The organism is Stenotrophomonas sp. DDT-1 (assembly GCF_001580555.1).
GTDB lineage: Bacteria > Pseudomonadota > Gammaproteobacteria > Xanthomonadales > Xanthomonadaceae > Stenotrophomonas > Stenotrophomonas sepilia.
This window is the reverse complement of sequence record NZ_LEKR01000017.1, coordinates 1-56385: the sequence shown is the minus strand read 5'-3', so window position 1 is coordinate 56385 and position 56385 is coordinate 1. Positions and strand designations below refer to the sequence as shown.

At 66.7% G+C, this 56385-nt stretch carries 52 protein-coding genes and 1 tRNA gene (1 of these 53 only partly in view); 33 read left to right on the top strand and 20 right to left on the bottom strand.

The features are described 5' to 3' along the window. The 3 genes from AB839_RS10605 to AB839_RS10595 form a co-directional block, all read right to left on the bottom strand. Positions 1-363: the 5' portion of an NADAR family protein gene (locus AB839_RS10605; protein WP_061479329.1), read on the bottom strand. Its footprint begins 186 nt before the window's first position; the window shows 363 of its 549 coding nt (coding positions 1-363); its start codon is at positions 361-363; its stop codon lies beyond the left edge, outside the window. A 98-nt stretch (positions 364-461) separates the two neighbouring features. Beyond that, positions 462-2414, bottom strand: a complete 1953-nt coding sequence (locus tag AB839_RS10600) for an acetyl-CoA hydrolase/transferase C-terminal domain-containing protein (RefSeq protein ID WP_061479328.1) — start codon at positions 2412-2414, stop codon at positions 462-464. Between the two features lie 34 nt (positions 2415-2448). Then, a complete protein-coding gene (locus tag AB839_RS10595) occupies positions 2449-3006 on the bottom strand; it encodes a flavin reductase family protein (RefSeq protein WP_005418896.1) in 558 nt (185 codons plus the stop codon). Between the two features lie 118 nt (positions 3007-3124). Here AB839_RS10595 and AB839_RS10590 point away from each other — a divergent pair, with 118 nt between their 5' ends. Genes AB839_RS10590 through AB839_RS10580 form a run of 3 tightly spaced genes read left to right on the top strand, consistent with a single transcriptional unit; the run spans position 3125 to position 5245 of the window. Continuing rightward, entirely contained in the window at positions 3125-3490 is a 366-nt protein-coding gene (locus tag AB839_RS10590; RefSeq protein ID WP_061479327.1) for a BlaI/MecI/CopY family transcriptional regulator, read from the top strand. Further along, the gene (locus AB839_RS10585) at positions 3483-4685 is read left to right on the top strand and encodes a TonB family protein (protein ID WP_061479326.1); all 1203 of its coding nucleotides are present in this window, start codon (positions 3483-3485) and stop codon (positions 4683-4685) included. The genes AB839_RS10590 and AB839_RS10585 overlap by 8 nt, the downstream gene beginning before the upstream one ends. Then, complete coding sequence (locus AB839_RS10580; RefSeq protein ID WP_061479325.1) at positions 4682-5245, top strand: hypothetical protein; 564 nt, start codon at positions 4682-4684, stop codon at positions 5243-5245. Before AB839_RS10585 ends, AB839_RS10580 begins: the two co-directional genes overlap by 4 nt. A gap of 57 nt (positions 5246-5302) precedes the next feature. On the opposite strand, the gene AB839_RS10575 is transcribed toward AB839_RS10580, so the two are convergent. The 3 genes from AB839_RS10575 to AB839_RS10560 form a co-directional block, all read right to left on the bottom strand. Beyond that, positions 5303-6103: an MBL fold metallo-hydrolase gene (locus AB839_RS10575; protein WP_061479324.1), complete on the bottom strand. Its 801-nt coding sequence runs from the start codon at positions 6101-6103 to the stop codon at positions 5303-5305. A gap of 11 nt (positions 6104-6114) precedes the next feature. After that, entirely contained in the window at positions 6115-6933 is an 819-nt protein-coding gene (locus AB839_RS10570; protein WP_061479323.1) for a S1/P1 nuclease, read from the bottom strand. A 556-nt stretch (positions 6934-7489) separates the two neighbouring features. Next, positions 7490-8119 (bottom strand): OmpW family outer membrane protein, encoded by a 630-nt coding sequence (locus AB839_RS10560; RefSeq protein WP_061479321.1) that lies wholly within the window; start codon positions 8117-8119, stop codon positions 7490-7492. 192 nt (positions 8120-8311) lie between these two features. Here AB839_RS10560 and gap point away from each other — a divergent pair, with 192 nt between their 5' ends. The 8 genes from gap to AB839_RS10520 all read left to right on the top strand — a co-directional run bounded on the left by gap (position 8312) and on the right by AB839_RS10520 (position 20034). Next, on the top strand, positions 8312-9316 hold the full coding sequence (gap, locus tag AB839_RS10555) for a type I glyceraldehyde-3-phosphate dehydrogenase (protein WP_061479320.1): 1005 nt from the start codon (positions 8312-8314) through the stop codon (positions 9314-9316). A gap of 125 nt (positions 9317-9441) precedes the next feature. Continuing rightward, complete coding sequence (locus tag AB839_RS10550; protein WP_061479319.1) at positions 9442-12120, top strand: DUF2339 domain-containing protein; 2679 nt, start codon at positions 9442-9444, stop codon at positions 12118-12120. Beyond that, on the top strand, positions 12117-13493 hold the full coding sequence (locus tag AB839_RS10545) for a DUF3999 domain-containing protein (protein ID WP_061479318.1): 1377 nt from the start codon (positions 12117-12119) through the stop codon (positions 13491-13493). Before AB839_RS10550 ends, AB839_RS10545 begins: the two co-directional genes overlap by 4 nt. A gap of 595 nt (positions 13494-14088) precedes the next feature. Further along, on the top strand, positions 14089-15264 hold the full coding sequence (locus AB839_RS10540) for a phosphoglycerate kinase (RefSeq protein WP_061479317.1): 1176 nt from the start codon (positions 14089-14091) through the stop codon (positions 15262-15264). After that, positions 15261-15914, top strand: a complete 654-nt coding sequence (locus AB839_RS10535) for an HAD hydrolase-like protein (protein WP_049413168.1) — start codon at positions 15261-15263, stop codon at positions 15912-15914. The genes AB839_RS10540 and AB839_RS10535 overlap by 4 nt, the downstream gene beginning before the upstream one ends. Positions 15915-16090: 176 nt before the next feature. Continuing rightward, positions 16091-17557: a pyruvate kinase gene (gene pyk / locus AB839_RS10530; RefSeq protein ID WP_005418863.1), complete on the top strand. Its 1467-nt coding sequence runs from the start codon at positions 16091-16093 to the stop codon at positions 17555-17557. A 197-nt stretch (positions 17558-17754) separates the two neighbouring features. Beyond that, positions 17755-18759 carry a class I fructose-bisphosphate aldolase gene (locus AB839_RS10525; RefSeq protein ID WP_005418861.1) on the top strand — a complete coding sequence of 335 codons (1005 nt, stop codon included), beginning with the start codon at positions 17755-17757 and terminating at the stop codon, positions 18757-18759. Positions 18760-18888: 129 nt separating this feature from the next. Continuing rightward, positions 18889-20034 carry a hypothetical protein gene (locus AB839_RS10520; protein ID WP_061479316.1) on the top strand — a complete coding sequence of 382 codons (1146 nt, stop codon included), beginning with the start codon at positions 18889-18891 and terminating at the stop codon, positions 20032-20034. A gap of 90 nt (positions 20035-20124) precedes the next feature. Here AB839_RS10520 and AB839_RS10515 read toward each other — a convergent pair whose 3' ends face one another. After that, positions 20125-20724: an O-acetyl-ADP-ribose deacetylase gene (locus tag AB839_RS10515; protein WP_061479315.1), complete on the bottom strand. Its 600-nt coding sequence runs from the start codon at positions 20722-20724 to the stop codon at positions 20125-20127. 210 nt (positions 20725-20934) lie between these two features. Further along, positions 20935-21894, bottom strand: a complete 960-nt coding sequence (gene cysK, locus AB839_RS10510; RefSeq protein ID WP_061479314.1) for a cysteine synthase A — start codon at positions 21892-21894, stop codon at positions 20935-20937. Positions 21895-22103: 209 nt separating this feature from the next. Here cysK and AB839_RS10505 point away from each other — a divergent pair, with 209 nt between their 5' ends. The 8 genes from AB839_RS10505 to AB839_RS10470 all read left to right on the top strand — a co-directional run bounded on the left by AB839_RS10505 (position 22104) and on the right by AB839_RS10470 (position 33948). Further along, positions 22104-23087, top strand: a complete 984-nt coding sequence (locus tag AB839_RS10505; RefSeq protein ID WP_061479313.1) for a LysR family transcriptional regulator — start codon at positions 22104-22106, stop codon at positions 23085-23087. A gap of 678 nt (positions 23088-23765) precedes the next feature. Beyond that, positions 23766-24197 carry a DUF2946 domain-containing protein gene (locus AB839_RS10500; protein ID WP_061479312.1) on the top strand — a complete coding sequence of 144 codons (432 nt, stop codon included), beginning with the start codon at positions 23766-23768 and terminating at the stop codon, positions 24195-24197. Between the two features lie 72 nt (positions 24198-24269). Further along, positions 24270-26333: a TonB-dependent copper receptor gene (locus tag AB839_RS10495; RefSeq protein WP_061479311.1), complete on the top strand. Its 2064-nt coding sequence runs from the start codon at positions 24270-24272 to the stop codon at positions 26331-26333. Between the two features lie 274 nt (positions 26334-26607). Then, on the top strand, positions 26608-27714 hold the full coding sequence (locus tag AB839_RS10490; RefSeq protein ID WP_061479310.1) for an efflux RND transporter periplasmic adaptor subunit: 1107 nt from the start codon (positions 26608-26610) through the stop codon (positions 27712-27714). Next, a complete protein-coding gene (locus AB839_RS10485; RefSeq protein ID WP_061479309.1) occupies positions 27711-30836 on the top strand; it encodes an efflux RND transporter permease subunit in 3126 nt (1041 codons plus the stop codon). The genes AB839_RS10490 and AB839_RS10485 overlap by 4 nt, the downstream gene beginning before the upstream one ends. Then, on the top strand, positions 30829-31425 hold the full coding sequence (locus tag AB839_RS10480) for a GNAT family protein (protein ID WP_061479308.1): 597 nt from the start codon (positions 30829-30831) through the stop codon (positions 31423-31425). The genes AB839_RS10485 and AB839_RS10480 overlap by 8 nt, the downstream gene beginning before the upstream one ends. Positions 31426-31605: 180 nt before the next feature. Then, entirely contained in the window at positions 31606-33114 is a 1509-nt protein-coding gene (locus tag AB839_RS10475) for an alanine/glycine:cation symporter family protein (RefSeq protein ID WP_061479307.1), read from the top strand. Next, positions 33115-33948, top strand: a complete 834-nt coding sequence (locus tag AB839_RS10470; protein WP_061479306.1) for a TrmH family RNA methyltransferase — start codon at positions 33115-33117, stop codon at positions 33946-33948. A gap of 145 nt (positions 33949-34093) precedes the next feature. Here AB839_RS10470 and AB839_RS10465 read toward each other — a convergent pair whose 3' ends face one another. The 4 genes from AB839_RS10465 to AB839_RS10450 all read right to left on the bottom strand — a co-directional run bounded on the left by AB839_RS10465 (position 34094) and on the right by AB839_RS10450 (position 37292). Beyond that, a complete protein-coding gene (locus tag AB839_RS10465; protein ID WP_061479305.1) occupies positions 34094-35515 on the bottom strand; it encodes a M28 family peptidase in 1422 nt (473 codons plus the stop codon). Between the two features lie 244 nt (positions 35516-35759). After that, on the bottom strand, positions 35760-36164 hold the full coding sequence (gene mscL / locus AB839_RS10460; RefSeq protein WP_005418809.1) for a large-conductance mechanosensitive channel protein MscL: 405 nt from the start codon (positions 36162-36164) through the stop codon (positions 35760-35762). A 54-nt stretch (positions 36165-36218) separates the two neighbouring features. Then, positions 36219-36935, bottom strand: coding sequence for a fumarylacetoacetate hydrolase family protein (locus tag AB839_RS10455; protein WP_061479304.1), 717 nt, complete (start codon positions 36933-36935; stop codon positions 36219-36221). A gap of 75 nt (positions 36936-37010) precedes the next feature. Further along, the gene (locus AB839_RS10450) at positions 37011-37292 is read right to left on the bottom strand and encodes a hypothetical protein (protein ID WP_005410817.1); all 282 of its coding nucleotides are present in this window, start codon (positions 37290-37292) and stop codon (positions 37011-37013) included. A gap of 178 nt (positions 37293-37470) precedes the next feature. Here AB839_RS10450 and AB839_RS10445 point away from each other — a divergent pair, with 178 nt between their 5' ends. Beyond that, positions 37471-37806, top strand: coding sequence for a Rieske (2Fe-2S) protein (locus tag AB839_RS10445; protein ID WP_061479303.1), 336 nt, complete (start codon positions 37471-37473; stop codon positions 37804-37806). A gap of 263 nt (positions 37807-38069) precedes the next feature. Here AB839_RS10445 and AB839_RS10440 read toward each other — a convergent pair whose 3' ends face one another. From AB839_RS10440 to thiS, 4 genes are all read right to left on the bottom strand, one after another. Continuing rightward, the gene (locus AB839_RS10440; protein ID WP_005418803.1) at positions 38070-39917 is read right to left on the bottom strand and encodes an SLC13 family permease; all 1848 of its coding nucleotides are present in this window, start codon (positions 39915-39917) and stop codon (positions 38070-38072) included. A 27-nt stretch (positions 39918-39944) separates the two neighbouring features. Continuing rightward, complete coding sequence (gene trmB / locus AB839_RS10435; protein WP_053501092.1) at positions 39945-40679, bottom strand: tRNA (guanosine(46)-N7)-methyltransferase TrmB; 735 nt, start codon at positions 40677-40679, stop codon at positions 39945-39947. Then, entirely contained in the window at positions 40679-41473 is a 795-nt protein-coding gene (locus tag AB839_RS10430; RefSeq protein ID WP_005418798.1) for a thiazole synthase, read from the bottom strand. Before AB839_RS10430 ends, trmB begins: the two co-directional genes overlap by 1 nt. A 118-nt stretch (positions 41474-41591) precedes the next feature. Beyond that, entirely contained in the window at positions 41592-41792 is a 201-nt protein-coding gene (thiS, locus tag AB839_RS10425; RefSeq protein ID WP_005418796.1) for a sulfur carrier protein ThiS, read from the bottom strand. A gap of 207 nt (positions 41793-41999) precedes the next feature. Here thiS and AB839_RS10420 point away from each other — a divergent pair, with 207 nt between their 5' ends. Together AB839_RS10420 and AB839_RS10415 are read left to right on the top strand one after the other, a co-directional pair. Further along, positions 42000-43853, top strand: coding sequence for an autotransporter domain-containing esterase (locus tag AB839_RS10420; RefSeq protein ID WP_061479302.1), 1854 nt, complete (start codon positions 42000-42002; stop codon positions 43851-43853). 120 nt (positions 43854-43973) lie between these two features. After that, positions 43974-44047, top strand: a tRNA-Gly gene (locus AB839_RS10415). Between the two features lie 50 nt (positions 44048-44097). Here the strand turns inward: AB839_RS10415 and AB839_RS10410 are convergent. Further along, positions 44098-44601, bottom strand: coding sequence for a hypothetical protein (locus AB839_RS10410; RefSeq protein WP_134968673.1), 504 nt, complete (start codon positions 44599-44601; stop codon positions 44098-44100). Positions 44602-44746: 145 nt separating this feature from the next. On the opposite strand from AB839_RS10410, the gene AB839_RS10405 reads away from it, so the two are divergent. From AB839_RS10405 to AB839_RS10370, 8 genes are all read left to right on the top strand, one after another. Then, on the top strand, positions 44747-44989 hold the full coding sequence (locus AB839_RS10405) for a hypothetical protein (protein WP_061479300.1): 243 nt from the start codon (positions 44747-44749) through the stop codon (positions 44987-44989). Positions 44990-45086: 97 nt separating this feature from the next. Then, positions 45087-45965, top strand: coding sequence for a 30S ribosomal protein S6--L-glutamate ligase (gene rimK / locus AB839_RS10400; RefSeq protein WP_005418651.1), 879 nt, complete (start codon positions 45087-45089; stop codon positions 45963-45965). A 258-nt stretch (positions 45966-46223) separates the two neighbouring features. Next, a complete protein-coding gene (locus AB839_RS10395; RefSeq protein WP_061479299.1) occupies positions 46224-46703 on the top strand; it encodes a hypothetical protein in 480 nt (159 codons plus the stop codon). Between the two features lie 94 nt (positions 46704-46797). Next, positions 46798-47268, top strand: a complete 471-nt coding sequence (locus AB839_RS10390) for a hypothetical protein (protein ID WP_014648207.1) — start codon at positions 46798-46800, stop codon at positions 47266-47268. Between the two features lie 115 nt (positions 47269-47383). Further along, positions 47384-47845: a hypothetical protein gene (locus AB839_RS10385; protein ID WP_061479298.1), complete on the top strand. Its 462-nt coding sequence runs from the start codon at positions 47384-47386 to the stop codon at positions 47843-47845. A 162-nt stretch (positions 47846-48007) separates the two neighbouring features. After that, positions 48008-48685, top strand: coding sequence for a response regulator transcription factor (locus AB839_RS10380; protein ID WP_005410804.1), 678 nt, complete (start codon positions 48008-48010; stop codon positions 48683-48685). Beyond that, entirely contained in the window at positions 48648-50018 is a 1371-nt protein-coding gene (locus AB839_RS10375) for a HAMP domain-containing sensor histidine kinase (protein WP_061479297.1), read from the top strand. Before AB839_RS10380 ends, AB839_RS10375 begins: the two co-directional genes overlap by 38 nt. A 534-nt stretch (positions 50019-50552) precedes the next feature. After that, a complete protein-coding gene (locus tag AB839_RS10370) occupies positions 50553-50939 on the top strand; it encodes a hypothetical protein (RefSeq protein WP_053499205.1) in 387 nt (128 codons plus the stop codon). Between the two features lie 173 nt (positions 50940-51112). Here AB839_RS10370 and coaE read toward each other — a convergent pair whose 3' ends face one another. The 3 genes from coaE to AB839_RS10355 are packed head-to-tail and all read right to left on the bottom strand — an operon-like array spanning position 51113 to position 53866. After that, the gene (gene coaE / locus AB839_RS10365) at positions 51113-51724 is read right to left on the bottom strand and encodes a dephospho-CoA kinase (protein ID WP_061479296.1); all 612 of its coding nucleotides are present in this window, start codon (positions 51722-51724) and stop codon (positions 51113-51115) included. An 11-nt stretch (positions 51725-51735) separates the two neighbouring features. Then, positions 51736-52599 carry an A24 family peptidase gene (locus AB839_RS10360; RefSeq protein ID WP_005418626.1) on the bottom strand — a complete coding sequence of 288 codons (864 nt, stop codon included), beginning with the start codon at positions 52597-52599 and terminating at the stop codon, positions 51736-51738. Positions 52600-52606: 7 nt separating this feature from the next. Continuing rightward, positions 52607-53866 carry a type II secretion system F family protein gene (locus AB839_RS10355; RefSeq protein WP_061479295.1) on the bottom strand — a complete coding sequence of 420 codons (1260 nt, stop codon included), beginning with the start codon at positions 53864-53866 and terminating at the stop codon, positions 52607-52609. Between the two features lie 356 nt (positions 53867-54222). Here AB839_RS10355 and AB839_RS10350 point away from each other — a divergent pair, with 356 nt between their 5' ends. The 3 genes from AB839_RS10350 to AB839_RS10340 all read left to right on the top strand — a co-directional run. Further along, on the top strand, positions 54223-54639 hold the full coding sequence (locus AB839_RS10350; RefSeq protein WP_061479294.1) for a pilin: 417 nt from the start codon (positions 54223-54225) through the stop codon (positions 54637-54639). Between the two features lie 126 nt (positions 54640-54765). Beyond that, positions 54766-55170, top strand: a complete 405-nt coding sequence (locus tag AB839_RS10345; RefSeq protein WP_342668045.1) for a pilin — start codon at positions 54766-54768, stop codon at positions 55168-55170. A gap of 224 nt (positions 55171-55394) precedes the next feature. After that, a partial coding sequence (locus AB839_RS10340) for an ATPase, T2SS/T4P/T4SS family (RefSeq protein WP_197467680.1) occupies positions 55395-56385 on the top strand: 991 nt, incomplete at its 3' end.

Here is a 56385-nt window from a genome sequence, read left to right as displayed (position 1 = left end):
CGCGAACTTGGCCTTGTTGCCCTCCACGACTAGGTCGTAGCGTGCCTGCGTCCAGAGCGCCTCGTCGAAGCCTTCGATCTTGCGGCCGAGCGCCTTGGCCTTGTCCGGCGTGGCGCTGGCGATGATCGTGTCGAGCAGGCCGGTGGCACCGAACAGGCGCGCCTTGCCGGCCATCATGTAGTGCTCGGCGGTGCGGTAGTGCATGCCATCGATGTCGAAGCCTGCGTCATACCACTGGCTGAAGCACGAGGCGGACACACCGATGCGCGGCGGCTGGTGGCCCCAGAAGCAGAGGTAACGCAGGTCTTCGCCTGCGGCCTGGCGCTGCTGCAGGTCACGCAGGAAACGGGAGTCGTCTTTCATCGCTACAGGATACCGCGTCAGCGACGGCGCTCCGGGAGCTGCCAAGCTTGGTTGGCAGCGATCCCCATTCGCCGGGCATGGCCCGGCGCCACCAGTGCTTACGCAGTGCGCGCCAGTGCCAGGCGCAGCAGTCGCGCATCCAGGCGCTCTGCGAAATCCTTCGGTGCCTGCAGACCCATGCGCTGCAGGTACACCGCATCGCCGTCGCCGGCCGGTTGCCGCAGCGCTGCCCAGACGGTGCGCAGCTTGCCGCTGCGGGTCTGCGTATTGGCCTTCAGCCAACCCAGCGCTTTGACCAGCACCTGCTCGATCTCGTTGAAGTCGCTGCCCAACGGATAGTCCGGCAGGCTGCCATCGGCGCGGAACGGTGCCAGCGCTGCCGCCAATGCCTGCGGCGTATTGCGCTGCAGACGCGCCGGATCCGGTTGCGCGGCCGCCAGAAGCTTGCGCGCGGCCTGCGCCTGCTGCAGCAGCTCATCCTGGAACGGCGCCTCGGTGATCGCGGTCATTGCGTGCACGCAGTCCTCGTCGGTCAGCCCGCGCAGATCGGCGATGCCGTACTCGTTGAGGTAGATGTCACGCAGGTGGCGAGGGATGGTGGTGTGGCCGTAGTTCCAGCGCACGTTCGATTCCCGGCGGCCCTTGTCATCGCGTGCGGCACGGAACATCAGCACGCTGCGCGCTTCCGGCAGGGCATGTGCCATCGCCACGAAGTTGTACTGGCCGCCCACGCCGGACACCACGCGTCCATCGTCCAGCGCATCCGATACCGCCGCGCCGAGCGCGGTAGCCATCATGCAGGAATTGAAGAAACGCGCATGGCGGCGCTGCAGGCGCTCCAGTGCCTCGTTACCGCCATACAGCTGGTTGATCTCGCTGATGCGGCGCATGCCGATCGCACGGCATTCGTCTTCCGGCAGCGTGCGCAGCCACTCGTAGAACTCCGGCGAGCCCAGGTAGAACGCGCCATGCAGGTACTCGCCTTCCGCGGCGAGGGTGGCGTGGTCGATCGACAACGTGCTGCCATTCTCGATGCGCTGCATCAGCGCCAGGTCGTCGTGCACCTTGCGCCTGATCACCCCGGTCTGCACCAGGCGGCGGAAGCCTTCATTGAGCATCTCGCTGCAGCCGTACAGGCCCACCTCGAACGGATCCACACCGCCGATTTCCTGCACCAGCGGGTGGCTGGCCAGCTGCGGATCCAGCGCGTGCAGCACGCGGCGGTAGCGCGCGTTGTCGGTGTGGCGCAGCACCAGCGCATGGCTGAGGGCATCGGCCAGCGTGCCGATGCCGATCTGCAGGGTGCCGCCATCGCGTACCAGGGTGCTGGCATACAGGCCGATGGCGTAGTCGGCGTCGCCGACCGGCTGCCGCGGCAGCCCGAACAGCGCCGGGTACGGCGGAGGCGGAGTGATCACGAGATCGAAGAACGACACATCGACCGTCGCCGAGCCGCCCAGATAGGGCAGCTGCGGATCGATCTCGGCAATCAGCAAAGGGCGTGGCAGGCCACGCGCGGTCATCGCATCGAGCGTGTCCTGGGTGATGTCGTTGTTGCACGACAGCGAAAGCCGACGGTCATTCGGCCGCATCGCCACCTTCTGCACGATCACCTGCGGCGCGCGCTGCGCGACCGCGTCGGCGGCATGGGTGTAGTTCAGGCTGGTATAGCTGGATTGCGCCCGCCGCGAACCGAGCAGGGCGCCGGACTGCATGTAGAACTCTTCCACCTGCACGTGCGCTGGCAACGCGTCGCGCGCGATCGCATCGGCATAGGCCAGGCGCGGGAAATCGTCGCCGAAGTGGCGCTGCGCGAACGGCGCAAGGAAGCGTGCCTCCAGGCCGTTGCCACGCGCCTTCGGCGGGTTCAACGACAGCGCGGTATACAGCTGCAGCGGCCGTGAGGGATCGTGCTCGACGCGCGCATACAGGGCGTTGAGCAGCCGATGCGGCTTGCCCAGTGCCAGCGGTGCCCCGATCCGCAGCGGCCCGTCCACGCGCGCAAACAGCCAGTCGACGGCGGCGTCCAGGTCGGTGAGGTGTTCGGTCATGCGCGGCGGTCCTGCGTGTGGGGGAGTGCGGGCATTACAGCATGTCGGGCTTGAACCGCCGTCGACGCGAGACTTCTGCGCCGGACACCATGAACTGCCCATCGCCGCGGTAATGCACCGTGCGCGGCAGTTTCGGCCGGGGCGCAACATGGGCGCGCACGATCTCCCAGATGAACAGATTGCTCGACGCCACCTGGCTGTCGTCGTACAAGCGGCATTCGAAGTTCGAGTGGCACTGCCCGACCAGCGGCGCGCCGACCTCGCGCGCGGGCAGCGCATCGAGCCCGAAACGGGCGAACTTGTCGACCTCGCGGCCGCTGCAGTTGCCGATGTCCACCACGGTATCGAGCAGTTCCACGCCGGGTACGTTGATCACGCACTCGCCACTGCCGACGGCCAGTGCATGGCTGTGGTTTTCATTCCACAGGTAGGTGGCGACCAGCGACGGCGAGAAGCCCATCACCATGTGCCAGCCCATCGTCATCAGGTTGTGCTGGCCGCGCCAGGCGGTGCTGACCAGCACGATCGGGCCGGGTTCGAGGAAGCGGCGGGCCTGCTCGACCGGGAATTCCTTCTTGGGAAGCGCTTTCATCCGAGGCCTCGGCTGGGAGGGCTCGATGCTGGCGCAAAGCCGATGAATCCGGAGTCGAGGGGCTTGACAGCCGGTTCGATTACGAGCGTAATCGAACTGTCGATTACGGATGTAAATCATGACCCCGATCAGCGAAGCCGAAGCCGTTGTGATGGAGGTGCTGTGGCATCAGGCACCGCGTAGTGCCGACGAAGTGGTCGCCGCGCTGGCCCACCGTGACTGGGCCGAGCCGACCATCAAGACCCTGCTCAACCGCCTGCTGACCAAGGGCGCGATCGCCGCCGAGCGCGATGGACGGCGCTATCTGTATCGCCCGCTGTTGCAGCGCCAGGCCTGGGTGGAGGCGCAGAGCCAGGACTTCATCGGCCGTGTCTTCGAAGGGCGCGTGGCGCCGCTGGTGGCGCACTTCAGCGAGCGCGGCCAGCTGAGCGCACAGGACATCGCCGAACTGAAGAAGCTGATCCAGGAGCTGGACCATGACTGAGCTGCTCGGTGGACTGTGGCAGGCCAGCGTGTGGCTGGCCATGGGGGTGATCCTGCTGGCCGTGCTGCGACCGCTGCTGGTGTGGGTGGGGGGCGCTGGACTGGCTTATCGCAGCTGGTGGTTGTTGCCGATGCTGCTGGTGACCTTGCTGCTGCCGTTGCCGCAGGCTGCGCTGTTGCAGCACGTGCCGACAGTGCCGCTGAAAGTCGAGCCAGGGGCGGTGGACGAACTGGCAGGGCCGTCGCTGCCATGGGCACCGCTGTTGCTGCTGGCATGGGCGCTGGGCATGGGCATCTGCCTGCTGCGCGACCTGCGCGCACAGCGTCGTTTCGAACGGCGCATGGGCCCGCTGAAGCCGCGCGCCGATGGCAGCTGGCAGGCCAGTAGTGATCCAGGCCTGCCAGCACTGGTTGGCCTGTGGCGGCCGCGAATCGTGGTTGGCCCGGACTTCGATCAACAGTTCAGCGCACAGGAACAGGGGCTGATCCTGCAGCACGAGCGCAGCCACCGTCGCAATGGCGATCACTGGGCCAACGGCGCGTTGCTGCTGGCGCGCGCGGTGTTCTGGTTCCACCCGCTGCTGTCCTGGGCCGCACGCCGCTTCCTGCGCGACCAGGAACTGGCCTGCGATGCCCGTACCATCGCCCCGCAGCCTACGCTGCGCGGCCTTTATGCCGGCACGCTGCTGAAGGCGCAGCTGGTCCACCCGGTTGCGCCAGCGGTCTGCCATTGGCGCAGCCAACCCGTGTTGAAGGAGCGTATCGCCATGTTGAAGCAGTCCAAGCGGAAGGCATTGCCGTGGGTATCGGGGCAGGTGCTGGTCGTCGGGTTGTGCCTGGGAATGGGCGCAGTAGCGTGGGCCAGCCAGGGCGGTGCGATGGCCGGCCGCCCGGCAGCGGCGGTCACGGATCGGGAGATCCAGGTCGTCAAGATGCCACCGCCCTCCTATCCCAGGTCCGCGTTCGAGCAACGCCAGGTGGGCGTGGTGAACCTGCGCGTGGAAGTGGACGCCAGCGGCCAACCCACCGATGTCAGAGTGCTCAGTGCCACCAATCCGGGTGTGTTCGACGCGGTGTCGATCACCGCAGCGCGCAGCTGGACCTATCGGCCGGCGATGAAGAACGGCAAGCCGGTGGCAGGCGCAGTGAAGATTCCGATCACCTTTGCGATGGACAACAGCGAGGACGCCCAGTGAAGTCCGCGCCGCTGCTCGTGGTGGCGGCGCTGATGGTGGGGTGTGCGAGCCAGGAACGGCTGGCCACCGTGCACACCCGCAGCGAGAATGTCGGCCACCAGCGACTGCAGCCGCAGGCGGACGGTGGCAGTGGGCAGTTGCAGGCGTATTCGCTGGGTGCGACCGAAGGCTACCGGATGCCGCAGTTGTACGCGGCACCGGACCCGGAGGTCGGCGATCGTGACCCGCGTGCGGAACTGGCGCCGACCACGATCTGCCTGCAGGTGGTGGTTGATGCCAACGGCGTCGTCGAGCGCAGCCTGCCATTGACCGATCGCCCGGAGTGCGCGGCAGGTGCTGCGGGCGAGAATGCGCCCCTGCTGCAGGCCGCGCAGGAGGCCGTGGCGATGTGGAAGTACTCGTCCGCAGCGGTCTGCCACTTCGCGGCTGGCAAGGTGCCTGCCGACCGCGGCGACTGTCGCGGCGCCGAGCGCGTCGAGCCGGTGGCGGTCACCCTGCAGTACGCCTTCACCTTCGAGATCGTGAAGGGCCAGCACGTGGTGCGCACGCAGGGAAAATGATCGCTCGCGATGACCGGGGTAGCGCCGGGCCATGCCCGGCGGGCGCAGCGGCGTGGATCAGGCCCCACCCTGGATGTTGGCCTTCACCGCCGGTTGCATCAGCTTCGGTTCTTCCAGCGTGGCATCGCGGGCCTGGCGCACGCTGACGAACTCTGCCTCGGCCACGCCGTCATGCACGTGGATGTTGTGCGCGCGCTGTTCGCCGATGGTGGTTTCGTTGGCGAAGTCGCGGCCGCCCGGGCCGTAGTCGTGGCAGACGAACACGCGGGTGGCATCGGGCAGGGCCAGCAGGCGCTGGATCGAGCGGTACAGCTGTGCGGCATCGCCACCCGGGAAATCGCAGCGTGCGGTGCCTCCGTCGGGCATGAACAGCGAGTCACCGGTGAACAGCGCATCGCCGATCAGGTAGGCGATGCTGTCGCTGGTGTGGCCGGGCACGGCGATCACCTGTCCTTGCAGCTCGCCAATGGCAAAGGTTTCGCCGTCGCTGAACAGGTGATCGAAGATCTCATCGGCGGCCGGAAGCTGCAGGCCATAGCGCGGCGCGAACGTGGCCTGCACCGCGCGGATGCCTTCACCGATGGCCAGCGTGGCCTGCGGGAAGCGCTGCTTGAGCCGGCGCCCGGCCGATACATGGTCGGCATGGGCATGGGTTTCCAGCAGCCAGCGCAGCTGAAGGTCCTGCTGTTCGATGGCCTGCAATGCCCCGCGCAGCGGTGATTCGCTGCTGGCGTCGGTGTCCGGGTCGTAGTCCAGGACCGGGTCGATCAGCGCCGCCTCACCGCTGGCCGGATCGCTGACCAGGTAGCTGAAGGTATTGCTGTCACGGTGGAAGAACGACTGCACCTGGACCGGCATCGGGATTCTCCTCAGCGCGTGCCTAGCACGCGATTCAGCAACTGCGCCAGGTTTTCACCGGCCAGTCGCAGCTGCGCTTCGGCCAGCGGCCGGTAGCGCTCGGTGTATTCGTCACCGATTTTATGCGACGCCGGATAAACGCCAGCTTGCATGGAGATGCGGCAGCTGGCTTCGGCCCAGGCCTGCGGGTCGCGCTGCGGGTTGGACTGGCGCGCCAGCTTTGGCGCGCGCTGGCCCTGCAGCACCGGCAGGTAGCCGGCATCGTCCAGCTTGCGGGTGTTGAGCATGCCGCTGTCCCACAGCGAGTGCAGGTTGGTACCGCGGTTGCCGAACTGCAGCTGGAAATCGTTGCCGCCCTTGTCGTGGGCGTAACCGGCGTGCATCGGCTGGTGGATATCGCCGACCAGGTGCACGACGAACTTCAGTGCCTGCAGGCGCTCGCCATCGGTCAGGCTGCGATCACCGAGGATGGCGCTCTGTGCCTTCAGGGCCTCGACGATGCAGTTGCCGTTCTTGCAGTGCTTCGGTGCTTCGTAGTGGCAGTCGTCTTCGGCGATGTTGACGTAGTGCCAGCCGGCCGAGCGACGGCCCAGACCCGGGTCCTTGGCGCGCAGCTGGTCGGCCCAGGGCGCGATGCTGGCCAGCGTGGCGTCTGGCTCGATGGCCAGCAGGCGGTCCACTTCGGCGCGGGCGGCGGGGTTGAGGCGGGCGTCGGCGACTTCGGCAACCAGGCGGTGGCCTTGCGCGCCCCAGGCATGGGCGGGGGCGGAGACGGACAGCAGGGCCGGCGCCAGGGCGGCGGCGAGGAACAGGGAGTGCAGGGCTTTCATGCGCACATTCTAGCGGGGTAGGTGGATTGAAGAGCGGCGCGTTCCTGTTCCGAAGTGGGAGCGCAGAGGGAGGGGCGGCGGGACACGCCGTAAATCCGTCCCTGGGGCTCGATGGCGCCATCCATGGCGCCAACGGTCCCGCCGCCCCTCCCGCTGCGCTCCCCTCCAAACATGGCGGCGGAGGCGGATGTAAACGTCAAAGGCAGGATCAAAAACAAATGCGGGATCAGAATCGGCCTCCTGCAGTTGCAGGCAACCATTACGCTTCGAATGACCGGGCGTGCTGCTGCTTTTGCTTGAGCTGGTACGCGCGCGCAGATGGGAAGGGTGGAGAGGGTGAGGTGAGCGGGACCGTTCGCCGCATGGATGCGGCGATCGAGCCTACAGGGACGTATTTACGGCGTGTCCCGATCACCTCACCCTCTCCGCCCAATTCCAGAAGCCGGTGCTTCTCGCACAAACAAAAAAGCCCCGGCAATCACCGGGGCAACATGCTGCGAGGGTTTGTGCGTGCAGCGGGGGAGCGGGGGCGAAGCCCCCGCAATCAACACACCGCTTAGAACTTGAAGACGTAGGACGCGCCGTAGACCAGCGGATCGATGTTGACGGTGCCGATCTTCTCGCCGTTCAACTTCACCTTGCTGTCGATGTCGATCCAGCGCATGTCCACGCGCAGGGCGCCCTTCTCGCCGATCGCGAAGTCGATGCCCGCATGCGCGGCCAGGCCCCACGAATCCTGCAGCTTCAGCTTGCTGCCGGCCAATGCACCGGTGGTGTCTTCGCTGAAGAAGGTGGTGTAGTTCACGCCCGCGCCGATGAACGGCGACACCTTGCCCTTGCTGTTGAAGTGGTACTGCACGGTCACCACCGGCGGCAGCTGCTTGGTGCTGCCGACGCGGCCCAGGCCGTTGATGTTGATGTCGTGCTTGAACGGCAGTGCGGCCAGCACTTCGATGCCCAGGTTGTCGGCGATGAAGTACTCGCCGGTGATGGTCGGCTTGACGTCGTTGTCGACGTCGACCTTCAGGGTGCCGCCGGCCAGCCAGCCGTTGTTCGACTTCGGCGCCACCTGGTGCACGCCGGCCGAAACGGTCCAGTCGCCCTTGGACTGGGCCATGGCCGGGGCGGCGGCGAGGGACAGGGCGGCGGCCAGGCTGGCCACGATCAGGGGGGAGGTCTTGCGCATGGGGGTGTTCTCGTTGCTGGGTGGATGGCGACAGTCTCGGCCTCACGCCGCGCTAACGCTTTGATCCGGATCAAATCCTGTCCGCCGACCTGCTGGCGGCCCGGCCTGGCCCACGGTGGCCAGCCTCGGCCTGCTAGACTTGTGGGCCCTATCCATCCCGCCGCACCCGTCGCGGCTGCAGGAGCTTGAGAAATGGCAATCAAGGTTGGTATCAACGGTTTCGGTCGCATCGGGCGTAACGTCCTGCGCTCGGCGGTGCTGAACTTCGGCGACGACATCGAAATCGTGGCCATCAACGATCTGCTGGAGCCGGATTACCTGGCCTACATGCTCAAGTACGACTCCGTGCACGGCCGCTTCGAGGCCGACGTGGCGGTGCAGGGCAACGACCTGCTGGTCAACGGCAAGAAGATCCGCCTGACCCAGGAGCGCGACCCGGCCAACCTGAAGTGGGACGAAGTCGGCGCCGACGTGGTGCTGGAAGCCACCGGCCTGTTCCTGACCAAGGAAACCGCGCAGAAGCACATCGATGCCGGCGCCAGGAAGGTCATCATGTCGGCCCCGTCGAAGGACGACACGCCGATGTTCGTGTTCGGCGTGAACGACAAGACCTATGCTGGCCAGGCAATCATCTCCAACGCCTCGTGCACCACCAACTGCCTGGCCCCGCTGGCAAAGGTCATCAACGACAAGTGGGGCATCAAGCGCGGCCTGATGACCACCGTGCATGCGGCCACCGCCACCCAGAAGACCGTCGATGGCCCGTCCAACAAGGACTGGCGCGGTGGCCGTGGCATCCTGGAAAACATCATTCCCTCGTCCACCGGTGCGGCCAAGGCCGTCGGCGTGGTCATCCCGGAACTGAACAAGAAGCTGACCGGCATGAGCTTCCGCGTCCCGACCTCGGACGTGTCGGTGGTCGACCTGACCGTCGAGCTGGAGAAGGAAGCCACCTACGCCGAGATCTGCGCTGAAGTGAAGGCACAGAGCGAAGGCGCGCTGAAGGGCATCCTGGGCTACACCGAAGACAAGGTGGTGGCCACCGATTTCCGCGGCGAGACCTGCACCTCGGTGTTCGACGCCGACGCCGGTATCGCCCTGGACGGCACCTTCGTCAAGCTGGTGACCTGGTACGACAACGAGTGGGGCTACTCCAACAAGTGCCTGGAAATGGCCAAGGTCATCGCCGCCAAGTAAGGCCGGTGTGGATCGAAGACGGACCCCGGCCTGGCCGGGGTTCGTCGTTTATGGGCCCCACCCTGTCGTAGCATGGGGCGGTCGACCGCCGCCGCTGGGGCGCGGGATCGCATTGGAAGCACGCAATGGAAGCACTGATAGCCCTGGTCGTACTGGTTCTTCTGGCCATCCCGCTGTTGCTGGTGGTCGCGCTGGTGATGATTGCCGGCCTGCGCCGCCGCGTCGCTGCGCTGGAAAGCGCGATGGCCGCCGCGCCGGCCGCCGTCAGGCCGGCCGCCACCGCATCCGCGCCTGAACGGCCTGGGGCCGCACCTGCTGCCAGCGCCGATCCACCGTTCCTGCGGCCGGCCGCCGCTGCTGTGCCTCAGCCCCCGCAGCCACCGGTGCGCGAAGCAACGCCCACCGGGGTGCCTGTCCCCCGTCCTGCTGCGCCACCGCCGGTGCCACCGGTGCCGGTGCAGCCGCCGCTGCCTTCCGAACCGGCACTGCCCAATGTCATCGAGCGTGGCATCGGTGCGGTCAAGCGCTGGTTCACCGAAGGCAACGTGCCGGTCAAGATCGGCATGCTGGTGCTGCTGGCCGGTGTCGCTGCGCTGCTGAAGTACGTCAGCGACCAGGGCTGGCTGGTGCTGCCGATCGAACTGCGCCTGGCCGGCGTCACCGTGGCTGCGCTGGGCCTGCTGGCCTTCGGCTGGCACCAGCGCGAACGCAGGCGGCTGTTTGCGCTGGCGCTGCAGGGCGGTGCCATCGGCGTACTGCTGCTGACCATCTTCGCGGCGTTCAAGCGCTTCGACCTGATTCCGCCGGCCTTTGCCTTTGCCAGTTCGATCGCACTGGTGGCCGGGCTGTGCGTGCTGGCGGTGGTGCAGAACTCGCGCACGCTGGCCGTACTGGGCATCCTGGCCGGCTTCATGGCACCGCTGTGGTTGTCCACCGGCAGTGGCAACCACGTGGGGCTGTTCAGCTATTACGCCGTGCTCAACGCGGGCATCTTCGCCATCGCCTGGTTCCGGCCATGGCGCGCGCTGAACCTGCTGGGTTTCGCCTTCACCTTCGGCATTGGCACCTTCTGGGGCGTGCTGCAGTACGCACCGGACAAGTTCAGCAGCACCGAGCCGTTCCTGGCGCTGTTCTTCGTGTTCTACCTGCTGATACCGCTGCTGTACGCGCGTCGCCAGCCGGCCGGCCGCCGTGACCTGATCGATGGCAGCCTAGTGTTCGGCACGCCGCTGGTCGCGTTCTCGCTGCAGGCGGGCATGCTGCACGCGCAGCCGATGACGCTGGCGCTGTGCGCGCTGGGCCTGGCGGCGATCTACGCCGTACTGGCGCGGGCACTGATCGCGCGCGCGTCTTACACCGTGCTGGCGCAGTCGCATGCGGTGCTGGCGGTGGGCTTCGCCACGCTGGCGGTGCCGCTGGCATTGTCGGCGCGCGCCACCGGCGCCGTGTTTGCACTGGAAGGTGCTGGCCTGGCGTGGTTGGGGCTGCGCCAGAAGCGCTGGCTGCCGCAGGTCTCCGGCGCGTTGCTGCAGATCGGCGCCGCATTCGCCTTCGTTGCCGGTGGCGATCACTGGCACGAAGACCTGCGCTTCCTGATCAACCCGACCGCCATTGGCGCGCTGCTGCTGGCCCTGGCCGGCTTCGCGTCGGCGTGGAGCTACCAGCGCAGGCCGCGTCATGAGGTCGCACTGGTGTATTACCTGTGGGGCCTGCTGTGGTGGCTGGGCGGCCTGGTCCATGAGATCACCCGCTTCTTCCCGTACCGCACCGAAGTGGACGCGTTGCTGGTGCTGGCCGCGGTCACTGCCTGGCTGGCGGCCGAAGCGCAGCGTCGCCAGCCGGCGCGTGCGCTGGGCGTTACTGCGCTGGCCATGCTCGCGCTGGGCTTCCCGCTGGCCCTGATGCAGAGCGATGCACACCACCAGCCGTTCGCCGGTCATGGCGCGCTGGCCTGGGCGGTGTTCGCGGTGCTGGGCGTGCGGACCCTGCTGTGCCTGCGCCAGGGCGGCGATACCGTGGCCCGCATCGCGCAGTTCCTGTGGTGGCTGCTGTGGCCGTCGCTGCTTTCGCTGCTGGCCTTGTGGGGTGGTGGCGAGGCCGGCCTGGCGCAGGGTTGGACGACCCTGCTGGTGACCTTGCCGTGGCTGCTGATGGCGGCGCTGTCGCTGTGGCGCTGGAACGCATTGCGCTGGCCGCTGGGCGCGGCCTTCGACAGCGTGCGCGTCCCGCTGCAGTGCGTGCTGTTCGGCCTGCTGGCGATCGGCTGGCTGTTCGGCCAGCTGCTGCCGGGCGACGCCGCACCGCTGCTGTGGCTGCCGGTGCTGAATCCGGCGGAGATCGGCCAGTGGCTGAGCTTGTTGCTGCTGGCGCGCTGGCTGTACGGCGATCAGCAACCGCAGGCACCGCAGGCATTGCTGAACATCCGCATGCCGCTGCTGGCATTGGCGGCCTTCCTCGCGTTGACCAGCCTGGTGCTGCATGGCGTACACCAATGGGGTGGACTGGCGTGGAATGCGTCGATGATGCGCTTCAGCCTGGCGCAGACCAGCCTGACCGTGTTGTGGAGCGTGCTGGGTGTGATTGCCTGGGTGTGGGGTTCGCGTCGCAGCCAGCGTGTGTTGTGGATGGTCGGTGCCGTGCTGATGGGCGTGGTGCTGGCCAAGCTGGTTATTGTCGATCGCCAGCACCTGGGCAACCTGCTGGGCATCGCATCGTTCATCGCCTACGGCCTGCTGTGCACGGTAGTGGGTTATCTGGCACCGGCACCGCCAAGCGCGGCGCCGACCGTGGAGGAAACGCAATGAGGAAGTGGAGCAGGGCGCTGCTGCCGGCGATGTTCGGCATGCTGGCCGCCGTCGTGGTACAGGCGGCTGATTACCGCACGCAGTATGCCGAGCAATGGCCGCTTACATTGTCCAGTGCGCAGTCCGGTGCCTACCGTATCGTGCTGGAGCCGGCGATCTACCGCCGTGCCGTAACCGCCGATCTCAGCGATCTGCAGGTGTTCAACGCGGCCAGCCAGTTGTTGCCGTCGGCACTGCTGGCGCCGGACCAGCCGCTGGCGCAGTCGCCGGTGCAGCGTGAACTGCCGTGGTTCGTGCTGCCGCCGCTGGCCGATGCCCAGCGCAACGACCTGCAGCTGCTGACCGAGCGCGATACCGATGGGCGCGTGCGCCGGGTCGAAGCGCGGGTGGGTGGCGGGGCAGCGGCGAGCGGGCAGGGCGGCTGGCTGATCGACGCCAGCATGCTCGACCAGCAGCCGCTGGCGGCACTGGTGCTGGACTGGACCGACAGCGGCCAGCCGCTGCAGGCGCAGGTGCAGCTGGATGCCAGTGACGACCTGCAGCACTGGCGATCGATTGGCCGCGACGTGCCGCTGGTGGATCTGCAGCGCGCCGGCAAGCGCCTGCTGCAGCGCCGCCTGCAGGTGGACGGCGCTGCACGCTACCTGCGCATCCTGGCGCAGGGCGACTCGCGCCTGCCGACCCTGCGCGGCGTACTGGCGGAACTGCCGCCAGCACCGGCCACGCTGCCTTGGGAATGGCTGTCGCTGGAGCCGACGTCGTTGGGCAAGGGCGAGTACACCTTCGAGATGGATGGCCGGTTCCCGGTGGCGCGTGCCGATGTGGCCAGCACCGATAACAGCCTGGTGCAATGGACGCTGTTCAGCCGCGATGACGAGAGTGCGGAATGGCAACGTCGCAGCGCGCCGTGGATCGCCTACCAGGTACAACAGGGCACGCAGGGCCAGCGCCAGCAGTCGGCGGCACAGCCGCTGGGCGGGGTGCACCGCGACCGCTACTGGAAACTGGTGGCGAATCCGGCGGAAACCGCCACCGCGCCGACACTGCGGTTGGGCTACCAGCCGGAAGTGCTGGTGTTCCTGAGCCAGGGTGCGGCGCCCTACGCACTGGCGGTGGGCAGCGCGACCGCGCGCCGCACGGACGCGCCGATCGGGGTGCTGATCGAGGAACTTCGGCAGCGCAACGATCCTTCGTGGCAGCCGACACTGGCGCGCCTGGAAGGCAGCCCGGAGCCGCTGGCCGGCGATGCAGCACTGAAGCCGCAGCGCGATTGGAAATCGTGGTTGCTGTGGGCGTTGCTGGGCCTGGGCGTACTGGTGGTGGGTGGCCTGGCGCTCAGCCTGCTTCGGCAGAAGCCTGCGCCTTCGGAATAGGTTCCAGCGAACGGCGCAGCCCCTCGTGGGTGGGCGGTTGGTCGCGTAAAGCAAAAGCAAAAGCAGCGCTTGGCCGGGCGGGGCGGGTTCGCGGGGGACGCCGCAAGTACGTCCTTGTAGGCTTGGCAGCCGCATCCATGCGGCTGACACCCCCGCGAACCCACCCCGCCCGGCCTCTGACAATTTCCGTGTGCGTCCACCCACGGAAAGAAAAAAAGAAGAGCAAAAGCTGTTTGGCAGGGCGCTCTTTGTAGAGCCGAGCCCATGCTCGGCTGCTGTTCGCGATAGACCCCGCCGAGCACGGGCTCGGCTCTACATTTTTCTCCGGCACCAGAAACCGCTTTTGCCTTTGCCATCTGCATCACCTCAGGTGCCTGTCGAGGCCGGGGCGGTGTGGGCTGACACCCCTGCCAGCCCACACCACCCCTGCCCACTCACAGCACCACGAAGCGCCAGCGCTTTGGCCGTTGCCGTTGCTGTTGCATTTGCCCTGCGCCTCTGCCTGCCGCAGGCATCGGCCCTCCCACCAGCCGCACCCGATACAATGGCCGTCTGCCGCAGTCCGGCATCCCGTCCCCGAGCCAAAGAGTTGCCCATGTCCATTGTCCGCATGACCGACCTCGACCTCTCCGGCAAGCGCGTGCTGATCCGCCAGGATCTGAACGTGCCGATCGAGAATGGCCGCATCACCTCCGAACAGCGCATCACCGCTTCGCTGCCGACGCTCAAGCGCGCGCTGGAGCAGGGCGCGGCGGTGATGGTCACCTCGCACCTGGGGCGCCCGAAGGAAGGCGTGTGGAGCGAGGCCGATTCGCTGGCACCGGTCGCCCAGCGCCTGTCCGAGCTGCTGGGCCGCGAAGTTCCGCTGGTGCGCGACTGGGTCGACGGCGTCGACGTGCAGCCGGGCCAGCTGGTGCTGCTGGAAAACTGCCGCATGAACGTCGGCGAGGGCAAGGATGACGAGGCCCTGTCGAAGAAGTACGCCGCCCTGTGCGACGTGTTCGTGATGGATGCCTTCGGCACCGCGCACCGTGCGCAGGCCTCCACCCACGGTGTCATCCGCTTTGCACCGGTCGCGGCCGGTGGCCCGCTGCTGATGGCCGAACTGGACGCGCTGGCGCAGGCGCTGGATGCACCGGCCAAGCCGCTGCTGGCCATCGTCGCCGGCAGCAAGGTCAGCACCAAGCTGGAGTTGCTGGCCAATCTGGTCGGCAAGGTCGACCAGCTGATCGTCGGTGGCGGCATCGCCAACACCTTCATCGCCGCAGCTGGCTACAACGTCGGCAAGTCCCTGTACGAGCCGGACCTGCTGGACACCGCGAAGAAGATCGTGGCCGATGCCAAGGCACGCGGCGCCGACATTCCGCTGCCGGTTGACGTGGTCACCGCCAAGCAGTTCCTGCCCGACGCTGCCGCAGAAGTGAAGGCGGTCGATGCCGTTGCCGAAGACGACCTGATCCTGGACATCGGCCCGCAGACCGCCGCGCAGTACGCGCAGCTGATCGAGAAGGCCGGCACCGTGGTCTGGAACGGCCCGGTCGGCGTGTTCGAGTTCGAAGCCTTCAGCAAGGGCACTGAAGCGCTGGCCCGCGCGATCGCCAGCTCGAAGGCGTTCTCCATCGCCGGCGGTGGCGATACCCTGGCCGCGGTCGACAAGTTCGATATCGCCGGCGACGTCAGCTACATCTCCACTGGTGGTGGTGCGTTCCTGGAATTCCTGGAAGGCAAGACCCTGCCGGCTGTCGCCGCACTCGACGCGCGCGGCGCATGAGTGCCGAGCGCGGCAAGGATGTGCTGTTCTTCGATCTCGACGGCACGCTGATCGATTCGCAGGTGGGCATCACCGCCTGCATCGCCTATGCGCTGCAGAAGATGGATCATCCGGTGCCGCCGCAGGAAACCCTGCTGGGCTGGATCGGTCCGTCGCTGCGCACCACCTTCGCGCCGTTGTTCGTCGAACCGGCGCGGGTGGAACAGGCCGTGGGCTACTACCGGGAGCGCTTCGACGTCGAAGGCTGGCGCGAGCACACGGTGTACCCGCAGGTGGAAGGCACGCTGCGCACGCTGCATGGCCGTGGACACCGGCTGGCGGTGGTCACCGCCAAGAACGAGCCGCACGCGCGCCGCATCCTCGCCCACCTGCCGTTCGGTGGGCTGTTCGAGGAGATCGTCGGTTCAACCCTGGATGGCTCGCGCAGCCACAAGCCGGAACTGGTCGGCGAAGCACTGCGCCGGCTGCAGGTGCAGCCGGCACAGTGCTGGATGATCGGCGACCGGCGCATGGACATCGAAGGCGCGCGCCACCATGGCCTGCGCAGTGTCGGCGTGCTGTGGGGCTTTGGCGGAGAGGCGGAATTGACGGAAGCCGGTGCCAGTCAGCTGGCACGTGAGCCGGCGCAGCTGGAAACGCTGCTGGCCTAGCTTCCTGTAGAGCCGAGCCCATGCTCGGCCCCACAGAACCGCCCCTGCGCCAGCGTATGTCCGGACGATGTCCGCTTCATGACCCGCGAAGTCAGGCGGCACAAGGCTGTAACCGTATACATGCGGCGTGAAGGATGTGCTAATTTCCGTTCTTTACCGGGAGAGGCCCATCCACCATGTTCGAGCGTCAGCGTCGCACCAAGATCCTTGCTACCCTCGGTCCGGCCACTGACCCGCCGGGCGTGCTGGAGGATCTGTTCCGCGCCGGCGTCAACGTGGTGCGCCTGAACTTCAGCCATGGCGATCCGTCCGGCCAGGCCAAGCGTGCCGCCGAAGTGCGTGCCGCTGCGGCCCGCGTGGGCGTGGAAGTGGGCATCCTGGCCGACCTGCCGGGCCCGAAGATCCGCATCGAGCGCTTCGCCGAAGGCAAGGTGCAGCTGAAGGCGGGCGACCGCTTCGACCTGATCGCCAGCGAGAACGCCGGCCCGGGCACTGCCAGCGAGGTGGGCGTGAGCTACCTTGGCCTGCCGCAGGACGTCGGCCCGGGTGATGTGCTGCTGCTCGACGACGGCCTGATGCAGTTGCAGGTGGTGGAAGTGCAGGGCGACCGTATCGTCAACACCGTGCTGAATGATGGTGTGTTGTCCGACCGCAAGGGCCTGAACAAGCAGGGCGGCGGCCTCTCGCTGGGTGCGCTGACCGAGCGCGACAAGGAGCTGATCGGCATCGTTGCCAAGATCGGCGTGGACTTCATCGCCGTGTCGTTCTGCCGCAATGCGCAGGACATGAACGATGCGCGCGACATCGCCCGTTCGCACGGCTGTGATGCCGCGCTGGTGTCGAAGATCGAGCGCACCGAGGCAATCGAGAACCTGGAAGAAATCGTCGAGGCCAGCGACGTGGTGATGGTCGCCCGTGGCGACCTGGGCGTGGAAATCGGCGATGCCGAGCTGCCGGGCCTGCAGAAGAAGATCATCAAGGCCTCGCTGGCGCAGAACAAGGTGGTGATCACCGCCACGCAGATGCTGCAGTCGATGGTGGAAAGCCCGATCCCGACCCGCGCCGAAGTACTGGACGTGGCCAACTCGGTCATCGACGGCACCGACGCAGTGATGCTGTCGGCGGAAACTGCCGCTGGCGCCTACCCGGTCAAGGCCGTGGAGGCGATGGCACGCATCTGCCTGGGGGCCGAGCGCCAGTTCCAGACCGAGACCGACTTCAACGCGTCGCCGCGCAACCTGGAACGTGCCGACCAGGCGATTGCCATGGCCACCATGTTCCTGTCGCAGCACGTGGGCGTGCGCGCGATCGTGGCGATGACCGAATCCGGTGGCACCGCACGTTACCTGTCGCGTTTCCGCGCCAAGGCGCCGGTGTTCGCGGTGACGCGCCATGACGGCGCGCGCCGCCAGATGGCGCTGATGCGCGATGTGTTCCCGATCAACTTCGACAGCCGCGGCCTGACCCCGCGCGAAGCCGCGCGCGGCAGCATCCGCCTGCTGGTTGAATCGGAACTGCTGCAGGCCGGTGATCGCGTCGTGTTCACCAGTGGCGAGCACATGGAAACCCACGGTGCCACCAATACCCTGCGCCTGCTGGAAGTGGGTGAGGACGGCCGCGCCATCGGCCTGGGCGACCTGTAAGTAGTGCTGCCCTGGGGCCGGCGCCGCGTTGCGGATCCGACCCCGGGGGCAGACCCCCGCAGAGGCCCTGACCCCCGACGGCGGGACACGGCGTGTCCGGTGCGGACATTGGAAGCGTTTCCATCCTGTCCTCCACGGCGAGGCAACGGGCCGCGGGGCTATACTTGTGTTTTTCCCGCACCCGCCACAGGAAATACATGAGCATCGAACAGCTGGCTGAAACCGCCCAGGCCATGGTCGCCCCGGGCAAGGGCATCATCGCGATCGACGAATCCACTGCTACCATCGCCAAGCGTTTCGCCGGCGTCGGTATCGAGAACACCGAGGAGAACCGTCGCGCCTACCGCGAGCTGCTGCTGACCACGCCGAAGCTCAACGAGCACATTTCCGGCGCCATCCTGTTTGACGAAACCATCCGCCAGTCGACCAAGGACGGCGTGCCGTTCGCCAAGTACATGGCCGACCACGGCATGATTCCGGGCATCAAGGTGGACAAGGGTGCGCACCCGCTGGCCGGCTGCCCGGGCGAGCTGGTGACCGAAGGCCTCGATGGCCTGCGTGAGCGCCTGCAGGAGTACTACAAGCTGGGCGCGCGCTTCGCCAAGTGGCGTGCGGTCATCAACATCGGCGAGAGCATCCCGTCGGGCACCTGCATCGAGTCCAACGCCCATGCGCTGGCCCGCTATGCAGCGCTGTGCCAGGAATGCGGCCTGGTGCCGATGGTCGAGCCGGAAGTGATCATGGACGGCGATCACGACATCGAAACCTGCTACGAAGTCACCGAAGCCACCCTGCGTTCGCTGTTCGACGCCCTGTACCAGCAGAACGTGCTGCTGGAAGGCACCATCCTGAAGGCGTCGATGGTCATCTCCGGCAAGGGCTGCGATGAGCAGGCCGACGTCGAGGAAGTGGCCGAATCGACCGTGATGTGCCTGAAGAGCACCGTGCCGGCGATCCTGCCGGGCGTGGTGTTCCTGTCCGGTGGCCAGAGCGACGAGCAGTCCACCGAGCACCTGAACGCGATGAACCAGCTGGGCAACCTGCCGTGGCCGCTGAGCTTCTCCTACGGCCGCGCCATGCAGCAGGCCGCGCTGAAGCTGTGGGCCAAGGACATGAAGGGCAACTACGCTGCTGCCCAGAAGACCGTGTACGAGCGCGCCAGGGACAACGGCCTGGCGGCGCTGGGCAAGTGGAACGGTTGATCCGTCCCATCGCTGGATGAACAAGGCAGCGCCGGCATCACGCCGGCGTTTGCTTTTGCGGGTATCTTTTCCGCCCCCATGCGCCTGGCCGGTGCGTGGGAACCACATGGAAGGCCAAGGAGAAACAACATGCGTTTGGCAGCAATCACACTGGCCGTAGCCACGGTCCTGGTCGTCGGCGGGTGCAACCGCATCGGCGGCGGCGCGGATGCGGGCAAGGCCGCGTCGCTCGATTTCGACAAGCCGGTCTCCGGCGAGATCACCTCGCGCAGCGGCATCAACTTCAACGACGGCAGTCATCACCAGCTCTACCAGATCAAGCTGGAAGACAGGGATCTGGTCGGCCTGAAGCTTACTGGTGCCCTCAGCGGTTCGATTGCCGTGTTCAACAATGGCAGCCTGGTATCCACCAGCAACACCGGCTATGAGCGCGAGGGGGACGTCTCGCTGGCTTTCCGCGCCAACGGCAGTGGTACCTACCAGGTGGCAGTCAACGCCGATGGCCCGACCGCGTTCGGCCCTTATCGCCTTCGCGCCGAGAAGCTGAAGCCGTACGACGGCAAGCCGCTGGTGGGCAGTGGCGAGATCGTCGATATGCTGGCCAGCAACTCGCAGGACTACACCTTGCAGGTGGACAAGGCGGGCCTGTACGAGATCCGGCTGGTCTCGGATGCCTTCGACCCGGTGCTGAAGCTTTCCGGGCAGGGCGTGGATGCCGAGAATGACGACGGCGGCGACAGCACCAACTCGCGCCTGACCCTGTCACTGAAGCCGGGCAAGTACACGCTGACCGCGCGCGGCCTGGGCGACGGCGTCAGTGGCATGTTCACCTTGTCGGCCAATCGCATCGAGCTGCCGGGCAACCTGGTCGATCGCGATGGCACCGCATTGCCGAAGTCCGGCAGCGTGTACACGATGCTCGACAACGATGGCGTCCGCCGCTTCCTGCTGACGTTGGACCGTCCGACCAATGTGCGGTTGGATGCGATCTCCGGACAGCTCGATACCGTGCTGCGCGTGGTTGGCGGCGATGTCGAACTGACCGACGATGACGGTGGCAACGATACCAACGCACGCCTGGAAGAAGCATTGCCGGCTGGTCATTACACCGTCGAGGTGTCCAGCCTGAGCAACGGCGCGGGCATGGTGGAAGTACGCGTGCAGGTGGACGGCGCCAGCGCCGACGAGGCTGCGGCCTCGGCGGCAAGTGCCGCTGCCGACGCCGCCGCTGCTGTGGCCGATGACGCCACCGCGGTGGAAGCTGCCAGCCGTTGAACGTGTTCCACACTCCGTGGGAGTGTGGACAACGGTGCTACAGGAAAGGCCGGGCAATGCCCGGCCTTTCCTTGACGCTGACCGCCGGATTCAGTGCGCGGCGGCAAGGCCCGCATCACCCAGGGGCGGCAGCAGCGACCCACGCGGTTCGCTGTCAGCACTTTGCCCGGCGGCGCTCAACGCCTGCTGGTAGGCCTTGGCCGTTGCGGTATTGAACGCCACCAGCACGATGCGCATCGGTTGCGCATGGCTGCGCTGCCAGGCCAGTGTTTCGGTGACAGCGATCTGCGCGGCCTGGTACAACGGGTAGCCATACACGCCGCAGCTGATCGCCGGGAAGGCGATGGAGTGCACGCCCAGTGATTCGGCCAGCTGCAGTGACTTCCAGTAGCAGTTGGCCAGCAACGCCGGTTCATCGCGCTGGCCGTCGTGCCAGACCGGGCCTACCGTGTGCAGTACATGGCGCGCCGGCAACGCATGGGCACCGGTGGCGCGCACTTCACCCGTCGGGCAACGCACGCCCGGGCGCAGCTCCGGCAACTGCTCGCATTCGGCCCGCAAGGCGGACCCGGCTGCACGATGGATCGCGCCGTCTACACCGCCGCCACCGAGCAGCGTTTCATTGGCCGCGTTGACGATCGCATCCACCGCCAGGGTCGTGATGTCGCCCTGCCAAACCTCGATCTTCATGCGTCCGTCTCCTGCCTGTGAGGTGATCCGCGCAGCATCTGCGCCGGCTGTTCCCACGGTAGGGGACAGGGCATCGATGCTGCGTCATGACCGTCTCACGCGCTGCGATCCGACGGCCTTCGCGCACGATGGCGGGCGACGCCTTCACGCAGGCTGAAGCGGGAAGGGGGCGGATCCTTTTCCGAATGGAATAGGCTCTGATCCCGGCTGTTACGGCAGGCCGGCCAGCCAGTCGTCGTCGGATCCTTCGTTCACATCGGCGAACAGCGGTGTGGAGAAGTAACGTTCACCAGTATCCGGCAGCATCGCAAGGATCACCGAGCCCGGTTCAGCGCGGGCAGCGATGTCCAGTGCGCTGGCCACGGTGGCGCCGGCGGAGATGCCGACGAAGATGCCTTCCTCGGCGGCCAGGCGACGCGCGGTGGCGATCGCGCGATCATCTTCGACCGAGACCAGTTCATCCACCACGTCGCGGTTGAGCACGTCCGGCACGAAGTCCGGGGTCCAGCCCTGGATCTTGTGCGGCTTCCAGTCATCCCCCTTGAGCAGGGCGGCGCCGGCCGGTTCGGTGGCGATGATGCGGGTCTGCGGGCGTGCCACCTTCAGCACTTCGCCTACGCCAGTGAGCGTGCCGCCGGTGCCCCAGCCGCTGACGAAGTAATCCAGCCGCTTGCCGGCGAAGTCGCGCAGGATCTCGGCAGCGGTGGTGTTGCGGTGATACGCCGGGTTGGCCGGGTTGGCGAACTGGCTGGCCAGGAACCAGCCGTGCTGCTCGGCCAGCTCGGCCGCCCTGCGCACCATGCCGCTGCCGCGCTCGGCGGCCGGGGTCAGGATCACCTTGGCGCCGTAGGCACGCATCAGCTTGCGGCGCTCGACCGAGAAGGTTTCGACCATGGTGGCCACGAACTTGTAGCCGCGCGCGGCGGCGACCATCGCCAGTGCTACGCCGGTGTTGCCCGAGGTGGCCTCCACGATCGTGTCGCCCGGCTTGAGCAGGCCACGTGCTTCGGCATCGAGGATGATCGCCAGCGCCAGGCGGTCCTTCACCGAGCCGCCCGGGTTGAACGACTCGACCTTGGCGTAGACGCTGACCTGCGGGGGCGCCAGGCGCTGCAGCCTGACGATGGGGGTGTTGCCGACGGTATCGAGGATGGAGTCGTACAGGGCCATGGGAGCGCTCCGGAAACGGGGCCGCGCCGGGTTACGGCGGGCGAAGGGGGGAGGGCTGGCCGTTCAGGCCAGCGGCTGCCGGCTGACCGTAGCGCCGGCATATGACGCCCGGAAATGACCAGATACCTTTCTTAAACAACCTTTGGTTATAAGCTGGTGACGGCAATTGACCCTAGAGTGGACTTCCGCCCCATGCCGCCTGCCTGCCCATGACGCTGACCCAGCTGCGCTACCTGGTAGCCATCGCCGACGCCGAGCTGAACATCACGCTGGCCGCCTCGCGCGTGCACGCCACCCAGCCCGGCCTGTCCAAGCAGCTCAAGCAGCTGGAGGACGAGCTCGGCTTCCTGTTGTTCGTGCGCAAGGGGCGCAGCCTGGAGTCGGTTACCCCGGCCGGAACCGAAGTCATCGCGCGTGCCCGCGCGGTGCTGGCCGAAGCCAACAACATCCGTACGTACGCGGCAAACCAGCGGCGCGAAAGCCAGGGCCAGCTGATCCTGACCACCACGCACACCCAGGCGCGCTTCGTGTTGCCGCCGGCGGTGGCGGCGATCAAGCAGGCCTATCCGCAGGTCAGCGTGCACCTGCAGCAGGCCGGTGAAACCGACGCGCTGGACCGCTTGAACCAGGGTGACGCCGATATCGCCATCATCAGCACCGCAGGCGGTGAGCCGACCGATGGCATCGCAGTGCCGCTGTTCCGCTGGCGACGCCTGGTGGTGGTACCCAAGGGCCACCCGTTGGACCGCGCCGGCCGCGCACCGGACCTGGCCGCGCTGGCCCGCCAGCCGCTGATCAGCTACGAATCCTCAACCCGACCGAACTCATCCCTGCAACGCGCCTTCGCCACCAATGGGCTGGTGCCCGACCTGGCGCTGACCGCGCTCGATGCCGACCTGATCAAGACCTACGTGCGCACGGGGCTGGGCGTAGGCCTGCTGGCCGAGATGGCGGTCAGTTCCAATGACGAAGACCTGAGGTCGTGGCCGGCGCCGGATCCGATCAGCGAGTGCATCGCCTGGGCGGTGTTGCCGCGCGACCGCGTGCTGCGTGATTACGCGCTGGAGCTGGTGCACGTGCTGGCCCCACAGATTGATCCGCGCGACCTGCGGCGGGTGCTGGATGGCAACCAGGCCGCAGCGTGGCCGGTGCCCCCGACGTGGGAATCATTGACCCAGACCATCACGGTGTGAGGGGTTGGTCGAGCAGGGCTTGCAGCCCTGCACCCGCCGAATCAATGGCAACAGCCGAAGCAACAGCAACAGCTGGCTTCCGTGGGGGGCGGGGCGGTGTGGGCAGGCAGGACACGCCTTAAACCCATCCTTGGGGGCTCGATGGCGCCATCCATGGCGCCAACGGTCCTGCCTGCCCACACCGCTCCGCCTCTGACAGATCCCGATGGCTGTTGGTAGGTGTCGACCTTGGTCGACACAGTAGATCCACGCCATGCGTGGATGCTTTTCGATTCCAATTCGAAATATTCGATTCCGATGGAGTTTCATCCACGCATGGCGTGGATCTCCTGCAGATCGCGGGAAGCTGTCGAAGGCGGGGTGGGTCCGGTTGCGGGGGCATGAGCCGCATGGGCCCGAGGCATGCCTCGGGCGGGTTGGGCAGGACGCCCAACCCCGGTCTTGCCGTGTGCGCAGGACAGCGCACACGAGCAAGCGGCGACCGAGCCTACATGGACGTATTTACGGCGTCCCCCGCAACCGGACCCACCCCGCCTACCTACAGGAAGCCCGCTTTTGCTTCGGCTGTTGCTGTTGCTCCAGCTCGCAGCGGGTGCAGGGCGCAGCCCTGCCGATAAACCCCCTCCTGCGACGGTTCGTCGCACAGGGCAACCCTGGACCTGCCTCTACACTGGCGCGGTGACCCGCCTGTCCCGCCCGCAGCGCCTTCTGCTCCAGCTCGCCGTCCTGGCGACGCTGCTGATGGTGCTTGCGCCACTGGTCAGCCGCGCGCTGCAGGCGCCGCCGATGGACCACGCGGCGATGGCAGGCATGGACCACGCGGCCATGGGACATGACATGCACGACATGACCATGGCCGGGCACGACCCGCATGGCGCTTCGCAGGCAGCACCCAACCGCCCGGCCGACCCCCACGCCATGCACGGCGAAGCCTGCGAATACTGCGTGCTGGCCATGCGCCTGCTGCCGTGGCTGGCGGTGCTGGTGCTGCTGTTGCCGTTGCTGTGGCGGCCGCGGCTGGTATTCCCGTGGTCGCAACAGGTGCTGCCGGCACTGCGTTGGCCGGCGCACGCCGCACGTGGGCCACCGCGCCCCGCCATCGTCCGCTGATGTCCCTATCGAATCTGCCGCACGACGCCTGACCGGGCGCCGTGCGCGCGTGCGTACTTTGGAGCTGTTCCGATGAAAATGACTTCCCGCCCCGCGGGTGCCTGCGTGCGCCTGCCGGTTGCCCTTGGCCTGGCCGTGGCTGCAACGCTGGTCCACGCCGCGCCTGCCGAAGAGGCGCGCACTCTCGACACGCTGGTGGTCACCGCCGCCGCGCCTTCGTCGCCACTGCACTGGGTGACCGATCCACGCCTGCCACGGCAGCCGGTTCCGGCCAGTGACGGCGCCGATTACCTGAAGACCGTTCCTGGCTTCTCCGCCATCCGCAACGGCGGCACCAACGGTGACCCGGTGCTGCGCGGCATGTTTGGTTCGCGCCTGAACATCCTCAGCAATGACGGCAACCTGATCGGTGCCTGCCCCTCGCGCATGGACAACCCGCTGTCCTACATCGCACCGGAGAGCTTCGACCGGCTGACCATCATCAAGGGCCCGCAGAGCGTGCGCTGGGGGGCAGGTGCCTCGGCCGGCACCGTGCGCTTCGAACGCGATACACCGCGCTTCGAGGAACCGGGCCTGCGTGCCGATGCCAGCGCGCTGGTCGGTTCGCGCAACCGCAACGACCAGGTGCTGGACCTGACCCTGGGCAACCCGACCGGCTATGTGCGCGCCAGCGGCAACCGTTCCGAAGCCGATGACTACAAGGACGGCCACGGCGATGTGGTGCCATCGAGGTGGCGCAAGTGGAACGGTGACGTGGCGATCGGCTGGACGCCGGATGCCGACACGCTGCTGGAAGTTTCCGCCGGTGCCGGCGATGCGATCGCACGCTACGCGGGGCGCGGCATGGACGGTGCCGCGTTCGAACGCACCAGCTACGCCGCGCGCTTCGAGAAGCGCAACCTGCCCGGTGCGTGGGACACGCTGCAGGCCAACGTGTACTACAACGAGGCCGACCACGTGATGGACAACTACACGCTGCGCACGCCGAATCCCAACAGCATGATGCCGATGCCGATGGCGTCGAACGTAGACCGCCGTACCCAGGGCGGCCGGATCAGTTCCGAGTGGGGCTGGCAGGACGTGCAACTGGTGGCGGGTGTGGACGGCGAAGACAGCCGCCATCGTGGCCGCATGGGCATGGGCCGCGACACCTACCGCCAGGCCGCCTGGGAGACCGATGCCAACTTCCGCCGCTATGGCGTGTTCACCGAGTTGACCCTCGGCGCCGGCACCGACCAGCGCTGGATCAGCGGGCTGCGCATCGATCGCGCCAGCGTGCGTGATGAGCGGCAGTCCGTCCGTGGAATGATGGGCAGCCGGCCCAACCCAACGGCCGGCGAGAAGCGCAAGGCGTGGCTCGGCAGTGGCTTCCTGCGCTATGAGCAGGACCTGGCCGACGGCCTGACCTGGTATGCAGGCCTCGGCCACAGCGAACGCATGCCCGACTACTGGGAGCTGTTCTCGCCCAACAACGGCCCGGCCGGCGCAGTGAACGCGTTTGCCGGCATCCAGCCCGAGCGCACCACCCAGCTCGATGTGGGCCTGCAGTACAAGGGACCGCGCGTTCAGGCCTGGGTCTCGGCCTATGCCGGGCAGATCCAGGACTACATCCTGTTCACCTATCATGGCAGCGGCATGATGGGCATGAGCCAGGCCAGCAACGTCGAGGCGCGCATTGCCGGTGCCGAGGCCGGGTTGGAAGTGAGCCTGGCCGAGCAGTGGAAGCTGGGTGGCACGCTGGCCTATGCCTGGGGCGAGAACCGCGACCAGCCGCGTCCGCTGCCGCAGCTGCCGCCGCTGGAAGCGCGCCTGAGTGCGAACTGGGAGGGCCAGCGCTGGAGCGCCGGTGCGCTGCTGCGTGCGGTGACCCATCAGCATCGTGTCGCAGATGGACAGGGCAACGTGGTCGCGCAGGACCTCGGGCCGAGCGCTGGATTTGCCACCTTCGCGCTCAATGCGGCGTACCGTTTCAGTTCGCAGCTGCAGCTCAGCGCCGGCGTCGACAACCTGTTCGACCGCGCCTACAGCGAGCACCTGAACCTGGCCGGCAGCGCCGACTTCGGCTTCCCGGCCGACCCGGTGCGGATCAACGAGCCGGGGCGCAGCGTGTGGATGAAGTTGAACTACCGGTATTGATCCGCCGGGCATAAAAAAAACGGGGCCGGATCCCCGCCAGGATCCGTCCCCGCCCGACGCCCTCGGTCGGGCAGGTTCGACTCTACGATGACGGCCGCGGTGGTGCACCACCGGATACACCCCGACACACGCCGACACCGCCCATGGCAGCCTTGCACGGAACGGGTTCAAGGCGCTATCGCAGCCTTGGTTCCACGCCGGTAAACGCTTGGCACATACCGCTTTTATGGGCACTTGCCTACACTCGGCGGCCGTGGATCAATCAGGACCGTTCATGTTGGCTCGTATCGCTTCGACCCTGGCCCTCGGCCTCAGCCTGGCCGTGCTGGCCGGGTGCGCAGGCAAACAGGAGGCCGCCGCACGTCGGCAGGGCGAAGCGGTGCCGGTCACTGCGCAGGTCGTGCAGCCCACGCAGTGGAACGACACCCTGCAGGCACTGGGCACGGCCAAGGCGCGCGAGTCGATCAGCGTCACTGCCAAAGTCAGCGAGATCGTCGAGAAAGTGCACTTCGAGAGCGGCCAGCACATTGCTGCCGGTGCGCCGATCGTGACGCTGCGCGGGCAGGCCCAGGAAGCCGCACTGGTGCAGGCGCAGGCCACCTTCCATGAAGCCGATCAGCTGTACAAGCGCCAGCGCGAACTGGCCGCCCAGCGTCTGGTCTCCAGCGCCACGCTGGATACGCAGAAGTCGATCCGCGACGCCGCCGAGGCACGCGTGATGCAGATGCAGGCAGACATTGGTGACCGACGCGTGCGTGCGCCCTTTGCCGGTGTGCTCGGCATCCGCCAGGTCAGCCCGGGATCGCTGCTGACCCCGACCACGGTCATCACCACGCTCGACGACATCGAGCACATGCATGTCGATTTCCAGGTGCCGGAAGTGGAGCTGGCTGCGCTGGGTGTTGGTGACAAGGTCAGTGCCACCAGCGTGGCCTGGCCGGGCCGCACCTTCGAGGGCGTGGTCAGCACCATCGATGCGCGCATCGATCCGGCCACCCGTGCGGTGACCGTGCGCGCCGATTTCGCAAATGGCGACCATGCATTGCGCCCGGGCATGCTGCTGGACGTGCGCCTGTTCCGCCCCGAGCGCCCGGCGCTGGTGGTCCCGGAAATCGCCGTGGTACAGGTTGGCCGCGATACCTTCGTGTACCGCATCAAGGCCGACGACAGCGTCGAGCGGGTGGATGTGGTCACCGGCGCGCGCCGTGCCGGCGTGGTCGAGATCCGGCAGGGCCTGGAAGCGGGCCAGCGCATCGTGGTCGATGGCACCGGCAAGCTGCGCCCGGGCCTGAAGGTTGCTGCGAAGGACGCCGCACCGGCCTCCGGCACCAAACCGGCTGACGCGCCGGCGCCGGTCGCGGCCGAGGGCCACGGCGGATGAAGCTGTCCGACATCTCCATCCAGCGGCCGGTGTTCGCCGTCGTGATGAGCCTGTTGCTGCTGGTGCTGGGCGTGATGTCCTTCACCCGCCTGACCCTGCGCGAGCTGCCCGCCATCGACCCTCCGATCGTCTCGGTGTCGGTGGACTACACCGGCGCGTCGGCGGCGGTCATCGAAAGCCGCATCACCCAGGTGCTGGAAGATGCGCTGGCCGGCATCGAAGGCATCGATACGATCAACGCGCGCAGCACCAACGGCCGCTCGCAGGTCAGCATCGAGTTCACCTCCAACCGTGATATCGAAGCGGCGGCCAACGACGTGCGCGATGCGGTCAGCCGTGTCGCCGACCGCATGCCGGAAGAGGCGCGGCCACCAGAGATTGCCAAGGTCGAGAGCGATGCCGACCCGATCATCTGGTTCAACATGGTGTCCTCGACCATGGACACGCTGGAACTGAGCGACTACGCCGACCGCTACGTGGTCGATCGTTTCTCCAGCCTCGATGGCGTGGCCCAGGTCCGCATCGGCGGCCGCCAGCGCTATGCGATGCGGATCTGGCTGGACCGTGACCAGCTGGCCGCGCGCGGGCTGACCACCGGCGACGTGGAAACCGCACTGCGCAACGAGAACGTGGAGCTGCCGGCCGGCCGCATCGAGTCGACCGACCGCGATTTCACCCTGCGCGTGGAACGCAACTACATCAAGCCCGAGGATTTCGCGACCATCCCGCTGGGCAAGGGCCGCGACGGCTACGTGGTGCGCATGGGCGACGTGGCGAAGATCGAGCTGGCCTCGGCCGAACGCCGCGCGTACTACCGCAGCAACGGCGAGCCCGGCATCGGCCTGGGCATCGTCAAGACCTCCACCGCCAACTCGCTGGACGTGGCACGCACGGCGCGCGCCGAGGCCGAGCGGGTGGCGCTGATCCTGCCCAAGGGCACGCAGATCTTCGTCGCCTTCGACAACACCACCTTCATCGAAGCTGCAGTGGACCGCGTCTACGCCACCCTGGTGGAAGCGATGATCCTGGTGCTGGCGGTGATCTGGCTGTTCCTCGGCAGCTTCCGCGCCGCGTTGATTCCGGCGGTGACGGTGCCGGTCTGCCTGGTGGCGGCGTTCATCGCGCTGTATGCGTTCGACTTCTCGATCAACCTGCTGACCCTGCTGGCGCTGGTGCTGTGCATCGGCCTGGTGGTGGACGATGCGATCGTGGTGGTGGAAAACGTGCAGCGCCGCATCGACCTGGGCGAGCCACCGCTGGTGGCCTCCAAGCGCGGCACCGCGCAGGTCGCCTTCGCGGTGATCGCCACCACTGCCGTGCTGGTGGCGGTGTTCCTGCCGGTCGGCTTCCTGGAGGGCAACACCGGGCGACTGTTCCGCGAACTGGCCGTGGCGCTGGCCGCTGCCGTGGCGTTGTCCGCGTTCGTTGCGCTCACACTGACGCCGATGATGGCTTCCAAGCTGCTCAAGCCGCATACCGGGCAGGCTCCGCGAGGCCTGCACGGCTTCATCAACCGCAACCTGGAACGCCTTGCGGGTGCCTATGGGCGAGTGCTCGATCACCATGTCGACCGCACCTGGATCTACCTGCTGGTGATGGTGGCCGCACTGGCTGCCAGCTGGGGCCTGCTCAAGCTGCTGCCGTCGGAACTGGCGCCGGCCGAAGACCGCGGTTCGTTCCAGATCATGATCGACGGCCCGGAAGGCGCCGGCTACGACTACACCGTGCAGCAGGTGCAGCAGGTGGAATCGCTGCTGGCGCCGCATGTCGGCCCGGACAAGCCGATCGTGCGTGCCAACCCCCGCGTGCCGGGCGGCTGGGGCGCCAGCGAGGAAATGCATACCGGCCGCGTCAGCATCTTCCTGCAGCCGTGGCGCCAGCGCAGCGAGGGTACGCCCGAAGTCGCCAACGAACTGCAGAAGGAACTGGATACCATCCGCGGCGTGCGCGTACGCACGCAGGTGGGTGGTGGCCTGGTGCGCAGCGGCGGCCAACCGTTCCAGATCGTGCTGGGCGGCCCGGAATATGCCGAGATCGCGCAGTGGCGCGACCGCATCCTGCTGCGCATGGCCGACAATCCCGGCCTGGTCGGCCCCGATTCCGATTACAAGGAAACCCGGCCGCAGATGCGGGTGAACATTGACCGCCAGCGTGCGGCCGATCTCGGCGTGCCGGTCACCGCGATCGGTTCGGCGCTGGAAACCATGATGGGCTCACGTCGCGTCACCACCTTCGTCGACAACGGCGAGGAGTACGACGTGCTGGTGCAGGCCGGTCGCGATGGTCGCGCCAGCCCGGCCGACCTGGCCGCGATCCGCGTGCGCGCCAACTCCGGCGAGCTGGTGCCGCTGTCCAACCTGGTCACGCTGAGTGAAGTGGCCGAGGCCGGCACCCTGAACCGCTTCAACCGACTGCGCTCGATCACCATCAGTGCCGGCCTGGCGCCGGGCTATCCGCTGGGCGAAGCCATCGCCTGGGCACAGAACGTAGCCCAGGAAGAGCTGCCGCAGTACGCACAGGTGAACTGGAAGGGCGAATCGCGCGAGTACCAGAGCGCCGGCGGCGCGGTGCTATTGACCTTCGCGATGGCGCTGCTGGTGGTGTACCTGGTGCTGGCCGCGCAGTTCGAGAGCTTCATCCATCCGCTCACCATCATGCTGACCGTGCCGCTGGGCGTACTCGGCGCGCTGGTCGGGTTGTGGGTGAGTGGCGGTACGGTGAACCTGTTCAGCCAGATCGGCATCGTGATGCTGGTCGGCCTTGCCGCGAAGAACGGCATCCTCATCGTCGAATTCGCCAACCAGCTGCGCGACGATGGGCGCAGCGTGCGCGAGGCGATCATCGAGTCGGCGATGGTGCGTCTGCGCCCGATCCTGATGACCTCGATCGCCACCGTGGTCGGCGCGATCCCGCTGGTGGTCGCCGGTGGTCCTGGTTCGGCCAGCCGTGGCACGATCGGCATCGTGATCATTTTCGGCGTGACTCTATCGACGTTCCTGTCGCTGTTCGTGGTGCCGGCGTTCTACGCGCGGCTGGCGCCGTACACTCGTTCGCCGGAAGCGGTGAAGCGCGAACTGGAGAAGCAGGAAGCGGAATCGCCGTCGGTGGGCGGGCATGCCTGACCCGGGCGCCGACGGGGGCGGCCCAGGGGGCGGATCCCTTTCCGGAACGGAAAGGGCTCTGACCCCGCCACTACAGGGTGACGGTTTCCAGCTGCGCCCCTGGCGCCCGGATGACCTGGACTCCCTGCTGCGCCACGCCAACGACGCCGAGGTATCGCGCGGTCTGCGCGACCGCTTCCCTTACCCGTACACGCGCGGGGATGGCGAGGCCTTCCTCGCCGGCCGCGTGCTGGCTCCCGGCACCCTGAACCTGGCCATCGAGATCGACGGCCAGGCCTGCGGCAGCGTCGGTGCCCAACAGGGCGTGGCCGAGCGTGGGCATACCGCCGAACTGGGTTACTGGCTGGGCCGGGCCTATTGGGGGCAGGGCCTGATGACCCGCGTGGTCGGCCTGTTCGCCCCGTGGGTGATGGATGAGCTGCGCCTGTTCAGGCTGCAGGCGACCGTGGTCGACTTCAACCTCGGCTCGGCCCGGGTGCTGGAGAAGAACGGCTTCCAGGAAGAAGGCGTGGAGCGTTGCGCGGTCTACAAGCGCGGCGTGTTGCACGACCTGCGCCGTTTCGCCCGGGTGCGCACGCAGCTGCCCTGAACACGCGGGCTGGCCGCTGTAGCGCCGAGCCCATGCTCGGCTGCCCTCGGGGGCCCAAGCCGAGCATGGGCTCGGCTCTGCAAAACAGCGCTACCGCAGCGGCCTGCGATCAGGGAGAATCGACCGGTCCCCTCCAGCCGACGGGACGTCCTTACAACCCGCCGACTGGAGAGAGCGCGCGTGGAAGCAACCGTACACTTCATCAACAGCATCATCTGGAGCAAGGCACTGATCTTCGTGTGCCTGGGCGCCGGCCTGTTCTTCAGCCTGCGCACCCGCTTCATGCAGATCCGTGGCTTCTTCGAGATGTGCCGCCTCACCGTCAGGGGTGAGAAATCCGACGCCGGTGTGTCCTCGTTCCAGGCGCTGGCCATGTCGATGGCCGGCCGCATGGGCATCGGCAACATCGCTGGCGTGGCCACCGCCATCGCCTTCGGCGGCCCCGGTGCGATCTTCTGGATGTGGGTGATGGGCTTCCTTGGCGCATCCACCTCGTACGTCGAATGCACCTTGGCGCAGATCTACAAGACCAAGGACGCGGAAGGCCGCTACCGCGGTGGCCCGGCGTACTACATCGAAAAGGCCATGGGCCTGAAGTGGTATGCGCTGGCCTTCGCCGTCGCCACGATCATCGCCGCAGGCTTCCTGATGCCGGGCGTGCAGGCCAACGCCATCGCCGACAGCATCATCAACGCCTGCCGTGGCACCGCGCTGTGCGGTCCGCTCGATGGCCAGGCCTTCGGCATGGAATCGGTGCAGGCGCTGAAGCTGGGGATCGGCATCGTGGTGGCGCTGCTGCTGGGCGTGGTCATCTTCGGTGGCGTCAAGCGCATCGCCAACTTCGCCGAAGTGGTGGTGCCGTTCATGGCCGCCGGTTTCATCCTGATGGCCATCATCATCATGATCATCAACTACGACCGCGTGCCGGAAATGTTCGGCATCATCTTCAAGAGTGCCTTCGGTACGCATGCCGCATTCGGCGCCATGATGGGCCTGGCGGTGGAGTGGGGCATCAAGCGCGGCATCTACGCGAACGAAGCCGGCCAGGGCTCGGGCCCGCACGCTGCGGCTGCCTCGGAAGTCTCGCACCCGGCCAAGCAGGGCTATGTGCAGGCCTTCGCGATCTACTTCGACACCATGATGGTGTGCACCGCCACCGCGTTCCTGATCCTGGCCAGCGGCACCTACAACGTGTACTCGCCGGTGGAGGGCGCCGCGCCGATCTTCCAGGGCCTGGCCGGCATTCCGGAAGGCGCCGGTTACGCGCAGGCCGGCGTGGAAGCGGTGCTGCCGGGCTGGGGTTCGGCGTTCGTATCGGTGGCCATCTTCTTCTTCGCCTTCACCACCATCATGGCGTACTACTACATGGCCGAGACCAACCTCAGCTATGTGAACCACAACAGGAAGCGGCCGCTGACCGTGCTGCTGCTGCGCCTGGGCATCATCGGCATGGTGGTGTTCGGCGCGTTCCACAATGCCACCCTGGCCTGGGCGCTGGGCGACATCGGCGTCGGCCTGATGGCCTGGCTGAACATCATCGCCATCCTCATCATCCAGAAGCCGGCGATGCTGGCCCTGCGTGACTACGAACGACAGAAGAAGCTGGGCCTGGATCCGGTGTTCGACCCTGATGCCCTGGGCATCAAGAACGCCGATTTCTGGCGCCAGCGCAAGCAGGAGAGTGTGTAAGTGAACAACCCTTGGAACAACCGCCGCCCGTCCGCCCGTCCGCCGCGCGCAACGCCGTTGCCGCGCCCGGAGGTGCCGGCAACGGGCGGTGGTGGGCGCGGTGGCAGCGATGAGCTGCGTCTGTACGGCCTGAATGCCGTGCTGGCTGCGTTCGAAGCGCGGCCGCAGGCGCTGCGCAAGCTGTACCTGCTGGAAGCACGCATCCCGCGCCTGCAGCCGCTGTTGAAGTGGTGCGTGGCCAATCGCGTGGGCTACCGTGTGGTTGAAGACGGCGATCTGAACAAGCTGGCCGGCACCACCCACCACGAAGGCGTGGTGGCCGACGTGCTGCGCGCCCCGGCGCTGCCGCTGGCGCAGTGGCTGCAGCAGGTCGGTGACGGCCCGGCGCTGGCGCTGTGGCTGGATGGTGTGGGCAACCCGCACAACCTCGGCGCGATCCTGCGCTCGGCCGCGCATTTCGGTGCCAAGGCGCTGCTGTTGCCGGCCGGCAGCACGCTCGCCCTGTCCGGCGCCGCCGCGCGCGTGGCCGAAGGCGGTGCCGAAGCGGTGCCGCTGGTGCAGCTGCCGGAGACCGCTCAGGCAATGGCGCAACTGCGCGCAGCCGGTTTCGGCCTGGCCGCGACCCTGGTCGAGGGCGGGGATGACGTGTTCCGCGCGTCCCTGCCGGAGCGGCTGGTGTACGTGATGGGCGCCGAAGGCGAGGGCATGGACCGCAGCCTGGCGGGTGCGTGCGACCTGCAGGTCTCGATTCCCGGCAGCGGCGCCGTGGAGAGCCTGAATGTGGCCTCGGCCACGGCGGTACTGCTGGCGCAATGGGCCAGTCGCCGCGATTGAACCCTTTGGGCGGGGTCAGAGCCCTCGCCCCGCGAGGACTCTGACGCTGCCGGATTCCGGTCCAGAACCCGCCGTGGTGGGTGCGAACCTTGGTTCGCACCGCTCCTGCCGCTGCGCTCGCCGAGCATGGCCCGACGCTACAGCATCATTCGTTCGGCGGCGTGGTCGCCTTGGCCTCGCTGCCGAAGCTGCCATCCGCTTCTGCCGCCAGATACGCGAACACGGTGTAAGCGGCCACGTTCTGCGCCAGGGCCTTCGGATCGATCTTGTCCAGCGTGTCGTCGGCGGTGTGGTGCAGGTGGAAGTAATCCGAGCCATCCTGCGCCAGCCACGCCCACGCACCACCCTTGGCTGCCAGTGGGCCGACGTCCGGGCCCGGGCCACCCTTGTCGGCCTGGTACTCGATGCCCAGCGGCTTCATCACTTCGGCAATCTGCTTCGTCGCTTCGCGTGAGCCTTCCGGATTCGGCGAACCGGTATTGAAGGCGTAGATGCGGCCCGCGCCGAAGTCGCTCTCGGCGGCCAGCTGGTGCAGGGCCACGTCCTTCGCGTGCGCTTCGGCGTAGGCCTTGCCGCCATACAGGCCCTGTTCCTCGTTGGCGAAGGCGACTACGCGGATGGTGCGCTTCGGTGCCTGCTTGAGCTGGCCGATCAGGTGGCCGGCGGCCATGGTGATGCCCACGCCCGCGCCGTCATCCACCGCGCCGGTGCCCAGGTCCCACGAATCCAGGTGACCACCGATCACCACCACTTCCTTCGGCAGGCTGCGGCCGGTGATCTCGCCGATCACGTTGTAGGAGGTGGCGGTGCCGTCCCAACCGCAATCCAGTGCCACCTTCACCGTGGTGCTGCCACGCGCCAGCAGGCGGGCCAGCTGGTCGGCATCGGGCACCGACAGCGCGGCCGACGGCACTGGGGTCAGGCCCTCATCGAAACGGGTAATGCCGGTGTGGGGCACGCGATGCGAGTCGGTACCGGCCGAGCGCATCAGGAAACCGACCGCGCCCTTGCGGATCGCTTCGGACGGCCCCTTGCTGCGGATCGCACCGCCGCGGCCGTAATCGCGGCCATCGCGGAACGGCAGCATCTGGTAATCGACGAAGGCGATCTTGCCCTTCAGCGAACCCGCCGGTGCGGCCTGCAGCGCGGCCAGGTCGGCGAAGCGCACCACTTCAGCTTCCACGGTGCCACCCGGGCTGCCGCCCAGTGCGGTGATCTGCAGCGGCTGCGGATTCTTGCCGGTCACGGCGGCGTGTTCACTGCGCCGCTCCCACTTCGGGAATGTCACCGGCTCCTTCCACACCTTGTCGAAGCCCAGGGCCTTGAACTTGGCTTCGGCCCAGGCCACGGCACGGGCATCGGCTTCGCCGCCGGCAATGCGCGGGCCGATCTCGGTGGTGAGCGACTCGACCACCTTCCAGCCGGTGTCATCGGCCAGCGCCTGGTCGCGCAGCTGTGCGGCGGTGGCCAGCGACGCCGGGGGCAGGGTAGTGGTGTGCGGCGCCGCGAAGGCCGGGGCGGCCAGCAGGGCGAGGGAGGATGCGATGGCAAGGACGCGGCGACGCATGGACAACTCCGGGAAGGGACCTAAGCCTTGGAGCTTAACAGTCGTTCAGCCCGGCGCATGGGCGGGAGGTCATGGCTGGCGCGAACGCTGTTTTCCGCCATGACCGGCAAAGCGAAAGCCCCGCCGGGGCGGGGCTTTCGCCTGCTTCTGTAGAGCCGAGCCAATGCTCGGCTGCCTTTTGCAGATCAGCCGAGCGTGGGCTCGGCTCTACAGGTGGGAGGGGCGCCCATAGGCGCCCGATACCTTACTTCTTCAGGCTGTCGCGGATCTCGCGCAGCAGCACCACTTCTTCGGCCGGCGCCGCCGGGGCAGCTTCCTTCTTGCGAGACAGCCGGTTGATCGCCTTGACCACGATGAAGATCGCGAAAGCCACGATCACGAACTGGATGACGGTGTTGATGAAGTCGCCGTAGCCAACCACCACCGCCGGGATCTCCTTGCCATCCGGTCCGAGCCGGGCTGGCGACAACGTCCAGGCCAGGCTGGAGAAATCCACGCGCCCGATCAGGTAGCCCAGCGGCGGCATGATGATCTTCTCGACCAGCGCCGTCACGATCTTGCCGAAGGCCGCGCCGATCACCACGCCGACGGCGAGGTCGATGACGTTGCCGCGCATGGCGAATTCCTTGAACTCGGTGAGCATTCCCATTGTTGTTTTTCTCCGGTGGGGAAGTGGACAGCGCGCAGGGTAGCGCAGGTGATGTCAGCCGGCGATCACGCCGTGGCGCTCGGCCACGTTTTCCAAGCGGGCACTGAAGCGGTCGCCGGGCTTCAGCGCAGCCACCCCGGACGGGGTGCCCATGAACACCAGGTCGCCGGCACGCAGCTGCCACAGCTTGGACAGCTCATGCAGGATCTCCGGCACGTTCCAGATCATCTGGTCGAGCAGCGCCTGCTGGCGCACTTCGCCGTTGACCTCCAGCGACAGGTTCAGCGCAGCCAGGTCGCCGACTTCTTCGGCGTGGACGATCTCGCTGATCGGCGCGGAGGCATCGAAGCCCTTGGCCGCGTCCCACGGGTGGCCCTTGTCCTTGGCCGCGGCCTGCAGGTCGCGGCGGGTCAGGTCCAGGCCGACGGCATAGCCGTAGACCAGTGCATCGGCGTCGGCCACGGCCAGCTCGCCTGCGGGCGCGTCGCGGCCGATCGCCACCACCAGTTCCACTTCGTGGTGCAGGTTGGCGGTTGCCGGCGGATAGGGGACGACATCGTCGTGGCCGACCACGATGGCGTCAGCCGGCTTGCTGAAGAACATCGGGCGGCCGCGGTCATCGGCCGCCGGCACCGCCGCGCCCATTTCGCGGGCGTGGTCGGCGAAATTGCGGCCGACGCAGTAGATGCGGTGCACGGGGAAGCTGCCGCCACCGGCTACCGGTACACGCGGCAGGGCTACGGCAGGGATCACATCGGAGACATCGGACATGCGGGCATCCAGGAAGGGCGTGCCCGCAGTCTAGAACGCATGGCGCCCGCCGTCAGCGGGCGCGGAAGGCCTGGATCAGCGCGAGGCCGGCAACACCGGCTTGCGCACCACGCGGTACTCGCCTTCAACCACGGTCGGGTCAACCGGACGCGCAACGCCCGGCTTGCGCGAAGCCAGCAGCTTCCACGCCAGGCCGACCAGGATCATCGCCGCGCCAACGAACACACCGATGAACACCATCGCGGCCAGGATCGCCAGGCCGAGCAGGCCCACGGCGACGCGCACCAGCGGGTGACGCGGCTTGCGCGGCGCGAACAGGGTGCGGAACTGGTTGAAGGCGGATGCGCGATTGAACATGGCGGCTCGATAGGCTGGGATCAGCGAAACCAAAGTATCGGGACGCGCCACTGTCATTGAGTGAAAAACTCGTTAAATATAGCCTGTGCTTATTACGGATCAATGACTTGTGTTCATGTCGCAGCCAGTCACCTGAGCAGGCATGCGACAATTCCGGTTTACCGTCCGAGCCTTCGCCATGACTATCGCTGCTGCCCTGATCGCCCTTGATGCCATTGCCGATGGCGCGTTTGCCGAGGTCGAAGCGGTGGTCGATGGCGATGCCGAGTCGCTGCTGCTGTATCGCGACGGCGAGCAGGTGCGCGCCTTCCTGAACATCTGCCCGCACGCCGGCCGCCGCCTGGACTGGGCGCCGGGCCAGTTCCTGAAGAGCCGCGAGGGTCATCTGGTGTGTGCCGCGCATGGTGCCTCGTTCGCGCTGGACAGCGGCGACTGCATTGCCGGCCCCTGCAAGGGCGACCGGCTGCGCGCTGTGCCGGTGGACGTGCGCGACGGGCAGGTTTACCTGGCCTGAGGCCGGAAGCAGTCGAGCACGGCTCGACTCTACAAAAGCCGTGCCGACCAACGGTCGGCACCCACCATCAGCCGCGTGAAACTGTCGAAGGCGGGGTGGGTCCGGTTGCGGGGGCGTGAGCCGCATGGATGCGGCGACCGAGCTTACAGGGACGTACTTGCAGCGGCCCCCGCAACCGGACCCACCCCGCCATCCCACAGGAAGCCAGCTGTTGCTTCGGCTTCTGCGGGTGCAGGGCGCAGCCCTGCCAACAAACCCAACCCTCAGAACATCAGGTTGATCATCAGCACCACCACGCAGGTATAGATCAGCGACAGTGGGCCGCCGACCCGCCACATCTCGCGCGGGGTGTAGTTGGCCGGGCCAGTGATCATCGAGATCACCGGGTTGGAGGCCGTCATCAGGTTGTTGGACGCCGACAGCGCCACGATCAGCGCGAACGCGGTCGGGTTGCCCCCCGCTGCCAGCGCCAGGTTCACCGCGATCGGCACCATCACGATGGTCGCACCCACATGGCTGATCACCAGCGAGAACGCCGTGGTCAGCAGCGCCAGCGCCACCTCCAGCACCCACACCGGAATGCCGGTCGGCAGCTTGTCGATGGTATGGCCGGCCACCCACGCGGCCGCGCCGCTGGAGTCCATCGCCCAGCCGAGCGGAATCAGCCCGGCCATCATGAACACCGTCTTCCAGTTGATCGAGGCATAGGCCTCGTCCATGCGCAGCACGCCGGTCAGCAGCATGCCGGCCACGCCGGTCATCAGCGTCAGCGCCACCGGCAGCTTGCTGGTCAGCGCGATCAGGATGGTCAGCGCGAAGATCGCCATCGCAATCTTGAACTTGTGCGGGCGCTGCTCGCCGGTCGGGTAGTCGGTCACCACCACGAAGTCGCGGCTGCGCGCGGCCTGCGCCAGGTCGGTCCAGATGCTGTGGAACACCAGCATGTCGCCGGCGCGCAGCTGCACGTCGCGCACGTCCTCGCGGATCACCTGCTTGTCGCGGTTGATCGCCAGCAGGCTGATGCCGCGCTCCTTGCGCAGGCGCAGATCGGCCGCACTCTTGCCGATCACGTTCGAGGTCGGTGGCACCACTGCCTCGGAAATGCCGGCGCGGCTGGGGTTGAACAGGTCACCCAGGTGCTTCAGGCGCGAGGACATGCGCAGGAACTGGTTCTGCGCGAAGTCGCTGATCTGCTGGCGCGGTCCCATCGCACCAAGCACGCTGCCGACCCAGATGCGCATCTCCGCCGGCGGTGCCAGGCGAGTGTCGTTGCCGGTCTTCAGCGCCAGCAGCAGCGGCGCATCGTGCAGGGTCTCGGCCTCGCCCAGGGTCATGCCCACCAGCGGGCTCTCGGCGGTCACCACCAGCTCGAACACATCGCCTTCGATGCCATAGGTCTTGGCGAAGTAGCTCTCGGTGCGCGCCGGGGTGACCCCGTCATTGACCAGGCTTTCCTCTTCGATCAGCTTGCGGTCACCGTAGTAGCGGAAGTACAGCAACGAAGCGATCAGCAACGCCACGCCAATCGGCAGCGGCGCGAACATGCGCAGCGGCTCGATGGTGGCCAGGCCGGAAGGCAGGTTGTTGTTGGCCGAGGCCAGCAGATCGTTCAGCAGGATCAGTGGCGAATTGCCGACCATGGTCAGCGCGCCGCCCATCACGATCGCCGCCGAGATCGGCAGCAGCAGGCGCTGCATCGTCAGCCCGGTGCGCGCCGCCAGTCGCGAGGCGACCGGCAGATACAACGCCATCACCGACGGGTTCTGCATGAAGGACGAGTTCAGGCCGGCGATGGCGGTGGTCATCATCAGCAGCCGTTGCTCGACGCCGTGGCCGCGCCGCAGCAGCCAGGCCGCCAGCCGGTTCAGCGCCCCGGTGCGGTCCAGGCCCGCACCGAGGATGGTGGTGGCGATGATGCTCATCACCGCGTTACCGGAGAAACCGCCGAAGATCTCCTCCGGTGCGATCAGGCCGGTGACACCGAGCACCACCAGCACCACCAGCGCGACCACGTCGGCGCGGATGCGCTCGAACAGGAACATCGCCATCGTGAAGCCGACCAGCCCGAGCACGAGCTTCATGTCGTTGGTCAGCGTCAGCGCGGTATCCATGTGGGGCGCGGCGTCCTCAGGCGATCGTCAGGTGCGGTCGTACAGCAGGTCCCAGACGCCGTGGCCGAGCTTCTGGCCGCGGGTCTCGAAGTGCGTCTGCGGGCGCCAGTCCGGGCGCGGCACGCTGCCTCGCGGGCCGGCGCGGTTGACCAGCCCGGCGGTGGCGTCGAGCACGTCCCACATCTGCTCGGCGTAGTCTTCCCAGTCGGTCGCGCAGTGCAGGCGGCCCCCCGGGCGCAGCTTGCGCACCAGCAGTTCGGCGAATGCCGGCTGCAGCAGGCGGCGCTTGTTGTGGCGCTTCTTGTGCCACGGGTCCGGGAAGTAGATGCGCACTTCATCGAGCGCGCCGTCGGCGATCTCGTTCTGCAGCACTTCCACCGCGTCGTGGTGGTACAGGCGCACGTGGTCGGCATTGTCCTCGGCCAGCGCGTTCAGCAGCCGGCCCACGCCCGGGGCGTGCACCTCGATGCCGATGTAGTCGCGCGATGGGTCGTGCTGGGCGGCGAAGCGCAGCGCGGCACCATTGCCGAAGCCGATCTCCAGCACCTTGTGTGCCGGGCGGCCGAAGGTGGCGTCCAGGTCACGCGGCTGGCCGTTGTAATCGATGCCGAAGCGCGGCCAGCGTTCGTCGAATGCGCGCTGCTGGGCGGGAGTGAAACGGCCCTGGCGCAACACGAAGCTGCGCACCTCGCGGCGGCCCTCGCTCACGGTGAAGGGCTTGGGCGGGGCCTTGGAACCTGCGCTGTCAAAAGGATTGGTCATCAGCCGATCAGCCCGTCCACCGGCGAGGAGGCGCTGGCGTAGCGCTTGCGCGGGATGCGCCCGGCCAGGAAGGCCTCGCGGCCGGCCTCGACCGCCTTGCGCATTGCGCTGGCCATCAGCACCGGGCTGCGCGCACCGGCAATGGCGGTGTTCATCAGCACGCCGTCGCAGCCCAGCTCCATCGCGATCGCCGCGTCCGACGCGGTACCCACGCCGGCATCAACGATGATCGGCACCTTGGCGTCTTCGATGATCTGCAGCAGGTTGTACTTGTTCTGGATGCCCAGGCCCGAACCGATCGGCGCGGCCAGCGGCATCACCGCAGCGCAGCCGATCTCCTCCAGGCGCTTGGCCAGGATCGGGTCGTCGGAGGTATAGACCATCACCTCGAAACCGTCCTTGACCAGCTGCTCGGCGGCCTTGAGGGTCTGCATCACGTCCGGGTACAGGGTCTTCTGGTCGCCCAGCACTTCCAGCTTGGTCAGGTTGTGGCCGTCCAGCAGCTCACGGGCCAGGCGGCACGTACGCACCGCGTCCTCGGCGGTGTAGCAGCCGGCGGTGTTGGGCAGGATGGTGAAGCGCTCCGGCGGCAGCACGTCCAGCAGGTTCGGCTCGCCCGGATTCTGCCCGATGTTGGTGCGGCGGATGGCCACGGTGACGATCTGGGCGCCAGCGGCCTCGGTGGCCAGGCGGGTTTCTTCCAGGTCCTTGAACTTGCCGGTGCCGGTCAGCAGCCGCGAGCCATAGGTCTTGCCGGCGATCACCAGCGAATCGGGGGAGACATGAACGTTCATGGCGCGATTATCGCTTATCCGCCTGAAGATGGGGTCACGTAGAGGGCGGGGTCGAGCGTGGGATCAGATCCCTTTGCCACCGGCAAAGGGATCTGACCCCTGAACACCCGCGCAGGTCTCAGCCCCCACCCAGCGCGTGCACGATCTCCACCACGTCGCCTTCGGCCAGCACGTGCTCGCCGTGGCGGCTGCGGCTGACGATTTCGCCGTTGACCTCGACCGCGACCCGGCGTTGCAGCAACTGCTCGGCCTGCAGCAGATCGTGGAGGGTCGCCGAGGCGGGCAGGGTACGGGGTTCGCCGTTGAGCTGGATGTTCATCGCCGCATTGTCGCCTATGGCCTTCGCGGATCGGAATCCTTGCAAATTGCCTCGGCCGCCAGCCCCGGCACAGCGTTGTCCGACGCTGCCGGGCGACAATCCATGCGGCGGCGCAGCGTGAGCAATACGCGGCGCAGTGAAACCATTCACCGTGCGCCGGCGTACGTCCGCCGGGTCCTCAACGATATCCCCACAGGAGTTTCTTACATGCTGCTCAGCAAACGCCCGATCCGCTCCCTGATGGCGGCCGCGATCGCGCTGGCCGCGGTTCCGGCCATGGCAGGCGAATCCCCGTATTCCAAGGCCGTGTTCTTCGGCGACAGCCTGACCGACGCCGGCTATTTCCGCCCGCTGCTGCCGGCCGATGTGCGTCCGGTCACCGGCCAGTTCACCACCAACCCGGGTTGGGTGTGGGCGCAGCAGGTCGCCAACTACTACGGCCTCAATGGCGCCGCCAACGGCAACGGCCAGAGCGGTGACAACTATGCAGTCGGCGGTGCCCGCGTGTCGGTGGACGAGGCCGGTGGCCTGGGCGTGATTCCGTCGCTGAAGTCGCAAGCAACCCGCTACCTTGCCGCGAACGGTGGCAAGGCTGACGGCAACGCCCTGTACACCGTATGGGGAGGCGCCAATGATCTGTTCGCGGCCACCCGTGCGGCGGCAGGTGGCGCGTCGCAGGCCCAGGTGCAGGGCATCATCGGCGCAGCGGTCACCGACCAGATCGCGCTGGTGGGTGCGCTGAAGCAGGCCGGCGCCCAGTACGTGCTGGTACCGAACCTGCCGGATGTGGGCATCACCCCACAGTTCCGCGGCCCCAATGCCGCCGCCGCCACCGCACTGTCGGCCGGCTACAACAAGGCCCTGTACGGTGGCCTGAAGCAGGCGGGCATCGAGTTCATTCCGCTCGATACCTTCAGCATCCTGCGTGAAGTGACCGCCAACCCGGGCATGTACGGTTTCACCAACGTCACCAGCACCGCCTGCAAGATCGATCCGGCCAACTCGACGCAGAGCATCCTGACCTGCAACCCGACCAGCTACGTCAGCCCGGATGCGGCCAACACCTACCTGTTCGCCGATGGCGTGCACCCGACCACCGCTGGCCATCAGCTGCTGGGCCAGTACGCAGTCTCGGTGCTGGAAGCGCCGCGCCTGCAGCAGGTGCTGAGCCACTCGGCGCAGACCATCGGCCGCTCGCGCGCCGACCAGGTCAGCATGCACCTGGGCGGTCGTCCGGCTGACGGCCTGTCCTGGTGGGGTGGCGTGCGGGGCGACCTGCAGCGCTACGACCACGCCGACCTGTACGACGGGTTGGCCCCGGCCGGTCTGTTCGGTATCGACTGGGCACGCGACGGCATGGTGTTCGGCGGCTTCGCCGGTTTCGGTCGCCTCAACGCCGACTTCGGCAACAACCGCGGCGACTTCACCCAGAAGGACACCTCGGCCGGTCTGTTCGCTGGCTGGTACGGCGACCGCATCTGGGTGAACGGTCAGGTCAGCTACACCTGGCTGTCCTATGACGTGAACCGCAAGGTCCAGCTGGGCCCGGCCACCCGTGAGCATGGTGGTTCGCCGGACGGCAGCAACCTGACCGCCGCCCTGAACGCCGGTTACGAGTTCGGTACCGAAGGCGGCTTCCGCCACGGCCCGATCGCTTCGGTGATCTGGCAGAAGGTGAAGATCGACGGTTACACCGAAAGCGCCGCGGCCGGCACCCTGGCCACTGCACTGGGCTATGACCGCCAGAACGTCGATTCGACCGTCGGCCGCATTGGCTGGCAGGCCCGCTTCGATGGCGGCACCCTCAAGCCGTACGCGCAGGTGACCTACGACCACGAGTTCGAGGACACCAAGCAGGCCAGCGCCTGGCTGCAGACCCTGCCGGAACTGGGCAGCTACCGCGTGCCGGGCCTGAAGTTCGACAAGAACTACGCCACCGTCGTGCTGGGTGCCCGCACCGAACTGTTCGGCCTCCAGAGCAACTTCGGCCTGAGCGCGTCGACCGGCCAGAAGCGTGCGCAGGACGCCACCCTGTTCGCCAACTTCAGCGGCACGTTCTAACTAAGCAGCAACCGCCGGGGTCGGAGCCCTTTCCGCAGGGAAAGGGCTCCGACCCCTCGCGGATGCGGTGGCCACCATTGCGCTCTACCGGCCCAACCGCATAGACTTTCACCGCGCACTGCGGGCGTAGCTCAATGGTAGAGCTGTAGCTTCCCAAGCTACTGACGTGGGTTCGATTCCCATCGCCCGCTCCATCCTTCAAGACCGCGCCGCGTTTCCGCCGCGCAGGTTCCTTCAGACCGCCTCAGTACGCCGCGAACACCGCGGCCAACGCGTCCGCGTCCAGCACGCGTCCCTGGGCGCGATCATGCGTGTGCAGGTACCAGACCTCGTCCGGCTCCAAGTGCCGTGTCAGGTGCCACTGGTTTTCCCGGGCCAGAATATCCACCCGTCCCTGGCAGCCGAAGCAGAAGCGGGCCAGAGGCTTGATCGCGGCGGCCTTGCCATTGACGTTCAGGGTCAGTGCGGGGGCCGCGTAGGTTTTCAGTTCCCCGGATGACGGATTCTCGGTGATGGTGACCGTGTCCCGACGCAGCGTGGCCACCTCCGCCTGCACCAACGGTTGCAGCCACCGTTCGAGGGTGTCGAACAGCACATGCAGCGATTGGATCCAGTCCTGGTACTGCTTTTCGACAGCGGCGGCCCTGGCCTGCTCCGCGTGTGCGGACTGCTGCAGCTTCTGTGCAAGTTGCTCCATTTTCGACATCGGGATTTCCGCTTTGGGAGGAGCTTCCATGGTGATCGGCACGCTCGCCTGCTTCCAGCCGAAAGCGACATTTTCGTAGAAGTCCTAGAGGCGCTGCGGAGGGGCGCGTAACGCTTCAAACTTTTCCCATGGGCAGGCCGGCGCTGAGCAGCTAGCGTGAGCGGATACTGATCAGGAGCTGCCTTCCATGAACTGCCGGAACGACGTCGTCGAGCGCATCCATCGGATCTTTCTTTCAGCCGGCGTCGGCTCGAACAAGCAGCTTGAGGCCGTGCGCGCGCTCGGGCGTGCCGGTGGTCCCAAGGCCGCGAAACTGCTCGAGCAGATCTACCAGCAGGCGTTCAGCAATTCTGCCCTGCAGATGGCCTGCGTGGCGGCGCTGGGCGAAGCGGCCCGTGGCTTCCAGGCCAGTGCTGAACGGGACAGCTGAAGCTTCATCCACAACGTTCGAGATCGTCGGCGACGGGCATCATCCGCCCGCCACACGCCCGCGCTATGCTTCGCGCCTGCCGACCGATCCCGCCGCGATGAAGCTCGCCATCCTGTCCCGCAACAGCTCCCTGTATTCCACCCGTCGGCTGGTCGAGGCGGCGCGCGCGCGCGGCCATACCGTGCGCATCCTCGACCCGTTGCGCTGCTACATGCGCATCGCCGCCGATGGCTTTTCCATGCACTACAAAGGCCGGCCGATGACCGGCGTGGACATGGTCATTCCGCGCATCGGCGCCTCGATCACCCGCTACGGCACCGCCGTGCTGCGCCAGTTCGAACTGATGGGCGCACGCACGCCCAATCCATCCGATGCCATCCTGCGTTCGCGCGACAAGCTGCGCGCGCACCAGCTGCTGGCGGCCAAGGGCATCGACATGCCAGTCACCGTGTTCGGCGACAACCCCGATGACACCGTCGACCTGCTGTCCATGCTCGGTCCGCCGCCGCATGTGGTGAAGCTCAACGAAGGTACCCAGGGGCGCGGCGTGATCCTGACCGAGAAGGCCAGTGCCTCGCGCGGCATCGTCGAAGCGCTGCGCGGCCTGTACGCCAACTTCCTGATGCAGGAATTCATCGGCGAGGCCAAGGGCGCCGACTTGCGCTGCTTTGTGGTGGGCGACCAGGTGGTGGCGTCGATGCAGCGGCAGGCACCGGAGGGTGATTTCCGCTCCAACCTGCACGCCGGCGGCACCGCCGTGGCGGCCAAGGCCAGCCGCGCCGAGCAGCAGGTGGCGGTGCGTTCGGCCAAGGCGTTGGGCCTGTCGGTGTGCGGCGTGGACCTGATCCGCTCCGCGCGCGGCCCGCTGGTGCTGGAGGTCAACTCCACGCCCGGTTTGGAAGGCATCGAAGCGGCCTGCGGGGTCGACGTGGCCACACGCATCATCGAACACGTAGAGAAGATCAAAAAACCTTGATTATTCATGGGGTTGAGATTCTCATGGGTGAGTGAGCCAAGGCTTTAACGAGGCTTTAATCGGCGTCGGCGTAGGCTTCAGCGAACCGCAGCTCTGCCTCTCAGCAGGATCGGTATCGGGATACGACTTCAGGCCCAGGCGGGTGCACCGTCTGGGCCTTTTTTATGCCTGTCGGCTCTGTGCCCAAGGTCTCTTGTGGAGGCCGCGTGACGGTCGTAGAGTTGGCCCTTCGTTCCGGGATGGATCGGGAGGTTGGCGATGTACCGCATCATGACGATCGCGTTGCTGCTGGGCCTGTCTGGCGCTGTTGCCGCCAAGCCGGAGAAGGTCGCCGTACAGATGGACCGGCAGGGCTCGGTCGCCGAGCAGATGCGCCAGGTGGAAGCCGCGCTGGCCGCCCCCGACTACGCCGAGCTGTCTGCCGAGGATCGCGGCCAGGTGCAGCAGTCGCTGTCGCGTATCCGCCAGCACCTGGGCGAACGCCAGACCGTGCAGGAGCTGCCGCCGCAGCTGCAGGCCGAGGTCTTCAACGAGCAGGAACGCATCAACACCCTGATGGCGCGTGGCCATGACGACAGCCGGCAGATCTGCAGGTACGAACGCACCACCGGCAGCAACATGCCCAGGAGCCGCTGCCTGACCGTGGCCGAACGGCGCCGGATCGAAGAGAAAGGCAAGGCGCTGATCAACGACCAGCGCAGCTACAACACGCTCAGCCCACCGCCCGCCGGGCGTTGACCGCACCGCCTTTCGGTCCACCGGGGTGCCGTAACGGCGTATCGGTGGCACCGCAGGGCCGATGTTCCACTCATGGAAGAACCTGGAGGTAACGATGCAGCGCATGACCCCCTTCGCCCTGATGCTGGGCCTGGCACTGGCCACCACCGCGCACGCCAAGCCCGAGAAAGGGCAGGTGAAGTTCGACGCCAACGCACCGGTGGCCGAACAGATCCGCAACGTTGAGACGGCGATCAACAGCGAGGACTACAGCGAGATCGGGCTGGAAGACAAAAGCCGCGTGCAGCAGGCGCTGGGCCGCATCAAGATCAAGATGGGCGACCACGAACGGGTGGAGCAGGTCAGTCCGCAGGACCGCACCGAGATCTTCAACGACCAGGAAGTGATCAACACGATCATGACCCGCGCCCACGCCGACAGCCGCATGGTCTGCCGTCGTGAACGCACCACCGGCAGCAACATGCCGCAGAGTGTCTGCCTGACCGTGGCCCAGCGCCGCAAGGCGCAGGAAGACAGCCGCAAGGCGCTCAACGACAACCAGCGCTTCAACAACTACAAGCCCTGATCGCTGCCGGACCGATCGCATGCCGCCATCGGTCACCCTGCCGTGCGTCCCTTGTGGGCGCATCGGCGGAATCGTAAAGTCGAGACCCTATTCATGGACGAACATGGAGCTCGTCATGTACCGCAACACTACGCTCGCCCTGATGCTGTCGCTCGGCCTGGTGGCCACCGTGCAGGCCAAGGCGCAGAAGGACACCGTGCAGATGGATGCCTTCACCCCCGTATCCGAACAGATCCGCCGCGTTGAAACGGCCATGGGCAGCGAGGACTACAGCGAGATCGGGCTGGAGGACAAGAGCCGCGTGCAGCAGGCGCTGAACCGGATCCGGATCAAGATGAATGGCCGTGAGAAGGTGGATGAGCTGGCCCCGCAGGAGCGCAACGACCTGTTCAACGAGCAGGAGATCGTCAACACCATCATGACCCGCGCCCAGGCCGACAGCCGCATGATCTGCCGCCGCGAGCGCCTGACCGGCAGCAACATGCCGACCAGTGTCTGCCTGACCGTGGCCCAGCGTCGCAAGGCCCAGGAAGACAGCCGCCAGGCGCTGACCGACCAGCAGCGCATCAGCCGCTGACCCGCCGACGCAGGGGCCTTGCCCGGTGTCGCCCCGTCGGTACGAAATGTTAAGAATGGAACCTGTATCGTTCAGCAGGTAGACGTCGCGTCCACCCGCACAGGGGCATCCTGAGCGGGTGGGCCTGGCCCCCCGACGACCCTTCAAGAACCAGAGGTCCCAGTGCGCATTCTCGTAATCGAAGACAACAGCGACATCGCCGCCAACCTTGGCGACTACCTTGAGGATCGTGGCCACACCGTGGACTTCGCCGCCGACGGCGTGACCGGCCTGCACCTGGCCGTGGTCCACGAGTTCGACGCCATCGTGCTGGACCTGAACCTGCCGGGCATGGATGGCATCGAAGTGTGCCGCAAGCTGCGCAACGAGGCGCGCAAGCAGACCCCGGTGCTGATGCTGACCGCCCGCGACTCGCTGGACAACAAGCTGGCCGGTTTCGATTCCGGCGCCGACGACTACCTGATCAAGCCGTTCGCGCTGCAGGAAGTGGAAGTGCGCTTGAACGCGCTGTCGCGCCGCGGCAAGGGCGTGCAGACCCGCGTGCTGGAAACCGGCGATCTGGAATACAACCTGGACACGCTGGAGGTGCGTCGCCAGGGCAAGCTGCTGCAGCTCAACCCGACCGCGCTGAAGATCCTGCAGGCCCTGATGGAGGCCGCGCCGGCCGTGGTTACCCGCCAGGAACTGGAGACCCGCGTCTGGGGCGAAGAGCTGCCCGATTCGGATTCGCTGCGTGTCCACATCCACGGCCTGCGTGCGGTGGTCGACAAGCCGTTTGAAGTGCCGCTGATCCAGACCCGCCATGGCATCGGATACCGCATCGCCACCCCGGAAGCCTGATTCCGTGGCAACCAAGGGGGAGCGCCGGCGTTCGCCGTATCGGCGGCGCCTGCGCAGCCGCATCATCGTCTCGTTCGTGTTGTTGGGCTTCTGCCTGACGACACTGTTCGCGTTCGCCACCAACTGGGCCCGCATGCGCGTGGAAAACCAGCTGGTCGAAGACGTGATGAACCGCAACATCAACGAATATGTGCGGCGGTTCTACGAGAGCCCGGATCGCAACCCCGACCTGCCCGTGCAGCAGATGCGTGCGCGCCTCGTCAAACCCGACAAGTTCGAGGCGTTGCGCGAGGAAGAGCCGGACTGGGCCGCGCTGCCCGATGGCAACCACAACATCTCCGGGGTGGACGAGCGCGGGCAACCTTATGCGTACAAGCTGGCCGTGCGCAAGACGCCCGACGCCTGGGCATTCCTGGCCTACGACATGACCGACAGCGTGCGCGGCGGGCAGCAGCTCAACCGCGCGCTGGTACTGTCGGTGCTGGTGTTCAGCCTGTTGTCGCTGGTGCTGGGCTGGTGGTCGGCCTCGAAGGTGATGAAGCCGGTTTCGGACCTGGCCGCGCGGCTGCGTGCCTATCGCGGCGGCACGAGCGAGCCCGAGCCGCTGGCGCCACGTTTCCCCGATGACGAAGTGGGGCAGCTGGCGCAGGCGCTGGATGACTATTCGTCGCGGCTGACCGAAGTGGTGCAGCGCGACCGTGAGTTCAATGCCGACGTCAGCCACGAGTTGCGCACGCCGCTGGCGGTGATCCGTGGCGCCACCGAGCTGCTGCTGACCCGGCCCGGCCTGGATGAGAAGGTGCTGCAGCGTCTGCAGCGCATCCAGCGCGCCGAACAACAGTGCAGCGACCTGATCGGCGCGCTGCTGCTGCTGTCGCGCAACGAACGCGGGCAGGGCACCAGCAACGTCGCCCGCGTGGCCGAACAGCTGCTGGACGCCCACCGTGCACAGCTGGGCGGCAAGCCATTGGAACTGGCACTGGAAGGCGAGCGCAACCTGGTGATCGATGCGCCGGAAGCCGCGTTGTCGGTGGCGCTGGGCAACCTGATCGGCAACGCGGTGAAGTACTCGCAGGATGGTGAGGTGCGCGTCTTTGTCGGCAGCAATTCGGTGTCGGTAACCGACAGCGGACCGGGCCTGAGCGAAGAGGATGCCGCCAAGCTGTTCCAGCGCGGCTATCGCGGCACGCACGCCGGCCATTCCCAGGGCGGTGGCATCGGCCTGTCGATTGTCAGCCGCCTGTGCGATCTGTACGGCTGGCAGGTGAGCGTGCGCCCCGGTGGCGAGCGCGGCGTGATCGCCACCCTGACATTCTCGCCGAAGCCGTTGTAAGGGCCCCTGCTTTGGTGGGTTCTCCACTTTTGTAGAGCCGAGCCCGCGCTCGGCTGCGGTGCCTTCCCGGAGCCGAGCATTGGCTCGGCTCTTCACCGGGTTCGTGTTGCGCCCTGTGTCGCTAGTGCCATCGAATTAACTTCGCAGTCGTGATGCGCCAGAAGCCCAACACGACATCACCGTGATCGCCGCCACGCCGCGCGCGTGTCCGCATGCACGCATTCGTGCACCCAACTGCGGCTTGAGAATTTCCTTACAGATCACAGCGCTGCGTGATGGCCAGATGGGGCGGCCGGGGCAGGTGCCCGGGCCGGGATTGGCGTCCTGAAAAAAATCCAACATTCAGCAATCTTCGACTGACCCTCGGTCAGTCGTCGAAAATGCACCGCGTGCCTTGCTTCGGCGGGCGGTGCGTGGGGATTCATCAGAATCCGCTGGAGTCTTTTTGCTGAATGTCGGACCTCCGGTACGCCAACCCGCACCGTCCGCCACCTCGCATCCGCAGGTGGCCCGCCGACTGCGAGGAGATTCACCATGTCCGCACGCCCCTTGTTTCCCCAGCTGCACGCCCTGATCGGCGAAGCCGCCGACCTGCTGCCCGCCGACGTCGCCGAGCGCATCGAAACCCTGCTCGATGATCCCAGGGATCTGCTGCCCGCGCTACTGGCCCGCATGGACGGGCGCGATGCAGCCGACGGCCGACGGCTGGAGGCCGAGGGTCTCAGCCCGGCCCAGGCGGCCACCATGGCCGGCCTCAGTCGCACCCTGGCCGGCTTGAATGCACTCATGCAGGTCTTGCACGCCGCCGAAGCCGCCCGCGAACAGGGCGGTGCCCACCAGCAGCTGAGCCCGGATGTCGTCGATGGATTGCTGCTTGGCGCACGAGAACTGGCCCGTTATGCCCGCCTGCAGTTGGAGTAGATCCACGCCAGGCGTGGATGCAGAACACTTTGTAGAGCCGGGCCCATGCTCGGCTTGATGATCGCAGCCGAGCATGGGCTCGGCTCTACAGCAGTTCCACGCTGGCGCCCGGTAGATCACCGCCGTGCGTGGAGTCGCTCCGGTAGTGCCGGCCGCTGGCCGGCAACCCGGCCTCAACTCCCAGCCAACCCCAGGTACCGCTCATGCAGCGCTTCCACCTGCGCCTGCAGGTCTTCCGGGTGGCCATCGTTGACCACCACATCATCGGCCAGCGCCAACCGCTGCGCACGGCTGGCCTGGGCGGCGATCATCTTGTCGGCCAGCGTGGCGTCGATGCCGTCGCGCTGCATCAGCCGGGCGTGCTGCACGGCCTCGGGGGCATCCACCAGCAATACCCGGTCCAACCACGGGTAGGCCTGCCGCCCACCGACCTCGGTCAGTAGCGGAATGGCGGCAATCGCATAGGGGCTGGCGGCCTGCTCGCACTGCTGTTGCATCAGCAGGCGGATGGCCGGGTGGGTGATCGCTTCCAGTGCCGCCCGCTCGGCCGGGTCGGCAAATACGTGGGCACGCAGGCGCGCCCGGTCCAGGCTGCCATCCGCCTGCAGCATGTCGGCGCCGAAGCGCTCGGCGATGCGGTTCAGGGCGGGGCTGCCGGCAGCGACCACCGCGCGGGCGGCCAGATCGGCGTCGGCCACCACGATGCCCAGCGCCTCGAAGCGCCGGGTCACCTCGCTCTTGCCGGCGGCAATGCCGCCGGTCAGGCCCACTACATACCGGCTCATGGGGATTCCCCTCAGCGCAGTCCGCTCAACACCAGGTACTGCTCGACCACGGGCGCGCCCCACATGAAGTACAGCCAGCCTGCGATGGCCAGGTAGGGGCCGAACGGAATGGGCGTGGCGCGGTCACGGCCCCGGGTGTACAGCCAGATCGAACCGATGATGGCGCCCAGCACCGACGACAGCAGAATGATCGGCAGGATGCCCTTCAGCCCGCACCAGGCGCCGAGGGCGGCCAGCAGCTTGAAATCGCCGTGGCCCATGCCTTCCTTGCCGGTCAGCTGCTTGAACAGCCACCAGACCATCCACAGTGACAGATAGCCCACCGCCGCGCCGACCAAGGCGGGCTTGGCCGGCATGTACAGGTTGTCGATGTTGCCTATCAGGCCCAGCCACATCAGTGGCAAGGTCAACTGGTCGGGCAGCAGCTGGGTGCGCAGGTCGATGCCGGACAAGGCGATCAGGAAGCAGGTCAGCACGATGGCGCCAAAGCCCTGCCAGCCGAAGCCGAACTGCCAGACGCAGGCCAGCACCAGCACCGAGGTCAGGGCCTCGACCAGCGGGTACTGCAGCGAGATCGGCGCCTTGCAGTGGCGGCACTTGCCGCCCTGGATGATCCAGCTGAACAGCGGGATGTTCTCGTACCAGCTCAGCTTGTGCTTGCAGTGCGGGCAGTGCGAGGGCTCGACCACGATCCCCGGTGGTGGGGGCTCGTAGAAGTCCGGTTCCTCCAGGACCTCGCGCGCATCACGCTTCCACTGCCACTCCAGCCGCTTGGGCAGGCGCAGGATGACGACGTTGAGGAAACTGCCCAGCAGCAGCCCCAGGGCGGCCGCGGCGGGGTAGCCGAGGCCGGGATGCTGGTCGAGAAATGCCATTCAGTAATTATCCGACAACGGCGGCAAGTTTGAAGATGGGCAGGTACATGCCGATGACCATGCTGCCGACAATGGTACCAATGATCACCATAATCACAGGCTCCAGAAGGCTGCTCAACGCGTCAACGGCGTTGTTGACCTCCTGCTCATAGTACTCGGCCACCTTGAACAGCATGGCGTCCAGGGCGCCGGCCTCTTCGCCGATGCCGGTCATCTGGATGACCATGTGCGGGAACAGGGCGGTCTGTTTCATGGCCATGTTGACCGGATATCCGACCGACACGTCGTCGCGCATGCGCAATACGGCATGCTCGTAAACCGTATTGCCGGTGGCGCCGGCCACGATGCCCAGAGCTTCCACCAGCGGCACGCCGGCCTTGAAGGTTACGGCGGTCGTGCGGGCAAAGCGGGCGATCGAGCTGTTGTGCATGATCTGCCCGATGACCGGTAGCTTCAGGACCAGCCGATCCATGCCGTGTTGCATGCGCGGAGAGCGCTTGTAGGCGGCGAAGAAGCCGCCAATCGCCCCTATGCTGATCAGCAGAATCAGCCACCACCAAGAAACCATGAAGCGGGAAAGGTTAACGATCATCTGGGTGAACGCAGGCAGATCCGCGCCGAAGCCTTTGAACACATCCTCGAACTGCGGTACCACCCAGACCAGTAGGATGCCGCTGACGATAAGTGCAACTGCCAGCACCATGACCGGGTAGAACAAGGCCTTTTTTATCTTGCCCTTCAGAGCTTCGATGTTCTCCTTGTAGGTCGCCACGGTGTCCAACACCGTCTCTAGCACGCCAGCGCCTTCGCCCGCACGCACCAGATTTCGGTACAGCTCGTCGAACTGTACAGGGTGGCGGCTGATCGCTTCGTACAGCGAAGAGCCGCCTTCAATGTCGGTCTTGACAGTTTCAACCAGCTTCTTCATCCGCGGGTTCTTGTGACCGCTGCCGATGATGTCCAAGGCGCCGACAATTGGTACCCCCGACTTCATCATGGTGGCCATCTGCCGGCTGAAGAAGGCGATGTCTTTCGGAGTTACCTTGCTACCCGCTGCACCGAAGAGCGGCTTGGGCTTTGGCTTGACCGTGCCAGGATTAATGCCTTGGCGGCGCAGCTCGGCCCGAAGCAGGTTCGCGTTCTTCGCGGTCTGCTCACCCTTCATCTTCACGCCCCGCTTGTCGGTCCCCTCCCAGACAAACGGTTGCAGTTCCGTGGTGCTGCGCGCCACGGGCTCCTTCTTGATCGTACTGCGACTGACAGACATATCGGCTCCCCAAGACCCGCCATCCCCAGGCGGGCGTCTAGCCGTCGATGGTAGCGGGTTCATGCCCGTCTGGGCAGTTGCCAAGGGGCCCATGATGCGAATTCGTGCCGGGTGCCGACCAAAGGTGACGCACTGCGTCACATTGCCGCGTCCATCGCAGATTCGCATCCGGGGGGTTCCCATCCGAGAAATAGCTGCCATCATGGGCGCGGGGAAATCCAGGGGGAGGCGTGCCGGGGTTGGCACGCAACCTGCGTTGATCCACCCGCAGGGGGCAGGACCCGCTCAGCTGGCCGCTGGCCAGACCGATCCTGTGCTCTGAAATCAACCACCACTTATCTTGGGGATGTACCAAAATGAAGAACCAGAAGGGCTTCACCCTTATCGAACTGATGATCGTCGTTGCGATCATCGCCATCCTGGCCGCCATCGCCCTGCCGATGTACCAGGACTACGTTGCCAAGTCGCAGGTCGGTGCCGGCCTGGCTGAGATCACCCCCGGCAAGACCAACGCCGAGACGCTGATCAACGAAGGTCTGGCTGCTGACGTCACGGATGTGACCAAGATCGGCCTCACTGCTTCGACCACCCGTTGCGCGATTACTACGAATATTGAGACCAGTGGCGCTGCGACCATCACCTGCACGCTCAAGGGTAATCCGAAGATCAATAACGGTACCGTGGTGTGGACTCGCGCTGCTGCCGCAGGCACCTGGGCATGCAGCACCACTGGTGGCGCCGCAGATGACAAGTACAAGCCGAAGGGCTGCTAATCCCATCTGGATTGGCTGAAGAAGGCCCCGCTTGTCGGGGCCTTTCTTTTGTCGCCTCGTACATTTTGAGTTGCAAGTTTCGCGTCGAAGGCAGTGGGGATTGCCGTGAAATACAGGGGGATTGTCGTGAACGAGAAAGGTTTTACATTGATCGAGCTGATGATTGTGGTTGCCATCATCGCGATACTCGCGACCGTAGCGCTGCCGATCTATCAGGCCTATGCAGCCAAAGCACAGTTGGGGGCGGCGCTCGCTGAAATTAGACCCGGCAAGACGACAATCGAGGCGGTCGTACAAGATAGTCGTGATAGCACGCTAGTAGATCCAGCTTATGTTGGTATCGCCCCGTCTACGCGCTGCTCTGCTGTATCTGCCCAACTTGCCTCTGATGGAGTGGCCACCATCGGATGTACGCTGCTCGGGGGGCCTGCCGTCAACGGCAAAGACCTCATCCTCCGCCGCGCAGCCGACGGCACCTGGACCTGCGACGGCAGCGCCTTCGAAGCGCGCTATCGCCCAACCGGCTGTTGATCACACTTCGGCTTGCCAATGGGATGTTGGCGGGCCGTTGACGGGGCTATCATCCGGGGGGGAGTCAGGATCGTGCCTGCCGGACTGGGAGTGCCGGGCGAGGCAGTCATGCTGAAGGATTGGCGTCGTCGTCGGCCAGCGGGTCGCGGCAGGTTCTGCTGCCCTGTGCGGTGCCCCTGGAAGGCGCGCCGCACTGCCTGACCCATGATGAGCCAAGGATCCATATGAACGCCGTAACCACCGCCAATCTCGTCGGCATCACCGGCCTGGCCCGTCGCCTGGTCCAGGATGGTGCGCTGGACGAGGCTTCCGCCCGCGACGCGATGGCCAAGGCCGCTGCGGCCCGGCAGCCGCTGCCCACCTGGTTCGCGCAGAACAAGGTGGTTGGGGCGGCCCAGCTGGCGGCCGCCAATGCGGTCGAGTTCGGCATGCCGCTGTTCGACGTGTCCACGTTCGACGCCAGCCAGAACGCGATGAGCTTGGTCAGCGAGGAGCTGCTGCGCAAGCACAACGTGCTGCCGCTGTTCAAGCGCGGCGGCAAGCTGTTCGTGGGTACCAGCAACCCGACCCATTCGCTGGACGAGATCAAGTTCCACACCAATCTGGTGGTGGAACCGATCCTGGTCGATGAAGACCAGATCCGCCGCACGCTCGAGCAATGGCATGCCAGCCATGACACGCTGGGCGACGCGCTGGGCGGTGACGACGATGGCATTGGTAACCTGGATGTGTCCGGCGGTGACGAGGACATTTCCGGGGGCGGCGACGCCGGCATCGATGCCAAGGGCGATGACACCCCGGTGGTGAAGTTCGTCAACAAGGTGCTGGTGGACGCGATCCGCAAGGGCGCCTCGGACATCCACTTCGAGCCCTATGAAGACGACTACCGCGTGCGCCTGCGCATCGACGGGTTGCTGAAGATGGTGGCGCGCGCGCCGGTGAAGTTGAACCAGCGCATTGCCGCGCGCCTGAAGGTGATGGCGCAGCTGGACATCGCCGAGAAGCGCGTGCCGCAGGACGGACGCATCAAGCTCAATCTGTCCAAGACCAAGCAGATCGACTTCCGCGTGAGCACGCTGCCGACCCTGTTCGGCGAGAAGGTGGTGCTGCGCATCCTGGATGGCAGCGCGGCCAAGCTGGGCATCGACAAGCTGGGTTACGAACCGGACCAGCAGAAGCTGTTCCTGGACGCCATCCACAAGCCGTACGGCATGG

Excerpts from the sequence above, each read along its gene's own strand:
- AB839_RS10600 (WP_061479328.1), bottom strand. The coding sequence starts at position 2,414 with ATGACCGAACACCTCACCGACCTGGACGCCGCCGTCGACTGGCTGTTT.
- AB839_RS10595 (WP_005418896.1), bottom strand. The coding sequence starts at position 3,006 with ATGAAAGCGCTTCCCAAGAAGGAATTCCCGGTCGAGCAGGCCCGCCGC.
- AB839_RS10590 (WP_061479327.1), top strand. The coding sequence starts at position 3,125 with ATGACCCCGATCAGCGAAGCCGAAGCCGTTGTGATGGAGGTGCTGTGG.
- AB839_RS10585 (WP_061479326.1), top strand. The coding sequence starts at position 3,483 with ATGACTGAGCTGCTCGGTGGACTGTGGCAGGCCAGCGTGTGGCTGGCC.
- AB839_RS10575 (WP_061479324.1), bottom strand. The coding sequence starts at position 6,103 with ATGCCGGTCCAGGTGCAGTCGTTCTTCCACCGTGACAGCAATACCTTC.
- AB839_RS10570 (WP_061479323.1), bottom strand. The coding sequence starts at position 6,933 with ATGAAAGCCCTGCACTCCCTGTTCCTCGCCGCCGCCCTGGCGCCGGCC.
- AB839_RS10560 (WP_061479321.1), bottom strand. The coding sequence starts at position 8,119 with ATGCGCAAGACCTCCCCCCTGATCGTGGCCAGCCTGGCCGCCGCCCTG.
- gap (WP_061479320.1), top strand. The coding sequence starts at position 8,312 with ATGGCAATCAAGGTTGGTATCAACGGTTTCGGTCGCATCGGGCGTAAC.
- AB839_RS10550 (WP_061479319.1), top strand. The coding sequence starts at position 9,442 with ATGGAAGCACTGATAGCCCTGGTCGTACTGGTTCTTCTGGCCATCCCG.
- AB839_RS10545 (WP_061479318.1), top strand. The coding sequence starts at position 12,117 with ATGAGGAAGTGGAGCAGGGCGCTGCTGCCGGCGATGTTCGGCATGCTG.
- AB839_RS10540 (WP_061479317.1), top strand. The coding sequence starts at position 14,089 with ATGTCCATTGTCCGCATGACCGACCTCGACCTCTCCGGCAAGCGCGTG.
- AB839_RS10535 (WP_049413168.1), top strand. The coding sequence starts at position 15,261 with ATGAGTGCCGAGCGCGGCAAGGATGTGCTGTTCTTCGATCTCGACGGC.
- pyk (WP_005418863.1), top strand. The coding sequence starts at position 16,091 with ATGTTCGAGCGTCAGCGTCGCACCAAGATCCTTGCTACCCTCGGTCCG.
- AB839_RS10525 (WP_005418861.1), top strand. The coding sequence starts at position 17,755 with ATGAGCATCGAACAGCTGGCTGAAACCGCCCAGGCCATGGTCGCCCCG.
- AB839_RS10520 (WP_061479316.1), top strand. The coding sequence starts at position 18,889 with ATGCGTTTGGCAGCAATCACACTGGCCGTAGCCACGGTCCTGGTCGTC.
- AB839_RS10515 (WP_061479315.1), bottom strand. The coding sequence starts at position 20,724 with ATGAAGATCGAGGTTTGGCAGGGCGACATCACGACCCTGGCGGTGGAT.
- cysK (WP_061479314.1), bottom strand. The coding sequence starts at position 21,894 with ATGGCCCTGTACGACTCCATCCTCGATACCGTCGGCAACACCCCCATC.
- AB839_RS10505 (WP_061479313.1), top strand. The coding sequence starts at position 22,104 with ATGACGCTGACCCAGCTGCGCTACCTGGTAGCCATCGCCGACGCCGAG.
- AB839_RS10495 (WP_061479311.1), top strand. The coding sequence starts at position 24,270 with ATGAAAATGACTTCCCGCCCCGCGGGTGCCTGCGTGCGCCTGCCGGTT.
- AB839_RS10490 (WP_061479310.1), top strand. The coding sequence starts at position 26,608 with ATGTTGGCTCGTATCGCTTCGACCCTGGCCCTCGGCCTCAGCCTGGCC.
- AB839_RS10485 (WP_061479309.1), top strand. The coding sequence starts at position 27,711 with ATGAAGCTGTCCGACATCTCCATCCAGCGGCCGGTGTTCGCCGTCGTG.
- AB839_RS10480 (WP_061479308.1), top strand. The coding sequence starts at position 30,829 with ATGCCTGACCCGGGCGCCGACGGGGGCGGCCCAGGGGGCGGATCCCTT.
- AB839_RS10465 (WP_061479305.1), bottom strand. The coding sequence starts at position 35,515 with ATGCGTCGCCGCGTCCTTGCCATCGCATCCTCCCTCGCCCTGCTGGCC.
- mscL (WP_005418809.1), bottom strand. The coding sequence starts at position 36,164 with ATGGGAATGCTCACCGAGTTCAAGGAATTCGCCATGCGCGGCAACGTC.
- AB839_RS10455 (WP_061479304.1), bottom strand. The coding sequence starts at position 36,935 with ATGTCCGATGTCTCCGATGTGATCCCTGCCGTAGCCCTGCCGCGTGTA.
- AB839_RS10450 (WP_005410817.1), bottom strand. The coding sequence starts at position 37,292 with ATGTTCAATCGCGCATCCGCCTTCAACCAGTTCCGCACCCTGTTCGCG.
- AB839_RS10445 (WP_061479303.1), top strand. The coding sequence starts at position 37,471 with ATGACTATCGCTGCTGCCCTGATCGCCCTTGATGCCATTGCCGATGGC.
- AB839_RS10440 (WP_005418803.1), bottom strand. The coding sequence starts at position 39,917 with ATGGATACCGCGCTGACGCTGACCAACGACATGAAGCTCGTGCTCGGG.
- trmB (WP_053501092.1), bottom strand. The coding sequence starts at position 40,679 with ATGACCAATCCTTTTGACAGCGCAGGTTCCAAGGCCCCGCCCAAGCCC.
- AB839_RS10430 (WP_005418798.1), bottom strand. The coding sequence starts at position 41,473 with ATGAACGTTCATGTCTCCCCCGATTCGCTGGTGATCGCCGGCAAGACC.
- thiS (WP_005418796.1), bottom strand. The coding sequence starts at position 41,792 with ATGAACATCCAGCTCAACGGCGAACCCCGTACCCTGCCCGCCTCGGCG.
- AB839_RS10420 (WP_061479302.1), top strand. The coding sequence starts at position 42,000 with ATGCTGCTCAGCAAACGCCCGATCCGCTCCCTGATGGCGGCCGCGATC.
- AB839_RS10405 (WP_061479300.1), top strand. The coding sequence starts at position 44,747 with ATGAACTGCCGGAACGACGTCGTCGAGCGCATCCATCGGATCTTTCTT.
- rimK (WP_005418651.1), top strand. The coding sequence starts at position 45,087 with ATGAAGCTCGCCATCCTGTCCCGCAACAGCTCCCTGTATTCCACCCGT.
- AB839_RS10395 (WP_061479299.1), top strand. The coding sequence starts at position 46,224 with ATGTACCGCATCATGACGATCGCGTTGCTGCTGGGCCTGTCTGGCGCT.
- AB839_RS10390 (WP_014648207.1), top strand. The coding sequence starts at position 46,798 with ATGCAGCGCATGACCCCCTTCGCCCTGATGCTGGGCCTGGCACTGGCC.
- AB839_RS10385 (WP_061479298.1), top strand. The coding sequence starts at position 47,384 with ATGTACCGCAACACTACGCTCGCCCTGATGCTGTCGCTCGGCCTGGTG.
- AB839_RS10375 (WP_061479297.1), top strand. The coding sequence starts at position 48,648 with ATGGCATCGGATACCGCATCGCCACCCCGGAAGCCTGATTCCGTGGCA.
- AB839_RS10370 (WP_053499205.1), top strand. The coding sequence starts at position 50,553 with ATGTCCGCACGCCCCTTGTTTCCCCAGCTGCACGCCCTGATCGGCGAA.
- coaE (WP_061479296.1), bottom strand. The coding sequence starts at position 51,724 with ATGAGCCGGTATGTAGTGGGCCTGACCGGCGGCATTGCCGCCGGCAAG.
- AB839_RS10360 (WP_005418626.1), bottom strand. The coding sequence starts at position 52,599 with ATGGCATTTCTCGACCAGCATCCCGGCCTCGGCTACCCCGCCGCGGCC.
- AB839_RS10355 (WP_061479295.1), bottom strand. The coding sequence starts at position 53,866 with ATGTCTGTCAGTCGCAGTACGATCAAGAAGGAGCCCGTGGCGCGCAGC.
- AB839_RS10350 (WP_061479294.1), top strand. The coding sequence starts at position 54,223 with ATGAAGAACCAGAAGGGCTTCACCCTTATCGAACTGATGATCGTCGTT.